This window comes from Collinsella sp. Sow4_D11, from assembly GCF_052116465.1.
Lineage (GTDB): Bacteria > Actinomycetota > Coriobacteriia > Coriobacteriales > Coriobacteriaceae > Collinsella.
Genome location: NZ_JBQKLA010000012.1, coordinates 1 through 57,671, shown reverse-complemented (window position 1 = coordinate 57,671; position 57,671 = coordinate 1). Strand labels below are relative to the sequence as shown.

At 60.0% G+C, this 57,671-nt stretch carries 42 protein-coding genes and 2 tRNA genes (1 of these 44 running past the window's edge); 7 read left to right on the top strand and 37 right to left on the bottom strand.

What is annotated here, in order from left to right:
- The 5 genes from gatA to moaA all read right to left on the bottom strand — a co-directional run.
- A protein-coding gene (gene gatA, locus ACTQ40_RS06495) for an Asp-tRNA(Asn)/Glu-tRNA(Gln) amidotransferase subunit GatA (RefSeq protein WP_441563643.1) crosses the window boundary here: on the bottom strand, positions 1-981 show its 5' portion. Its footprint begins 534 nt before the window's first position; the window shows 981 of its 1,515 coding nt (coding positions 1-981); it begins with the start codon at positions 979-981; its stop codon lies off the left edge, out of view.
- Positions 981-1,292 carry an Asp-tRNA(Asn)/Glu-tRNA(Gln) amidotransferase subunit GatC gene (gene gatC, locus ACTQ40_RS06490; protein ID WP_035136890.1) on the bottom strand — a complete coding sequence of 104 codons (312 nt, stop codon included), beginning with the start codon at positions 1,290-1,292 and terminating at the stop codon, positions 981-983. Before gatC ends, gatA begins: the two co-directional genes overlap by 1 nt.
- A gap of 293 nt (positions 1,293-1,585) precedes the next feature.
- Positions 1,586-2,872, bottom strand: coding sequence for an MFS transporter (locus ACTQ40_RS06485; RefSeq protein WP_441563642.1), 1,287 nt, complete (start codon positions 2,870-2,872; stop codon positions 1,586-1,588).
- A gap of 277 nt (positions 2,873-3,149) precedes the next feature.
- Positions 3,150-4,451, bottom strand: coding sequence for a molybdopterin-guanine dinucleotide biosynthesis protein B (gene mobB / locus ACTQ40_RS06480; RefSeq protein WP_441049155.1), 1,302 nt, complete (start codon positions 4,449-4,451; stop codon positions 3,150-3,152).
- A gap of 4 nt (positions 4,452-4,455) precedes the next feature.
- On the bottom strand, positions 4,456-5,511 hold the full coding sequence (moaA, locus tag ACTQ40_RS06475) for a GTP 3',8-cyclase MoaA (RefSeq protein WP_441563641.1): 1,056 nt from the start codon (positions 5,509-5,511) through the stop codon (positions 4,456-4,458).
- A 208-nt stretch (positions 5,512-5,719) separates the two neighbouring features.
- Here moaA and ACTQ40_RS06470 point away from each other — a divergent pair, with 208 nt between their 5' ends.
- A complete protein-coding gene (locus tag ACTQ40_RS06470) occupies positions 5,720-7,066 on the top strand; it encodes an MATE family efflux transporter (RefSeq protein ID WP_441563640.1) in 1,347 nt (448 codons plus the stop codon).
- A gap of 155 nt (positions 7,067-7,221) precedes the next feature.
- Here the strand turns inward: ACTQ40_RS06470 and ligA are convergent, their stop codons facing one another.
- The 14 genes from ligA to aspS all read right to left on the bottom strand — a co-directional run bounded on the left by ligA (position 7,222) and on the right by aspS (position 24,841).
- Entirely contained in the window at positions 7,222-9,450 is a 2,229-nt protein-coding gene (ligA, locus tag ACTQ40_RS06465) for an NAD-dependent DNA ligase LigA (protein ID WP_441559709.1), read from the bottom strand.
- Between the two features lie 448 nt (positions 9,451-9,898).
- Positions 9,899-11,359, bottom strand: coding sequence for a S1C family serine protease (locus ACTQ40_RS06460; protein WP_441563639.1), 1,461 nt, complete (start codon positions 11,357-11,359; stop codon positions 9,899-9,901).
- A gap of 209 nt (positions 11,360-11,568) precedes the next feature.
- Positions 11,569-12,231: a response regulator transcription factor gene (locus tag ACTQ40_RS06455; protein ID WP_427728642.1), complete on the bottom strand. Its 663-nt coding sequence runs from the start codon at positions 12,229-12,231 to the stop codon at positions 11,569-11,571.
- A 50-nt stretch (positions 12,232-12,281) separates the two neighbouring features.
- Positions 12,282-13,619, bottom strand: coding sequence for a glutamine synthetase family protein (locus ACTQ40_RS06450; protein ID WP_441563638.1), 1,338 nt, complete (start codon positions 13,617-13,619; stop codon positions 12,282-12,284).
- A gap of 134 nt (positions 13,620-13,753) precedes the next feature.
- The gene (locus ACTQ40_RS06445; RefSeq protein WP_441563637.1) at positions 13,754-14,776 is read right to left on the bottom strand and encodes a LacI family DNA-binding transcriptional regulator; all 1,023 of its coding nucleotides are present in this window, start codon (positions 14,774-14,776) and stop codon (positions 13,754-13,756) included.
- Positions 14,777-14,900: 124 nt separating this feature from the next.
- Positions 14,901-15,593 (bottom strand): GntR family transcriptional regulator, encoded by a 693-nt coding sequence (locus ACTQ40_RS06440; protein ID WP_427719797.1) that lies wholly within the window; start codon positions 15,591-15,593, stop codon positions 14,901-14,903.
- A gap of 330 nt (positions 15,594-15,923) precedes the next feature.
- Positions 15,924-16,484, bottom strand: a complete 561-nt coding sequence (locus tag ACTQ40_RS06435) for a hypothetical protein (protein ID WP_441563636.1) — start codon at positions 16,482-16,484, stop codon at positions 15,924-15,926.
- Between the two features lie 344 nt (positions 16,485-16,828).
- Complete coding sequence (locus tag ACTQ40_RS06430; protein WP_441563635.1) at positions 16,829-18,778, bottom strand: NAD(P)/FAD-dependent oxidoreductase; 1,950 nt, start codon at positions 18,776-18,778, stop codon at positions 16,829-16,831.
- 102 nt (positions 18,779-18,880) lie between these two features.
- Positions 18,881-19,081 (bottom strand): hypothetical protein, encoded by a 201-nt coding sequence (locus ACTQ40_RS06425; protein ID WP_117634210.1) that lies wholly within the window; start codon positions 19,079-19,081, stop codon positions 18,881-18,883.
- 178 nt (positions 19,082-19,259) lie between these two features.
- Positions 19,260-21,587 (bottom strand): ferrous iron transporter B, encoded by a 2,328-nt coding sequence (feoB, locus tag ACTQ40_RS06420; RefSeq protein ID WP_441548497.1) that lies wholly within the window; start codon positions 21,585-21,587, stop codon positions 19,260-19,262.
- 123 nt (positions 21,588-21,710) lie between these two features.
- A complete protein-coding gene (locus ACTQ40_RS06415) occupies positions 21,711-21,932 on the bottom strand; it encodes a FeoA family protein (RefSeq protein ID WP_006234774.1) in 222 nt (73 codons plus the stop codon).
- A gap of 39 nt (positions 21,933-21,971) precedes the next feature.
- On the bottom strand, positions 21,972-22,214 hold the full coding sequence (locus ACTQ40_RS06410) for a FeoA family protein (RefSeq protein ID WP_229770688.1): 243 nt from the start codon (positions 22,212-22,214) through the stop codon (positions 21,972-21,974).
- A 233-nt stretch (positions 22,215-22,447) separates the two neighbouring features.
- On the bottom strand, positions 22,448-22,696 hold the full coding sequence (locus ACTQ40_RS06405; protein ID WP_441032208.1) for an HPr family phosphocarrier protein: 249 nt from the start codon (positions 22,694-22,696) through the stop codon (positions 22,448-22,450).
- A gap of 357 nt (positions 22,697-23,053) precedes the next feature.
- Positions 23,054-24,841 (bottom strand): aspartate--tRNA ligase, encoded by a 1,788-nt coding sequence (gene aspS, locus ACTQ40_RS06400; RefSeq protein WP_427719815.1) that lies wholly within the window; start codon positions 24,839-24,841, stop codon positions 23,054-23,056.
- Positions 24,842-25,098: 257 nt separating this feature from the next.
- Here aspS and serB point away from each other — a divergent pair, with 257 nt between their 5' ends.
- From serB to ACTQ40_RS06380, 4 genes are all read left to right on the top strand, one after another.
- Entirely contained in the window at positions 25,099-25,734 is a 636-nt protein-coding gene (serB, locus tag ACTQ40_RS06395) for a phosphoserine phosphatase SerB (protein ID WP_441548496.1), read from the top strand.
- Between the two features lie 117 nt (positions 25,735-25,851).
- On the top strand, positions 25,852-26,634 hold the full coding sequence (gene larB / locus ACTQ40_RS06390) for a nickel pincer cofactor biosynthesis protein LarB (RefSeq protein ID WP_441548495.1): 783 nt from the start codon (positions 25,852-25,854) through the stop codon (positions 26,632-26,634).
- Between the two features lie 10 nt (positions 26,635-26,644).
- Positions 26,645-27,574 carry a LarC family nickel insertion protein gene (locus ACTQ40_RS06385; RefSeq protein WP_441548494.1) on the top strand — a complete coding sequence of 310 codons (930 nt, stop codon included), beginning with the start codon at positions 26,645-26,647 and terminating at the stop codon, positions 27,572-27,574.
- Between the two features lie 2 nt (positions 27,575-27,576).
- Entirely contained in the window at positions 27,577-28,116 is a 540-nt protein-coding gene (locus ACTQ40_RS06380; protein ID WP_441049131.1) for a TetR/AcrR family transcriptional regulator, read from the top strand.
- Between the two features lie 302 nt (positions 28,117-28,418).
- On the opposite strand, the gene larD is transcribed toward ACTQ40_RS06380, so the two are convergent.
- The 15 genes from larD to pstB form a co-directional block, all read right to left on the bottom strand.
- Positions 28,419-29,150, bottom strand: a complete 732-nt coding sequence (gene larD / locus ACTQ40_RS06375; RefSeq protein WP_441017382.1) for a D/L-lactic acid transporter LarD — start codon at positions 29,148-29,150, stop codon at positions 28,419-28,421.
- 49 nt (positions 29,151-29,199) lie between these two features.
- Positions 29,200-30,477, bottom strand: a complete 1,278-nt coding sequence (larA, locus tag ACTQ40_RS06370) for a nickel-dependent lactate racemase (protein WP_427748316.1) — start codon at positions 30,475-30,477, stop codon at positions 29,200-29,202.
- A gap of 989 nt (positions 30,478-31,466) precedes the next feature.
- Positions 31,467-34,280, bottom strand: a complete 2,814-nt coding sequence (locus tag ACTQ40_RS06365; protein ID WP_370450652.1) for a phosphoenolpyruvate carboxylase — start codon at positions 34,278-34,280, stop codon at positions 31,467-31,469.
- Positions 34,281-34,537: 257 nt separating this feature from the next.
- Positions 34,538-35,851 carry a histidine--tRNA ligase gene (gene hisS / locus ACTQ40_RS06360; RefSeq protein ID WP_441563634.1) on the bottom strand — a complete coding sequence of 438 codons (1,314 nt, stop codon included), beginning with the start codon at positions 35,849-35,851 and terminating at the stop codon, positions 34,538-34,540.
- Positions 35,852-36,158: 307 nt separating this feature from the next.
- Entirely contained in the window at positions 36,159-37,463 is a 1,305-nt protein-coding gene (locus tag ACTQ40_RS06355; protein ID WP_441032221.1) for an MFS transporter, read from the bottom strand.
- A gap of 3 nt (positions 37,464-37,466) precedes the next feature.
- A complete protein-coding gene (locus tag ACTQ40_RS06350; protein WP_441563633.1) occupies positions 37,467-38,765 on the bottom strand; it encodes a M20 family metallopeptidase in 1,299 nt (432 codons plus the stop codon).
- Between the two features lie 116 nt (positions 38,766-38,881).
- Positions 38,882-39,832, bottom strand: a complete 951-nt coding sequence (locus ACTQ40_RS06345; RefSeq protein ID WP_441547629.1) for a DMT family transporter — start codon at positions 39,830-39,832, stop codon at positions 38,882-38,884.
- Positions 39,833-40,072: 240 nt separating this feature from the next.
- Positions 40,073-42,262: a YhgE/Pip family protein gene (locus ACTQ40_RS06340; protein ID WP_441563632.1), complete on the bottom strand. Its 2,190-nt coding sequence runs from the start codon at positions 42,260-42,262 to the stop codon at positions 40,073-40,075.
- Positions 42,263-45,028, bottom strand: a complete 2,766-nt coding sequence (locus tag ACTQ40_RS06335; protein ID WP_441563631.1) for a YhgE/Pip family protein — start codon at positions 45,026-45,028, stop codon at positions 42,263-42,265. It lies immediately after the preceding gene.
- A gap of 492 nt (positions 45,029-45,520) precedes the next feature.
- A complete protein-coding gene (gene htpG, locus ACTQ40_RS06330; protein ID WP_441563630.1) occupies positions 45,521-47,545 on the bottom strand; it encodes a molecular chaperone HtpG in 2,025 nt (674 codons plus the stop codon).
- A gap of 202 nt (positions 47,546-47,747) precedes the next feature.
- On the bottom strand, positions 47,748-48,284 hold the full coding sequence (locus ACTQ40_RS06325) for a GNAT family N-acetyltransferase (protein ID WP_427794314.1): 537 nt from the start codon (positions 48,282-48,284) through the stop codon (positions 47,748-47,750).
- Between the two features lie 2 nt (positions 48,285-48,286).
- Complete coding sequence (locus ACTQ40_RS06320) at positions 48,287-48,940, bottom strand: YveK family protein (protein WP_441042482.1); 654 nt, start codon at positions 48,938-48,940, stop codon at positions 48,287-48,289.
- A gap of 177 nt (positions 48,941-49,117) precedes the next feature.
- Positions 49,118-50,542: a sensor histidine kinase gene (locus tag ACTQ40_RS06315; protein ID WP_441563629.1), complete on the bottom strand. Its 1,425-nt coding sequence runs from the start codon at positions 50,540-50,542 to the stop codon at positions 49,118-49,120.
- Positions 50,543-50,545: 3 nt separating this feature from the next.
- Positions 50,546-51,274, bottom strand: a complete 729-nt coding sequence (locus ACTQ40_RS06310) for a response regulator transcription factor (protein ID WP_441563628.1) — start codon at positions 51,272-51,274, stop codon at positions 50,546-50,548.
- Between the two features lie 64 nt (positions 51,275-51,338).
- Entirely contained in the window at positions 51,339-52,214 is an 876-nt protein-coding gene (pstB, locus tag ACTQ40_RS06305) for a phosphate ABC transporter ATP-binding protein PstB (protein WP_154517678.1), read from the bottom strand.
- 251 nt (positions 52,215-52,465) lie between these two features.
- Here pstB and ACTQ40_RS06300 point away from each other — a divergent pair, with 251 nt between their 5' ends.
- A complete protein-coding gene (locus ACTQ40_RS06300; protein WP_441563627.1) occupies positions 52,466-53,806 on the top strand; it encodes a D-alanyl-D-alanine carboxypeptidase family protein in 1,341 nt (446 codons plus the stop codon).
- Between the two features lie 323 nt (positions 53,807-54,129).
- On the opposite strand, the gene ACTQ40_RS06295 is transcribed toward ACTQ40_RS06300, so the two are convergent.
- The 3 genes from ACTQ40_RS06295 to ACTQ40_RS06285 form a co-directional block, all read right to left on the bottom strand.
- A tRNA-Ser gene (locus ACTQ40_RS06295) sits at positions 54,130-54,220 on the bottom strand.
- 91 nt (positions 54,221-54,311) lie between these two features.
- Complete coding sequence (locus ACTQ40_RS06290) at positions 54,312-56,498, bottom strand: tetratricopeptide repeat protein (RefSeq protein ID WP_441563626.1); 2,187 nt, start codon at positions 56,496-56,498, stop codon at positions 54,312-54,314.
- 825 nt (positions 56,499-57,323) lie between these two features.
- Positions 57,324-57,400, bottom strand: a tRNA-Arg gene (locus tag ACTQ40_RS06285).
- A gap of 49 nt (positions 57,401-57,449) precedes the next feature.
- Here ACTQ40_RS06285 and ACTQ40_RS06280 point away from each other — a divergent pair.
- Positions 57,450-57,671 (top strand): hypothetical protein (locus ACTQ40_RS06280; protein WP_441563625.1); only part of this gene is annotated, 222 nt, incomplete at its 3' end.

The following is a 57,671-nucleotide window of genomic DNA, read 5'->3' as shown; positions in this document are numbered from 1 at the left end:
GCGGGCCAGGTTGGAGAACGCCTCGGCCGGGCCGATGACGTAGTAGGCGGCGATGGCGGCATCCAGGTGCGGCAGGTCGACCTCGACCAGCTCGGCGCCCTGGTTCTGCAGCTCCTGGGCGGCGCGCTGAACAGCGGCCTTGACCTCGGACGTCAGGCCCTCGGCCTCCATAAACGCGGGGATGATACCCACGCGCTTACCCTCGATGCTATCGTTGAGATGCTCGGTAAAGTCGACGGCGCAATCCTGGCTGGTGCAGTCGTACGGATCGTGGCCCGCGCCGGTAAGCGCGTTCATGGCCAGCGCGACATCCTCGACCGTGCGGCCGAAGGGGCCCACCTGGTCGAGCGACGAGCCAAAGGCGACCACGCCGTAACGGCTCACGGCGCCATATGTGGGCTTAAAGCCCACCACGCCGCACAGCGACGCCGGCTGGCGAATGGAGCCGCCGGTGTCCGAGCCCAGCGAGAGCGCGACCTCGCCCGCGGCGACGGCGGCAGCGGAGCCGCCCGAGGAGCCGCCGGGCACGCGCTCGGTATCCCAGGGGTTGTTGGTGCGGTGGAACGCCGAGCTCTCGGTGGAGCTGCCAAAGGCAAACTCGTCCATGTTGGCCTTGCCCATGGGCAGGCAGCCGGCATCGAGCATGCGCTGGACGCAGGTGGCGGTGTAGACGCTCTGGTAGTTCTCGAGCATGCGGGAAGCGCAGGTGGTGCGCGTGCCCACAAGGTTCATGTTGTCCTTGATGGCCAGCGGCACGCCCGCGAGCGGGGGCAGCGGCTTGCCTGCGGCACGATCGGCATCCACGCGCGCGGCGGCCTCGAGCGCAAGCTCGGGCGCCACCTGCAGGAATGCCTGGACCCCGCCCTCGCGCGCCTCGATGGCGGCAAGGGAGGCCTGGGCCACATCGGTAGCGGTAAAGTCGCCAGCGGCAACTCCCGCGGCAATCTGGACAGCGGTAAGGGAATCGAAGCTCTGCGCCATTACTCGCTCTCCCCCTCTCCCAAAATGGACGGCACGCGGAAGTAGCGGTCGCGCGCGCTGCCGGCGTTTTCGAGCGCGACGTCGAGCGGCAGGTCGCGCTCGGGCTCGCGCAGGTCATCGCCCATCACGTTGGACAGGCTTCCGATGGGATGGAACGTGGGCTCCACGTCGGGCAAGTCATATTGCAAGACGGGCTCGAGCATCTGGACGGCATCGTTCATGTAGGACGTCATCTGGGCGAGCTCGTCATCGGTCAGTGCGATCTTTGCGTACTCGGCGATACCGCGCACGTCTTTCTCGCTGAGTGCCATAGGCGCTCCCTTCCGCATAACAGTTAAACCGCTCTAGTATACAAGGCAACGCCGGCTTGGAGCAGGCGCTTTACCCAAATGCAGCGAAAACGTAACGAGGGCGGCGGTTGGCAGGCGGCGGGCCGGCGGTTCTGCAGCGAAACCGCACCGTCCATAGCGAAAACCGCCACAAAGGTGCCTGCCCCCTTTGTGGTGGCCGGATCCGCAGGATGGCATGACCCGGGGCGCAAACCATCACAACATTCGACGTTATTCGACAAAATCGCGATTTTCATCGAATGTTGTGATGGTTTTTACTGCTTTGCGGCACGATCCAAATGCCGGCGTCCAAACAGCAGCAGTGCCGCGGGAACCGCCGTCACGACCATACCCGCCCCGATGAGCGTCTGCTGCACGCCAAACGTCGCCGCCAGCCACGGGGCAATCGCCAGCGGCGCCACGCCGGCGAACATGCTGCCAAAGCCCATGACCGAGTTGACGCGACCGAGCTGTTCGAGCGGGGCCGTCGTTTGCACGATCGTGTTGTGGAGCGGGTTGACGACGCCCCAGGCCACGCCCAGGGCAATCTGGCCGACGAGGGCTACGCCCACGTACGGCGTTCCCACGTAGAGCAGGCTTCCCAGGCCCACGGACAGAAGCGCCACGAGCAGCGTCTTAAGGTTGACCAGGTGCGGCGGCAAGCGGAGCGCGACCACGGCGCCCAGCACCGCGCCCACGCCGCAGGCAGACGAGAGCCAGCCCATCCACTCGACACCGACATGCAGAACATCACGGTAGAAGAATGACTCCAGTGGATCGAAGGCGCCATAGCCAAAGTTCGAAAGGAAAATAATGCAGAACAGCAGGGCGAGGACGCTGTTGGTAAAGACTGTCTTGATGCTGGTCACGAAGGTGACGCGGGTGGATTTATTGGAGTCGGAGCTTTGATTGGCAGTACTTGCCGTTGTGCTGCTATCCGCGGGAGCACTTTCGCGCGCGGCGACGCGACCTGCTTGCGGCCTAAAGCCCCAACCGGCGACGAGCGCCAGTACGGTAAAGATCATCATGAGCAAAAACACCGCGTGTGACGATGCAGCCGCCGCGACAAAGCCGCCCAGTGTGGGGCCGACGATAATGCTCACGTTGGAGAGCATGGCGATGGCGGAGTTGATGTCTTTGAGCTCGACGGGGTCGTCGGTGAGATACGCCGGATAGGACGTGGCGACGGGCTGGGCGAATCCTATCACAAAGCCCAGGAGCACCGCGCCGGCAAGGACTGTTCCGGTCGCGCTGCCACAGGCGAGGATTGCCGCGCCGGTTGCCAACGTGCCGAAGATACTCGCCCGGAAATGCCGCCACGGACCCCAAGCGTCAAGCGCCGCTCCACCCGCAAAGGATCCCAGGATCACGAAGACGTTCATAAACAGGACGGCCAGCGATGTCGCAACGACCGAAGCGCCGTCCGCATAGGTGAGTGTTCCGATAACACCGATAAAGTAGCTGGTCTGAAAGCCGGTATATATGAGGAAGCGCATTGCCACCAGGTGCTTAGCCTGCGCGGACAACGAAGGGCGAGGTTTTGAGAGAAGAGATACGAGCACGGAGACTCCTCGTTTCATACGAATACGGGCGGTGGACATTCGTCGCCGTCTGTCAAATCAATCTATCCGCATGAAACATTAAGGACGCATCAGGACCCTTCTCTCCGTTTTTCGCCCGTCATGAACTACTTGGTAGATTGTAAGGCATGTCACAAAAATCTACCAAAGCAAAAACCACCACAAAGATGCCTGGCCCCTCTGTGGTGGAAATGACGTTTGCCCAGATAAAACCTGCCAAAATAAACCTGTCCCTTTTTGGCAGGTTCAGCGCCAAGCCTTAAAGGTGGTCTTGGATAAGGTCGCAGATGGCGCGGGCGTCGTTGATGTTGATGGCTCGGGTCGCAAAGCCTGCGTCGAAGGCCTGACGTGCCAGGGCTTCGTTGCAGGCAAGGGCCAGCGTGCGGCCGTCGACCAGGTCGAGCGAGCTCTTGCCACGCAGACGGTCGACACCGGAGCGCGCGACCACGATGTTGTCGAAACCCTCGGTCTTGTAGCCCTCGATGATCACCACGTCGACATCGTTGTAACGCGACAGCAGCTCGCGCGCGGGCATCTCGTCCCCCTCGCGCGTGTCGGCGTACTCCGCCCAGCGCGTGGCGCAGATGAGGCCCACGTGCTTGGATCCGGCCTGGTGATGGCGCCAGGTATCCTTAGCGGGCACGTCGATATCAAAGCCGTGGTGCCCGTGATGCTTGAGCGAACCCACGCGCAGGCCGCGACGGGTGAGCTCGGCGATAACCTTCTCGACGAGCGTGGTCTTGCCCGAGTTTTGGTAGCCGATAAACGCGATCGCGGGGACGGCCGGTGTCGGAGCTGCGGGCGCGACGGCGACGGGTGAGCTCGCGGGTGCGGCACCGTCAGTGGCCACGGCCTCAACAGCAGCGGCCTGACGCTCTGCGCGGTCCCACACGCCCGAGCGGCCGCCCTCCTTGTGCAACAGGCGCACGTCGACGATCTCCATACCGCGATCAACCGCCTTGCACATGTCATAGATCGTTAGACACGCAGCACTCGCGCCGGTCAGGGCCTCCATCTCGATACCCGTCTTGCCCGTCACGCCGGCCGTAACCAGTACGTGAAAGCCAACCTGCCCGTCCGCGCGCGCCGGTGCCCAGCCCTCGGGCATATCCTCGGCCGGCGTCCCCGCCGGAGCGATGGGCGCAATGTCGCACTTGCTCTTGGTAATGAGCAACGGATGGCACATGGGAATGATGTCGCTCGTGCGTTTGATGGCCATGATGCCCGCCACGCGCGCGCAGGCAAGCACGTCGCCCTTTTTGGCGCGGTCCTGCAGTACCATGGCCTGTGTCTCGGGATGCATGAGGATGGTGCCCTCGGCGATGGCGATGCGATGGGTCTCGGCCTTGTCGGACACATCGACCATGCGCACCTCGCCCTTGGCGTCCACGTGCGTCAGCTCGTTGCGACGTGCGTCACGGGCGGGTTCGGTGGCCGCGCTGGAAGTCGGCTGCGCGGACGCGTCGGCGTTGCCAGCATTCGCCGCGGCCGTGGCTTTGTGGGCAGACATCGCGGCCCTGCGAGCGGCCTTGGTGGCGTCGGCGTACCTGCTCTTGGCCATATGATCATCCTCCGATTTGGGACATAAATCGTTGCGTGCCCTCAATTATCGCGTGTTCCTGCGGTTTGTGGGCCACGGCATCGTGCCAAATCGAAAGTACCTGTATATCATCACCACGGCGCAGGGCGTCGCGCACCGAATACTCGGCATCGCTAAACAGGCATGGACGCACGTTGCCATCGGCCGTCAGGCGCAGACGGTTGCAATTCGCACAAAAATGGTTGGACATGGCGCTAATAAAGCCAACCGTTCCCGCCGCGCCCGGAAAGCGCCAATAGCGCGCAGGGCCCGCGCCGGCAGGAGCGTCGTTGATGTCGAGCGGCTCGAGCTCGCCCAGCCCCGTCGCGGTGGCCCCGGCATTGATGCGCGCCCGCAGCTCGTCACTCGGCACGGTATCGCTCGCGTCCCACAGCTCGGGATTGAGCGCGGGCGCATGCGGGTCCACAGCGCAATGCGAGCTCGTGTGCTCGTCGCCGATGGGCATATATTCGATAAAGCGCAGGTGGATGGGACGGTCGAGCGTGAGCCGCGCGAGGGCCGCCACATCCTGGTTGAGCCGGCGCACAACAACGCAGTTGACCTTAACGGGCTCAAAGCCCCAAGCCAGCGCCGCGTCGATGCCGGCCATGGTCTGCTCGAGCCGACCCAGGCGCGTGATCTTTCCAAAGAGCGTAGGGTCGAGCGTGTCGAGCGAGATGTTGACGCGGTTAAGCCCGGCATCTTTGAGCTGCGGCGCCAGCTTGGGCAGCAGGGCGCCGTTGGTGGTGAGCGAGATGTCCTCGATCTGAGGGATCGCGCGGATGTCGCGAATAAGCGGAATAATACGGCGGCTGACCAGCGGCTCGCCGCCCGTCAGGCGCACGCGGCGAATGCCCTCCCCCGCCACCAAGCGCACAAAGCGGGCGATTTCCTCGGCGCTGAGTAACTCGTCGTGTGCACGGGGCGCCACGCCATCGGCCGGCATGCAGTAAATGCAGCGGAAATTGCACTTGTCGGTAACGGCAATGCGCAGGTAGTTGATATCGCGGCCAAAACCGTCATGCTGCACGTGCCCGTCCACGCTGCCCTCCCCTCACGCGGCGTTTTATTCTTCGAAAAACATAATACCCCACGAGAGAATCATGCCGACACCCGTACGACAGGACAGGTCGCTTCGAACAAGACCGGCTTTCCAAGCCCATCCTCAACACACAAACCTTGACTCTACAATCGTTGTAGGGTTTTCACTACACTGGTACGGAAACAGACCCAGCCAGAAAGCCCCACCTATGGAACACGACCTCACACGCGGCAATGTCCTTAAGACCATCGCGGTCTTTGCCCTGCCCTATATGCTCTCGTACTTTTTGCAGATGCTCTACGGCATGGCCGACCTGTACATGATGGGGCAGTTTAGCGGTGCCGCCGGCATCACCGCCGTGGGCAATGGCGCACAGACGCTCTATATCATTACCGTGACGCTCGTGGGTCTGGCCATGGGAACGACGGTTATCGTCGGCCACGCCGTGGGCTCGCGCCGCTTCGATCGCGCCGAAACCGTCATCGGCAACACTATCACGCTGTTTATGGGTGTCTCGGTCGTGCTGGCAGCCATCCTGCTCGCACTGTGCCCACAGATCGTGGCACTTATTGGGACGCCAGCCGAGGCAGTCGAAGGAACCGCCGCCTACCTGCGCATCTGCTTTGTCGGCATTCCGTTTATCGCCGCATACAACATCCTCTCGGCCATTTTTCGCGGGCTGGGCGATTCGCGCTCGCCCATGTACGTGATCGGCGTGGCGTGCATCATCAACATCGCGCTCGATTTTCTGTTTATCGGCTACATGGGGCTCGGCCCCGTGGGTGCGGCACTCGGCACGGTAACCGCCCAGACGGCAAGCGTTGCCCTCGCGCTCGTGTGGCTTAAGAGCCGCCGCACGAACATCCACGTTAAGCGTAGCGACCTGCGCCCCCAGCCCGAGGTGCTCGGCAGCATCCTTAAAATCGGCGTGCCCGTGGCCGTGCAGGACGGCTGCATCCAGGTGGCGTTTATGTTTATCACCGTCATCGCCAACCATCGCGGCCTGGTCGACGCCGCCGCCGTGGGCCTGGTCGAAAAGATGATCAGCTTTTTGTTCATTGTACCGAGTTCCATGGGCGCCACCGTCAGCGCACTCACGGCGCAAAACGCCGGCGCGGGCAAGGGCGACCGTGCGCGTCAGGTGCTCAAAGACGCCATGACCATCTCGGTGGTGTACGGCTGCCTGATCACGGTGCTGATGTGGCTGGTGGCGCCGGCGTTTATTGGCTTTTTTGCCAAGGACGCTGCAGTAGTCGCTGCCGGCACCGGCTATATGCGCAGCTATATTTTCGACGCGATTTTTGCCGGCATCCACATTTGCTTTAGCGGCTTTTTCGCTGCATATGGCAAGAGCTACATCGGCTTTGCGCACAACGTGCTGGCCGTGGCGCTCATTCGCGTGCCGGGCGCGTGGCTGCTGTCGAACGCCTATTCCGATACGTTGTTTCCCATGGGCATCGCCTCGCCGTGCGGGTCAATTCTGTCGGCAGTCATCTGTGTTGTCGCGTTTACCGTGCTCAACCGGCGCGGGGCTTTTGACAAGTTAGCAGCGTAGCGGGGCCACGCGAAATCGCCCTCATTGACGACATCATCAGCGACGACCCCGCGACCTATGTGACGCAGATCACGATGCCGGTTTCCCCAACAAAGTAAGAACCGCCCGGAAGGCATCGCGCTTTCGGGCGGTTCTTCAATTTGACTATTGATGCCTTAAGCCTGGGGCACCTCACCGGTAGCCAAGATCTGCTCGAGTGCGTCCTCGTCCAGCACGGGTACGCCCAGCTGCTCGGCCTTGGTAAGCTTGGAACCCGCTTTGGGACCGGCAACCAGATAGCTCGTCTTCTTTGATACGCTGCCCGAAACCTTGGCGCCGAGCACCTTGAGCGCCGCGCCCGCCTCGTCGCGCGTGCGGTTGACGAGCGTGCCGGTGAGCACGAAGGTCAGACCCGCGAGCGGCTGTGCGTCGGCGAGCTCGCCTGCCACGCCAGCGTCGGCTGCGGCTTGCGCGTGCGCGGCGCCCAAATCGACCTCGAGCGACAGGCCCGCCTGGCGCAGACGTTCCAGGACGGCAAGGTTCTCGGGCACGGCCAGGAACTGCTTGACGCTCGCCGCAATCTTGGGGCCGATGCCCTCGCACTCGGCAATATCCTCTTCGCTCGCCAAGATAAGCTTGTCAATCGACAGGAATCGCTCGGCGATGACCTCGCCCACGCTCTTGCCCACGTGACGGATGCCCAGGGCAAACAGCACGCGACCGAGCGGCTGACTCTTGGACTTGTTGAGCTCGGCGATGATTTTCTCGGCCGTCTTGAGGCCTACCGGAATGGGATCGCCCTTCTTAACGCCCTTTCTGCTGTTGGAGCTGGCATAGGTGCGCCCCGTGTCCAGGCCGGCGATGTCGTCGACCGTGAGCTGGTAGAAGTCTGCGACGTCGTGAATCAGCCCGGCGGCGATCATCTTGTCGACGATCTCGTCGCCTAGGCCATCGACGTCCATGCAACCGCGGCTCACCCAGTGGAGCAGGCGCTCCTTGAGCTGTGCGGGGCAGTCGATGGACACGCAGCGGTAAGCCACCTCGCCATCCTCGTGGACCACGGGGCTACCGCACACGGGGCAGACCTCGGGCATGTGCCAGTCAACCGAATCGGCCGGGCGCTTGTCGAGCACCGGACCCACGACCTCGGGGATAACGTCGCCCGCCTTGTGCACGATGATGGTATCGCCCTCGCGCACGTTTTTGCGACGGATCTCGTCGATATTGTGCAGCGTGGCGCGCGCGATGGTGGAGCCGGCAACCGTCACCGGGTCGAACTCGGCGACCGGCGTGAGCACACCGGTGCGGCCCACTTGGATGCGAATTTCGCGCAGGACGGTCTGCTTTTCCTCGGGCGGAAACTTAAAGGCAATGGCCCAGCGCGGCGCGCGGGCGGTAAAGCCTAGGTCGAGCTGTTGCTGGAAGCTGTCAACCTTTACGACCACGCCGTCGATGTCGTAATCCAGGTCGCCGCGGTGCTCGAGCGCCTGGGCACAGAACTCGTGGACCTCGGCCGGCGTGGCGCAACGAGCCACGTTAGGGTTGACGCTAAAGCCGGCGCTACGCAACCAGTCCAGAAACTCGCGCTGGCTGTGGACGTGCAGCGGATCGGTATCGGCAATGGCATAGATAAAGGTGGCCAGGTCGCGGCGCGCCGTGACCTTGGGATCCTTCTGACGCAAGGATCCGGCAGCGGCGTTGCGCGGGTTGGCGAAAGGGTCGCGGCCCTCGGCATCGGCCTCTTCATTCAGGCGAACAAAGCTGCCCTTGGGCATGTACACCTCGCCGCGTACCTCGATGGTGCGCTCGCGGTCGGCGCCCATGTGAGCGAGCGCCGGCTCGGACAGGTGCATGGGCACATCCTTGATGGTACGGACATTGAGCGACACGTCCTCGCCCGTGGTGCCGTCGCCGCGCGTGGCGGCGCGCACAAAGGTGCCGTTTTGGTAGGTAAGCGCGACGCCCAGACCGTCGATCTTAAGCTCACAGGTATAGGTGACGCTACCGGCACCGAGCGCATCCTCGGTGCGCTGGAGCCAAGCGTCGAGCTCGTCCAGATCCATGGCATCGTCCATGGAATACATGCGCGCCATGTGCTTGACCGGCGTAAACTGCTCGCTCACGTAGCCGCCCACGCGCTGGGTATAGCTGTCGGGCGTCACCAGGTCAGGGTAGGTAGCCTCGATTTCCTGCAGCTCAACGAGCATTTTGTCAAAGGCAGCGTCCGTGATCTCGGGCGCATCGAGCATGTAGTAGCGGTAAGCATGGTAGTCGAGCTCGTGGCGCAACTCAGCCGCGCGCGCTGCCGCCTGGGCACGGGTATCGGCCGGCGCAGCGGTATCCGTGCTCGCTGGCGTTTCGGTATCGATGTCCACGCCGTCACCAAACAGGCTCGATTGCTCCATAGCGGCACTCCTTCGCTCGATTTCAAACGGATACAAGAGTACCACCGGTCGCGATGGGGCCGAATAGCAGTCTCAAACCGCACCGAATCGGCAGCCGCCAGACCGGGGTTGGACAGTTAGTTCAGATTTGTATAATTACGCGCGCCGAATCGAGCTGAAATATCGGCTTTTCGCCCCAATCAATCGTTCTGAACGGCAAATTAGGTTTGCTTCCGTCTTCGAGACACCCATCTCGGCCCATCTTTCATTTCAAAACCGCTCAAAACACGCCTCAGACCGCACCCGTTTTATACAAATCTGAACTAACTGTCCAAGCCGTTCCGAACCATGCCCTTGCCATTTCTAAATGATCCGTTTTCCTCCGTCCCCAACGGATCAATAAGAGAAGAGGGGCTGTCCCGCGTTGGCGGAACAGCCCCTCTGGCTTCGATATGTGCGATACAGCTCGTTAGAAACCCTGACCGTAGCCTTGCCCCTGACCCTGTTGGCCCAGCAGTTCTTCCAGGTACTGGCGCAGTTGCTCGTCGGTAATGCCGCCGTTGCCGGTGTCGGTCGCGCTGTCGTTCTGCTGCTGGTTCTGCAGCTCCTCATCAGAACCCAGCTCGACCGTGACCTTTTTCTCTTCCTTGCCGCGCACGAGCGTGATCTCGACCTTCTCGCCCACCTCGTGGCTGCGCAGCGCGATAATCAGGCCATCGGCGCTCGTAATCTCATCGTCACCCAGCTTGGTGATGACATCGCCCTCTTGGATGCCAGCCTTGGCGGCAGGACCGTCCTCGACGACACTTGCCACATACGCGCCGCTATCGGTGCCGAGATTGTTAGTGCGGGCGTTGAGCGCGTTGACGCTCGAAAGCGTGGCGCCCAGGTATGGATGAACCGGCGTCTTGCCGTCGATAATCTGGTCGGCGATGTTCTTGGCATAGTTGACCGGAATGGCAAAGCCCACGCCCGAGCTGGAGCCCGAGTAGCTCTCGATAAGAGAGTTAATACCCACGAGTTCGCCATTGTCGTTAACGAGCGCGCCGCCGGAGTTGCCCGGGTTGATGGCGGCATCGGTCTGGATCATGTTGGCGTAGATGGTGTTGCCGCTGGTAGAACTCATGGCCGTGGAGCGATACAGCGCCGACACAATGCCCGTGGAGACAGATTGCTCGTTGCCGAACGGCGAGCCGATCGCCATGACCCACTCGCCCACGTTGAGCTTGGAGGAGTCACCGATCTCGATCGGGGTGAGCTTGGAGGATTCGGCATCCTTGAGCTTGATGACGGCCAGGTCGCTCGAGGCGTCGTTGCCCACGAACTCGGCCTCGTAGGTGGTACCGTCGTCCATGGTAACCACGTACTGGTCATAGCCATCGACCACATGGTTGTTGGTGAGGATGTGGCCCTCGGTATCGAGCACCACGCCCGAACCGACGCTGCCCGAACCATCCGACTCGTCGGCAGACTGCGAAAGCGAGCCATTCTGGCTACCGCTCGAAGTGGCGGTGATGGAAACGACGGAGGGCAGGGCCTTGGCAGAAACGGCCTCGGCAAGCGTGGTGTCCTCGGAGTCGATCGTAATCTTTTGCGTCGATGAACCCGAAGCACCCGCCGTCACGACATTCTTTCCGCCGCCAATGTTGAGCGTGCCACTCATAATGAGCGCGATGACCAGCAGGGCGCCGCAGGCACAGCCGGCGAGCGCCGTAATAAAGATCGGCAGCTTTTTGGTCCTGGTCTTGACCACCGTGTGCTTGTTTACAACCTGCTGACCGCCCAGCGGCTGGCCGGTCTGTGTGTCGTAGGCCTGCACGTAGGGAATGTTGCCGTCGGCAGGCGTCGACTCCACCTGCACGCGCGGCTGCTGCTGGGTCTCGCCAGCGTTGCCCGCATCCTGGGGACGCTGGGAATCGTTCTCGCTCATAGCTGCGATCCTTTCGTCTAATAACCAAAGGCCCGCCAAACATGTGGCGGGCCATCATTGTTCACGTTGAGTTGTACCCCAATATGCGGGCGAACGTGTATGAGAACGTAATCTTTAAGGAATGCTTAAGTTCTGCTGCAAACTCGAAAGGGATCCACGCATGCGGCAAAACCACCACGAAGGCGCCTGCCCCCCTTTGCGGTGAAAAGCTAGTCCTTAAACAGATAACCCACGCCGCGGACGGTGGTAATGTGCGCCGCGATCTGCGGGCCCACCTTGGAGCGGATACGTCGGATGTGCACGTCGACGGTGCGCGTGCCGCCGCAGTACTCAAAACCCCACACGCGGTGCAGCAGCACCTCGCGGCTGTAGGCGCGGTTGGGGTGCGTCGCCAAAAAGCTCAGCAGCGAGTACTCCATCAGCGTCAGGTCGATGGGCTCGTCGTCGAGTGTCACCTGGTAGGTAGCCAGGTTAATCTCGAGGTTATCGATGTTGAGCACATCGTCGGCGGTGATGGTCTCCTCCTCGCCCATCAGGCGCTGCGCACGAGCCTTAAGCTCGTTGGGTGTCGCCGTGGGGCATACAAAGTCGGCATGCGCGTGATTGGGCAGGCGCAGGGTGCCGAGCGCCTCGTCGTCGACGATCACCAGCATGGGAACGCCGCCGCGGTCGTCAAGCCACTTGGCAATCTGATCGATGCGGTCGCTGCGGATGCCATCGGAATCGAGGATCAGCAGGTCAAAGTCATGCGCCGCAGTCGGCGAATCGGGGGTTGCCAGGCTCACCTCGACACCCAGGGTGGTCGTCAAGCTGCGGGCAAACTCGTGGAAGCGCGTCGTGCGCGCCATGAACAGGGCACTCTTTTCGGACATATCGACCTCCAAGGAAATGAGCTCAATCGTACTGGAACAAGCCGGCGCGATTAGGAGTTCGCCAGGTAGTGCTTGATCTCCCACTCGGTGATCGTGGACTCAAACTTATGCCACTCGTCGCGCTTCTTTTTGAGGAAGAAGCTGTGGATGTGCTCGCCGAGGGCATCCTTCATAAACTGCGATTCCTCAAACACGTCGAGCGCCTCTTTGAGCGAGCGCGGCAGCGGCGTATAGCCGGCCTCGACCATCTGACGGTCGGTAAGCTTGAGCGTCTCGGCCGTTGCCTCGGGCGGGAGTTCCAGCTTGCGCTCGATGCCGTCCAGACCAGCCGCCAGCGTGACGGCGTTGACCAGGTACGGATTGGCCATGGGATCGGGGCTGCGAAGCTCGATGCGCGTGGACAGCTGCTTGCCGGGCTTGTAGACCGGGATGCGGACCATGCTCGCGCGGTTGCGCAGGCCCCACGTAGCGTACTGTGGCACGGAGTCGCCGCCCGTGGTGATGCGCTTGTACGAGTTGACCGTGGGGTTGGTGATGGCGCTGATCTCGCGCGCGTGTGCCAGAATGCCGGCCATATAGTGCTTGGCGATATCGGAGAGGTGGTACTTCTCGTCGTCCTCGCCCCAAAAGACGTTGTTGCCGTCGTGGTCGAACAGCGACTGATGCAAAAACATGGCGCTGCCGTCCTCGCCCGCCAGCGGCTTGGGCATAAAGGAGGCGTGGCAACCGCTCTCGTAGGCCTGCTGCTTAATGATGAGTTTGGCCGTGGTGATGGCGTCGGACATGCTCAGGGCCTCGGCGTGACGCAAGCTAATGCCGTGCTGCGAGCGGCCGGCGGCGTGGAAGGTGTACTCCACGGGCACGGACATCTTCTCGAGCGTGAGCACCGTATTGCGGCGCAGGTCGCGAGCGGCATCGCTCACCGAAAGGTCGAAGTAGCCCACGTTGTCGAGCGGCTCGGGGGTGTGCTCGTCGGGGAAGTAGTAATACTCCAGCGCGGCACCCACGTTGAGCAGGTAGCCGGTCTTCTCGGCCTTATAGAACATGCGGCGCAGGGCGTCGCGCGGGTCGCCGGCAAACGGCTTGCGATCGGGAGTGCACACATCGCAGAACACGCGGGCGACGCCGTTATGGCTCGGGCGCCACGGCAGGATCTGGAAGGTCGAGGCGTCAGGGAACGCGAGCATGTCGGCTTCCTCGGGCGTGGCAAAGCCCTCGATGGCGGAGCCGTCAAAGCCAATACCCTCCTCAAAAGCGACCTCGAGGTCTTCGGGGCTAATGGCAAAGTTCTTGAGGCGGCCGAGAATGTCGACAAACCACAGACGCACAAAGCGGATGTCACGCTGCTCTACGGAACGGAGTACGTAATCGATGTTCTGCTGGTTCATGTCGCTCCCCTTTCTTTCGGGCGGGTTTCGACTGGTCTATATCGCAGATACTATCGCAGAAAAATGTTTCCGCAGGGTTAAAGCGTATCAAGCGCCCAAAAAACGAGCGCGAACAGGCAGTTACGAACGAGCGGCTAGCGCGAGGTCGAAGCGCGGTGTTCGATGTGGCCGGGAACCTCGATGCGCTTAGGGGCGAGCTTTGCGGCATCGCCCACGGTGGTGGTAACAACGTCGATACGCTCGGAGAGGCGATCGACCACGCGCTCGGCGATGGTGAGGGTGTCCTGCGCGGCCGTGGTGACTCCACCAAAGAGCACATGGTTCCAGGGATAGTCGTCAAACGTCGCGATCTTGAGCCCCGCCGGCAGCGAGGGGCCAAGCTGCGCCAGCGCCTCGGTCAGGCGCAGGAAAACCAGGCCGTTGACGGCAATGAGGCCGAGATCTTTTCCTGCATAGCCACGGATGGTCTTGTCCAGGCGGCCGACGCCCGTGGCGCCGCCATCGGCCAGGGTGACGACCTCGCCGGAAAGGCCGCGGCGCGAAAGCTCGTCGGTAAAGGCCTCGGCGCGCTCGCGACGGACGGGGCTGTCGTCGCTTGCTTCGGTGAGCAGGCACAGGTGCTCGCTGCCCGCAGCAGCCAAGGCGTCTACCAGGCCGGCGACCAGCTCACGGTTGTTAGATGTCACCAGATCGACACCGCCGTCGGCAACGTCGCGGTCGAGCAGCACAACGGGCAGGCGTCCCGCTGCCGCGACGATCGCCTCGTCGTTACCACCGCAGGTATTGACGACCAGGCCGTCCACGCCAGCGTCGATAAGCCTGGTGAGCGACTCGGCCTCCTTGGCGGGATCGTTGCCGCTAATGGCTGTCATGAGCGAGCAGCCGCGCGCGGCGGCGCTGGCGGAAAGGCCCTCGAGCATGGCGCTGGAGAACGGGTTGGCGATGTCGGCCAAGATCACGCCGATGAGGTTGGTACGCGAGCTGCGCAGATTGCGCGCGGCGGCACGTGGGCGATAGCCGGTACGCTCGATAACCTCCGCAATGCGAGCACGGGTTTCCTCGGTCATTTGCCCGGGGCGGTTATTGAGATAGCGCGAGACCGTGGCCGGGCTCACACCCGCCTCGACGGCAATGTCCTTGATTCTCATCTGCGCCATAGCGCACCCCGTTTCCCCATTGTCGGCAGTCTGAGCCATTTTAGGCATTTTTTAAAATTCTCGGTTGCAAAACGCTGTAGGTGAGCAGCATCGTTTTTGCGTCTCGAGCAGATGCGATAATGGGCTAGATAGCCGAGTCTTTGGACAGCTCAAAATAATCGGGATGTAAGGCGATAACCGGACCTTGCTCTTCGGGCATCAGGTGCAGGTGTGTCTCGGCCAGATAGCTCGCCGCGTCGGTATCGCCCCTCTTAATGGCCTCGAGAATCCGGCGATGCTGCCGACGAATCGGCTCCCAATCTAGATCCTGCGACACCATACGCAACCAGTTGTATCGCTCAAAATGCGTATTGACGCTCTTCATCCAATCCCACAACATGTGACGGCCGGCAATCTCAAAACACGTCTCATGGAACAGGTTGTCCAGGTCAAAGAAACGACGCGTTTCGCCATGGTCGAGCGACTCGGACTCGGCAAGAATCTGATCGAGCCGATGCTTTTGCTCGGGCGTGGCGACCGAGCAGCATTTAATGAGTACGCTTCGCTCGAGTTTCTCGCGCAAGAAACAGGCGTTCTCGGCGCGCTCCATGCTGATCTTAGAGACGTAGGTGCCGCTTTTGGGACGCGTTTCCACCAGCTCCTGCTCACGCAGGCGCACAAAGGACTCGCGAATGGGCGTACGCCCGATTCCCGTCTCCTTTTCCAGACCAATCGCCGAAAGGCGCGTGCCGGGCTTGAGCTCGGCATAGATGATCTTGGAGCGCAGTGCATTGTATGCCTGATCTTGCAAGCTTTGATTATGCTGGTGCTGTTCCATAAAGCCCTCGGATAAGCCCTCGGTTAGTCGAATACCACCATGCAATACTATCGCATCGACACGCCCCAGCTCCCAATCAGTCTTTTTGGGACGGGGCTCTTTTAGCTACCCTAGCCCGCAGATCGGCCCCTTGCCACAAAAGTGGCCCATCTACTACGTTAACACGGATAGCCTCGGCCATACCAAAAACCGTGAAAACAAAACCGCAGGTAGGCAGCTTGTCGATTTTCGAAAAAGCCGACTATGGTTGACCCCTGAGGCTTAAACGTAGTAGATAGGCCCTTTTCGTGGCGCAGCACTACTGCACCCCAAATTGGCACCCCGAGCCTGTTATAAGTTGCTGCGAAATACGGACGGTTGATGATCAAGGCGCGCTATGCGGGTTGCTATAGCTCGAACGTCCCACGTCCGATGCACCAAAGCGTTTGCGACAGCTTCGCGAAACGCCTCGAGAGGAATTCGATCGGTTTGGACGCGCTCCATCCCTTCGATACGCTCATAACGGTAGTAGCGTGCAAACATAGCCACCGCCCTGTCCACCTGCTCAATTGCGGATACATTTGTCGCCGCCTCGCGATCCAAGATCACATCCTCGGTATCACCAAAACGGACGCAGTCGATGCCCGGAAAATCATTCTTATCCGCCAAAATCGCCGCAGCGTTGGTATAGCCATCTTTGCCGAGCAAGCGAAGCGTGCGCATAATATCCGGCGTTAGCTCAGAAATGCCGAGATGTTCAACACACTTATGCTCGAGCGTGTGAAAACTCAAGTCCTGGCGAGCCGACGTGAGCGCGTCGAACGTTACGTTGCTGCCTTCGAGCGTCAGCCTGCAATACTCAAACCGGTCGACCTCCACCGTTGCCGAATCGTTTCGCCTGTAGGCCTTCAAGATATAAGACGAAAACCGTTTGCGTACTGATTTATCCGAGACGCAAACGGTTTTCGTCTTGATTTGCGTACGGAATTAAGACGCATAATTTCGCTTTCGTATGGCTCAATCGATCACGATGCGATGTATCTGCACCTGGCCTACAACCGCAACATGATTGTGGAAGGCACACAGACAAAAGGCATTTAAGGCTCGGCAATGATCTTTCTTTGATAAAACGCAAGCGGCGGCCGCCCAAACATGGGACGGCCGCCGCTTGCGTTGTATCAAATGGTGCAATGGGGTCAGGTTCACATGCACCAAGTTGGTGCAAAGCAACCTGTCCCCATGCAACAAGGGGTTGACTAGAGCTCGCAGGCGACCTTGTAGCCATCGCCGATGGCGTCGCGAATGTTGCCGCACTTGTTGGCATCGCCCAGCACGTGAGTGGTAACGCCGGCTGCCGCCAGGTCGTCGGCCAGCTTGGTATTGGGACGATAGCCCATAGCAAGCACCAGCGTATCGGCACCGGCGATGGTGTGGACCTCGCCGTCCTTCTCGTAGCTGATAGTGTCCTCGGTAATCTCGGTCACCTTGGCCTCGGTCAGCACGTGAACGCCCTTTGAGAGCATGCGCGTGATGAGCACCGCGCGACCGGCACCACCCTCGTTGGCGGCGAGCGTCTTGGTCATCTCGATGACGGTGACGTCGCGGTTGGCCGGCGACAGGTCGTTGACCAATGGGGCCAGGTAATCGGCCGTCTCGCAGCCAACGGTGCCGCCACCCACGATGACGATCTTCTTGCCCGGGAAAGCCTTGCCGCCCAACAGGTCGTCAGCCGTCATAACCTGCTTAAAGCCCTGCATGAAGGCCGGGGTGATAGGCTCGGCGCCATAGGCCAGGACGACCTCGTAGCCGGCGTAGTCACGCTGAATGTCCTCGGCAGTAAGCTCGGTGCCAAAGACGCACTTTACGCCGGCCTCGGCCAGGCGACGGTACTGATACTTGATCACGCGGGTGAGTTCCTGCTTTGCCGGCGGAACGGCTGCGATGCGCATCTCGCCGCCCGGCTCGTCCTGCTTATCCACGAGCACCACGTTATGACCGCGTTTGGCGGCAATGTAGGCTGCCTCCATACCCGCGGGACCGGCGCCCACAACCAGTACGTTCTTGGCCTCGGCGGCAGGCTCGTAGCCAGCCTCGTCGCGCTCCACGTCCGGGTTGACGGTGCAGGAGATGCGCTTGCCAAACATAATGCCGTTCAGGCAACGCAGGCAACCGATGCAGGGACGGATCTCGTCGGCGTTGCCAGCGGCTGCCTTGTTGCAGAACTCGGCATCGCACAGATTGGCGCGGCCCATCATACAGATGTCGGCCGCGCCGTCCTCGATCAGCTCCTCGGCGATCCAGGCCTCGTTAATGCGTCCGACGGTGGCGACGGGAATGTTGACGTGCTTTTTGATCTCGCGCGAGCAGGCGGCGTGCGAGGCCTGCTGCGTGCCGGCGGCGGGAATCGCGGAGCCACGCTTGATGGTGGTGCCGCCCGACACGTGAATCATGTCGACGCCGGCCTTTTCCAGGCGACGCGAGACGTAGATCATGTCGTTGAGGGTCAGGCCGCCATCGGTGTACTCATCGCCCGAGATGCGGACGTCGATGATAAAGTCCTTGCCGCAGCGCTCGCGAATCTCGGCGATGACCTCGAGCAAGAAGCGCATACGGGCGTCGAGCGAGCCGCCGTACTCGTCGGTACGCTTGTTGTAGAGCGGAGTCAAAAAGCCGCCGAGCATGCCGTGGGCGTGTGCCGCATGGACCTCGACGCCATCGACACCGGCCTTCTGCATACGTACGGCAGCGTCGCCAAACTGGTGCGTAAGCTCGTGAATCTCATCGACCGTGATAGGACGCGGTGCCTCGCGGGCATAGGACGGGCCCACAAAGGACGGAGCGATCAGGCGCGGCGTGCCCGGAATGTTAAAGGCCATGTAGGCGGGGTGGAAGAGCTGCGGCATGATCTTGCAGCCATACTCGTGGACGGCCGCGGCGAGCTTTTCCCAGCCGGGGATAAACGTGTCGTCGTAGCAGCACATGTCACCCGGCAGATAGGTATAGGTAGGCTCAACCGTCACGACCTCGGTAATGATGAGGCCCACGCCGCCCTTGGCGCGGGCACGGTAATGATCGACCAAGTCGTCGGTCACATAGCCGTGATCGGCTAGGTTGGTAGATACCGGCGGCATAAAGACGCGGTTCTTGACCTCGGTCGTACCGACCTTGATCGGGCTAAAGAGCATCGGGTAGGCACAGGACTCCATACAGGGTTCCTTTCGTTTAAGCCGCTCGGCGGCAGTTGCTAACACACCTATCGTATCAGCAGCTGCCGTATCTGCAGTCATACATGCCCAAGCGCCGTTCGACTAATGAATACCGCGGCCCAAGTCTTCGGCGATTTTGTCCACGCCCTTAAGTGCGGCACACGTCTTTTTGTTGGAGCAATGCCCTGTGCAAACGCCACCCTGAGCACAGTCGGCGCAGGTGCCCTTGCGGTAGATGCGCACGCATACCGCGACAAACGCAATACCGATAACAGCCAGAACAACAATATCGATAGGTGCCATAGCAAGCCTCCTCTAGTTAACCATAACTTACTTTACCCCATTTTCCACCTGCCAAAAAGGGACAGGTTTATTTTGGTCGGTTTTATCTGCGGAAACGCCACATCTCCCCCACCGCCAAAAAGCCCGAGTGTCGCTGGGACACCCGGGCTCGTGGAAAGGGGCTAATCCTTATTCGGGCTTAAGCGGAAAATGCGGCGGAAGCAGTGCTGGTCTCGTCCTCGTCGGTCCATGCATGCGCAGGGATAGGACGAAAGATCTGGAAGAGCATCGCAACCAGCAGCACGATGGCCACAATCGTCCAGATACCAAACTGCCCCAGAACAAGCAGGTTGTAGAACTGGTTGATGAACAGGCCGATCACCCAAGCGAAGGCGCACTCGTAACCGATGGCAATCGCGGTCCACTTGCCGGAGTCCATCTGGTTACGGATAGTACCCATGGCGGCAAAACACGGAGCGCACAGCAGGTTGAACGCGCCAAAGGCAACGCAAGCGCCCATGGTGGGGAACATACCGGCAAACGCAGTCCACAGGCTCGGGTCGGTCTCGGCGGCATCAGCCACGGACAGCAGCGAGCCGGCGGTGGCGACGACGTTCTCCTTAGCCACAAGGCCCGAGACGGTCAGCGCAGTTGCCTGCCAGGTGCTAAAGCCGAGCGGAGCGAAGATCCAAGCGACCAGGTTACCGAGCATGGCAAGCACGGAGTAGTCCATGAACTCCTCGGGGATGCCGTCCATTGCAGGCAGGAAGCCAAAGGAACCGTTGTAGCTTCCAAAGTTGGAGAGGAACCAAACCACGACGGTGGATGCGAAGATGACCGTGCCGGCCTTCTTGATAAAGGCCCAGCAGCGCTCCCACACGTGCAGTGCCCAAGAGCGGATCGCCGGGAAGTGGTAGGCAGGAAGCTCCATAACGAACGGCGTCGGGCGACCGGCGAAGAGCTTGGTCTTCTTGAGCATAAGGCCCGAGGCGATGACGGCGAAGACGCCCAGGAAGTAGAAGAGCGGGCTGATCCACGCGGCGGTGGTGGAAGAATCGCCGATGATGGAACCCATGAGCAGGGCGATGATCGGCAGCTTGGCGCCACAGGGAATAAACGTGGTGGTCATGACCGTCATGCGGCGGTCCTTCTCGTTCTCGATGGTCTTGGTGGCCATGACGCCGGGGACGCCACAGCCCGAGGACACGAGCATGGGGATAAAGGACTTACCGGACAGGCCAAAGCGGCGGAACACGCGGTCCATGATAAAGGCAACGCGGGCCATATAGCCGCAATCCTCCAGGAAGGACAGCATGACGAACAGCAGGAACATCTGCGGCACAAAGCCAAAGATGGCGCCCAAACCGCCGACGATGCCGTCGCAGACCAGCGAATCGACCAGGCCGCCGTCCTCGGTGCCACCCGCCACAAGGGCATCGTGCACCACGGTGGTGATACCCGGGACATAGGGGCCGTACTGCGCCGGGTCAACCGAGTCGGCATCGTCGCCCGCAGCCTCGACGGCTGCATCGTAGGCGTCGCGGCCCTGACCGAGCACATACCAACCGTCGGTGCCAAAGAGCTGGTCGTTGGTGAAGTCGGTCACCGTGCCACCTAAGGTGGAAACGGCGATGTAGTACACGCAGAACATGATGACCACAAAGATCGGCAGGCCCAGGATACGGTTGGTAACCACACGGTCGATCTTCTCGGAGGTGCTCATCTTGGCCGGAGCCTTGGTGAGACACTCGTCGATGATGTGCGCGATGACGCCATAGCGCTCACCGGTGATGATGGACTCGGCGTCGTCATCACAGTCCTGCTCGCACTGGGCGACCAGCTCTTCCACGCGAGCGGCCTTCTCCTTGGTGAGGTTGATGAGCTTGCAGGCGTCCGCATCACGCTCGAACAGCTTAACCGCGTAGTAGCGACGCTTGTTGGCGGGAACGCTCGCCGGCAGGTTGTTTTCGATGTGGTCCAGAACGTCCTCGATGGAGGAATCGAACTTGTGCTCCGGCACCTGGCCCTTGGAAGCAGCGGACTTCTTAACCTGCTCGAACAGTTCCTTAATACCCTTGTTCTTAAGGGCCGAAATCATCATGACCGGGCAGCCGAGCTTCTTGGAGAGCTTGTCCGTGTCGATCTTGTCGCCGTTCTTCTCGACCAAGTCGGCCATGTTAAGGGCAACGACCACGGGTAGGCCGGTCTCGATAACCTGAAGCGCCAGGTACAGGTTGCGCTCGAGGTTGGTGGCGTCGACCACCTGGACGACCACATCGGGCTCGCCGCTCATGAGGTAATCGCGCGAGCATTGCTCCTCGGGGCTGTAGGGGGAAAGCGAGTAGATGCCGGGGAGGTCCGTGATGGTAACGTTCTTGTCGCTCAGGAGCTTGGCCTCCTTTTTCTCAACCGTGACGCCGGGCCAGTTGCCAACGTAGCCGTTGGCGCCGGTGATCAGGTTGAAAAGCGTGGTCTTGCCGCAGTTGGGGTTACCCGCCAGCGCGACATGGATCTGAGAATCCGCCATTCAATCCTTCTTCCTTGTTTGCCCGCGCTGCTTTCTCCGCGCAGGATGGATAATGTGCTTCAAAGTTACTGCATTAAGTTAGAAATATCTAACTTAATCTGCAGAAATATACGTCGTGGGCCCTTACTGGACCTCGACGACGGCCGCCTCCTCCTTGCGGATGGAAAGCTCGTAGCCGCGCACGTTGATCTCGACCGGATCACCGAGCGGTGCAACCTTCACGACCTTAAACGAAGTGCCCTTGATGAGCCCCAGGTCCATAAGGTGGCGGCGAAGCGCGCCCTCACCGTGAAGCTTGACGATGGTAGAGCTCTCGCCCACCTTAACGTCACCCAACGTCTTCATCCTCTTGTCCCCCTTTCGGTTTTTATGAAATGCTGCGGATTAACCGACGGTCATGATGTGCATGGCAACCTTGGAATCGATGCCAAAGCGTGCGCCCAGCACCGTGACGATGATATTGGCGCCACTCGAGCTCACCACGTGGATCTCGCTGCCCTCGATAAAGCCGAGGTCCTTGAGACGGTGCTTTATGTCCTCATCGCCCTTTACACGAGAAACGTGCACGGTTTCGCCCGCTTTTACCATCGAAAGCGGCATGGCCGGCATCTGCGGTCCGCAAGACATGAGTGAGCTCCTAACATCGGTTCGTCCTCAACATCGACGCGATAAAAGTTAACCGCGTCTATGTTTGCTATAGTAAACTAACACGTGGTTAACTTTTTGGAAAGGGTCTCTATTCAGTTTTCGAAAAAGTTTCCCATATTAAACAAAGGCATCGCAAAGACGGTCTCTTTGCGGTGCCTTGTCATACCAATGTATGAAACAGAGGGAACTCTCCCTTTTTCACATTGTTACGCTTAGAGCGAGAGGTTTCTGATCGACGTGACGCACGAGGCCTCATCCGCGCCCGAAACATGAAAGACGACGCTCTCACCGCACTCACCATAGAGGGCCATGAGTCCCATGATATCGCGGCCATCCGTGTGGCGATCGCCGATGCTGACCGACACGTCACTACGATGTTTGGCGATAATGTCATAGAGAAGCGCAACCGGGCGGGCATGTAGTCCCAACGGATCTTTAATCGTCTTTGTAAACTCGACCATGTCCCCTCCCGCAGCATCGCACATTTGGCCGGCCAAACCCAGCCACGTGGTAGTTATTGTAGCGTTAGATGCTTGTCGAGAGCGGGACGGAAACCACATCCCACTTCGAGTGTCAACGATGGGGCACAGTTTCCGCCAGAAGGCTCAACCGGAAACTGTGCCCCATTATTTTGTCGAATTCTGGGCCGCGCTTTCCCAGAGGACCCCCTTTGGGAAAGCGCGGCCCATTCTGGACGCAGATTCCGGGACGCACTTTCCGCGACGTCCGGTCACCCTATGCCCTCGCAACGCCCGCGCATAAAAAACGAGGGAAGGCACGCGTCCTTCCCTCGTTAGAGACAATATGTAGCCGCTCGCCTACATCAAGCGCAGGCTGACGTCCTTGAGCTGGGCGCCGGAAACGGCACTCGGGGCGCCCGACATAAGGTCGGAGCCGCTGGCCGTCTTGGGGAACGCCATGACGTCGCGGATAGAATCGGAGCCGGTAAGCAGCATGCACACGCGGTCCAGACCCAGGGCAAAACCGCCCATCGGGGGCGCACCAAACTTGAGCGCCTCCATGAGGAAGCCAAACTGCGACTCGGCGCGCTCCTCAGTAAAGCCCAGGAGCTTGAGCATGGACATCTGCATCTCGGCGTTATGGATGCGCATGCCACCGCCGCCGGCCTCAAAACCGTCCATGACAAAGTCGTAGGTGCAGGAACCGGCAGCCAACGGGTCGGCCTCGATCTTGGCGATGTCGGTCTCAGTCGGCAGAGTGAACGGCTGGTGCTCGGCTGCATAGGCCTTGCGGTCCTCATCCCAGTGGAACAGCGGGAAGTTGACGACCCACAGGAAGTCGTGCCCCTCGCGTTTGATCTCGAGTGCGTTGGCCATGTGAGAGCGCATGCCGCCCAGGATCTCGTCAGAGAGCAGGCGCGGGCCGGCGGCGAACATCACGAGGTCGCCAGGCTCGACGTTCATGCGCTCGCGCAGAGCCGCCATCTCCTCGTCCGAGAAGAACTTGACGATGGGGCTGTTGATGGAGCCGTCCTCGCGGAAAGCGATCCAGGCCAGACCCTTGGCGCCAAACGTGGAGGCCACGCCGGCGAGCTTATCGATCTTGGCACGTGCCCAGGCACCGGCGCCCTTGGCGTTGATGGCCTTGACGACAGAGCCCTCCTCGTTTGCGGCAGTCGCAAAGACCTTGAACTTGGAGTTGGCAAAGATGTCGGTCAGATCGACCAGATGCATGCCATAGCGGGTATCGGGCTTGTCGGAGCCATAGGTGTCCATGGCCTCCCAGTAGTCCATGCGACGCAGCGGCGTGGGCATCTCGACACCCATGCGACCGAAGGCGTCGGCCAAGACCTCTTCGAGTGCGCTCATGACGTCGTTCTGGTCCACGAAGGACATCTCGATATCGACCTGGGTGAACTCGGGCTGACGGTCGGCACGCAAGTCCTCGTCGCGGAAGCACTTGGCAACCTGGTAGTAGCGCTCGACGCCACCGACCATGAGCAGCTGCTTTAGGAGCTGCGGGGACTGCGGCAGGGCGTAGAAGTTACCCGGCTGAATACGGCTGGGAACGATGAAGTCGCGGGCGCCCTCGGGCGTAGACTTGAACAGGGAGGGCGTCTCGACCTCCATGAACTCACGGTTGTGAAGCGCCTCGCGAATGGCAAAGGTGAAGTCGGAGCGCAGCTTGAGGTTGGCCATCATCTCGGGACGACGGAGGTCCAGATAGCGATAGCGCAGACGGGTGTCCTCGCTGGTCTCGATGCCGTCCTCGATCTGGAACGGCGGGGTGACGGAGGTGTTGAGCACCTCGGCGTGGTCGGTCAGGACCTCGATCTCGCCGGTCGCGAGCTTGGCGTTGGTGGTCTCCTCGCCACGGGCGCGCACGACGCCGTGAATCTTGATGGGCCACTCGGGACGCATGGTCTCGGCGATCTTAAAGGCATCGCCATCGGAGTGCTCGGGGTCGAAGGTGAGCTGCGTGATGCCCTCGCGGTCGCGAAGGTCGCAGAAGATAAGGCCGCCGTGGTCGCGGCGACGGCTCACCCAACCGGTGAGGGTGACCTCTTCGCCCACGTTCTCGCGGCGAAGCTCGCCGCAGGTATGGGTGTGCATGGAATGCTCGTCGATGGGACGGGTCTGGCTCATACCAGTGATCCTCCTTTATGGATCTGTGCCGCCCCGTGTCGTTCCGGGCGGCGTCGTACAGATTTGCCCAGCCTGCGTAAACCGCGCAGCCGGACATGGCGTTCTATCTTATCGCACCCGCGCCGATGTACCGCGAAAAAGTGGCTCCCGCTCAAAGACTTGACGGAGACGAAACAATTGGCGCACCGAACTGCCCGCCCGCGCTTGTCACGTGCGACAATGTGCCTACAATACAACCGCACTCGGAAAGGCCCGCCATGACTGCACGCCTCATCGTTATGGATATCGATTCCACGCTCATCAACCAGGAGGTCATCGACCTGTTGGGCGAGGAAGCAGGCGTGGGCGGGCAAGTTGCGCGGATCACCGAACGCGCCATGCGCGGCGAGCTCGACTTTAAGCAGGCGCTCGAGGAGCGCGTGGGGCTGCTTGCCGGCCTGGACGAGAGCGTTTTCGAGCGCACTTTTGAGCGCGTGACGTTTACCCCCGGCGCACTGGAGCTTGTGCGCTCGGCGCACAGCAAAGGCTGGAAGGTCGGCGTGGTAAGCGGCGGCTTCCACGAGGTCGCCGACAAGATCGTGGCCGCCGCGGGCATCGATTTTTGCCTGGCCAACCGGCTGGAGGTCGTAGACGGCAAGCTCACGGGCAAGCTGGCGGCAGACATTGTGACCAAGGAATCCAAGCTCATCCAGCTGCTGGATTGGGCGGGTGAGTGCGGTGTCGATATGGCCCATACCGTGGCGATCGGCGACGGCGCCAACGACATCCCCATGATTCAGGCCGCGGGCACGGGCATCGCATTTTGCGCCAAGCCCAAGACGCGCGAGGCCGCTCCGTTTGCCATCGACGAGCGCAACCTGATGCTCGCCATGGACATCATCCTGCGTGACTAGCCGATCCATCTAACAACAGAATCAAATCCCCTATATCTAGTTTCCGAACAATTTTGTCTTAGTGTTCGGAAACATACCCTTTGAGTGCTAGAATTTGCGCCGTCGAAGGGAAGATATATGGATAAGCGAGATCTTGAGCAGTTACTGAGCGATGTTGCCGACGGAGCAGTCACCCCGGCAGTCGCCCTTACGCGCATCCAAACGGCGCCAACCGCCGATCTGGGTTTTGCGCAGCTCGATCTTTCGCGCGGGGTGCGCCAGGGGGCCGGTGAGGTTGTCTACGGCGCCGGTAAAACCGCCGAGCAGATTGCAGCCATTATCAAAGCGCTGCGCGATGCCGGCCAGGAGCGCACCCTGGTTACGCGCCTGGATGCCGAAAAAGCAGCCCGCACCTCGGAGCTTCTCGACAACGGTATCGACCTGGGATATGTCCCGAACGCCCAGCTCGCCCTCGTGGGCGGCAAGCCCTCCCCTACCGGTAACGGACGCATCGTTGTCGCCTGCGCCGGCACGAGCGACTTGCCCGTCGCCGAAGAAGCCGCGTTGACGGCCGAGTTCTACGGCAACGAGGTCGACCGCCTCTACGACGTAGGTGTCGCCGGCCTGCACCGTCTGCTCGCGCATACCGAGGAACTTGCCCAGGCACAGGTGGTCATCGCCATCGCCGGCATGGAGGGCGCGCTGGCGAGCGTTATCGGCGGTCTGGTAAGCTGTCCGGTCATTGCCGTTCCCACCAGCGTGGGCTACGGCGCGAGCTTTGGTGGCGTAGCCGCGCTGCTCGCCATGCTCAACTCCTGCGCCAGCGGCGTTTCGGTCGTCAATATCGACAATGGCTTTGGTGCCGCCTACCAGGCAAGTCTTATCAATCATCTGAGCGCCGGAACACCCTGCGCCCGTTAAGGAGCATTCCATGTCCAACCATCAGCATACGCTTATCATCGACGGCACCTCGGGCATCAGCGGCGATATGACCGTCGCGGCCCTGCTCGACCTGGGTGCCAGCGAGGAGCACCTGCGCGAACAGCTCGCCACGCTGCCGGTCGACGGCTTTACGATCGCCGTCACGCGTGCAAACAAGCATGGCATCGACGCCTGCGACTTTGACGTTCAGCTGGCAGAGGAGCTCGAGAACCATGATCACGATATGGCCTGGCTCTTTGGCAACGAAGCAGCTGCCGAGCACACGCACGAGCATGAGCACCACCATCATGACCATGGCGGACATGAACACGAACACTGCCACGAGCATACGCACGAGCATGACCATGAGGCTCACGGCCATGGCCACGAGGACCATCACCACGCCCACCACCATCACCACCGTTCTTTGGCGGACGTCACCGCCATCATCGACGGCTCACAGCTAAGCGATGGCGCCAAGCGTCGTGCCCTCGCCATCTTTACCGCGCTCGCCGCCGCCGAGGCCAAAGCTCACGGCAAAACGCCCGACACCGTCCTGTTTCACGAGGTGGGCGCTGTCGACTCCATCGTCGACGTCTGCTCTGTCGCCATCTGCCTCGACGACCTGGGCATTGAGGATGTTGTGGTCGAGTCGCTCTCCGAGGGCCACGGAACCATCCGCTGCGCCCACGGCCTCATGCCCATTCCCGTCCCCGCTGTCGTCAACCTGTGCCAGGCAGGCAATATCGCCCTCACGCCTGCACCGGTCGCCGGCGAGCTCGTGACGCCAACGGGCGCCGCCATCGTCACCGCGCTGCGCACGTCCGACCAACTGCCCTCACGCTACCACATCGAAGCCGTCGGCTACGGCGCCGGCAAACGCCCCTACGAGGGTTGCTCCGGCACGCTCCGCTGTCTGCTCGTTCACGCGGACGCATAGCCATGGATGCCCGCAAGGCAAAAAGCCGCGCTGCCATCGTTGCGGCGTTCTCCGAGCTCCTGCGCGAAGAGGACTACGGCAAGATTACCGTCGGCGACATCATCGCTCGCGCCCATGTAGGTCGGGCAACGTTCTACGGCCTCTTTAAGAGCAAAGATGACCTGCTCGCTGAGTTCGTGTGCGATATCTGCACCCATGCCCTCGACGATGACGGTACACCCCTCAATGACCCGCTCGTACAGGTCGAGCATATCCTCAACAACCTCTGGGATCGTCGTCAGGGCGTACGCGCCCTCGTAGCCGGCGCCGGCTCGCGCGTCTTCGCCGACTGTCTCCGCAAGACCATCATGTCGCGCGCAGCCGAAACCGTCCCTGTCGACCCCACAGGCCCCGCCAGCACCATGAATCGCAACTTCCTCCTCCACCACATAGCCTCAAGCTTCGTAGCCACCGTCCAATGGTGGGCCTGGCACAACTTCCAAGCCGACAAGGCCGACGTAGCCAAAGACTACCTATCAGCCATAAAACCCCTCTTCACCTAAGTAAGAGGCTCATCCCAGAGCATTGCCCCAACCCAAGGCGCCCGCGCATCCCAACGTGTCACTCGCACTTCAACGCCCCCCAACAGCGACAAGCCCCTCCCATCCAAATTCAGAAATATGTTGGGTTGCTTGTACAAACGCAACAAAGACCCCTCAGCTGTCCGCATGGGGTGACTTCCCAGCGCATTCCGCAGGACGAAAGAACCCCCGCCGCACGAAGTGCGCAGCGGGGGTTCTTTCATGTCCGAGGACGCGCTGGGAAGTCACCCCATGCGGCCAGCGGACTACTATGCGGCCTTGGACTAGAACATGCCCAAGAAACCGTGCACAAACAGCGCGGCCAGAGCGGCACCGATAAACGGCGCGATGCCAGGAACGAGCAGGCCGTACTTCCAGTTGTTGTCAGCCTTGTTCTTGATCGGCAGCACCTGATAGGCCATGCGAGGACCAAGGTCGCGTGCCTGGTTCATGGCGAAGCCGGTAATGCCACCCATGCCCATGCCAACGGCCCAAACGATCAGGCCGACGCAGATAGCGAGCATCAGAACGTTCTCGCCGGCGCGGCTAGCGGCAGCAAGGATGGCGCTGATGAACACAAAGGTGCAGATAGCCTCACAGAAGAAGTTGCGGGCATAGTTCGTGCCCTCGGTGGTGGGGTTAGTCGAGAAGATGTTGCGCTGGGCAATGGGGTCGACGACGCCCTCGGAAGCCTTGAACTCATCGGTATACATAAACCAAGCGATTACGGCGCCCACAAAGCCGCCGAGCATATCGGCAATCATGAAGGGGATGCAGCTGCTCCACGGCACCAGACCGACGATGCACTGGGCAAGCACCATAGCCGGGTTCATGCACACGGCGCCGCCAAAGACAAACAGGCAGACCGAGATGCCAAAAGACCAGGTGGTGATGGCAAACATGTGGCCGGAGCCCTGATACTTGGTGCCCTTAAGCACGGTATCGCAGTGTACGCCCACGCCAAAGATGATCATGAGGGCCGTTGCACCGAATTCGCAGAGGAGTTTGGTAAGCATAAAACCTTATCTTTCTTGTCGGTTACAAACGATTCGTTTAGGCCGCGCGCTAGTGCTGAGCGACGACAACGCCCAGGCCATCGGGAATGACGGCTACCTTGGCATCGGCACCCTTCATTTCAAAGGCGAGCTTGAGCGCCTCCTCGAGGGTGTTGACCGGTGTCATATGCATATCCTTGAGCATCTGGTGATCGCACAGGTCGGTGACCATGATCACAGGGTGATGCGCCAGGATGCGGGCAAAGATCTGGCTCGTCCACTGGTCGGGCAGGGTCTCGTCCTTAGGACGGTCGATGCAGGCGCGCTCAAACTCTGCCGGATCGTTGTCAGCGATGTTGTGATAGAAGCCCTCGCCACCGTGACCATCGGCGCAACCGGCGACATCGATGATCACGCCGCCCTCGGGAAGTGTGGCCTCGGCAGCGCACATGCCCTTCACGGCCTGATAGACGTTCTGATCGAGCGGATAGCCACCGTTGGTGGTGATGGCAATCTCGCACTCGACGGGCTCAACGCCGGCAAGGCTCTTCACGAACTCGCAGCCGGCCTCGTGCGCCTTGTGAATGTCGCCGGCAAAGGAGCCGATGACCTCGTGCTTGCCGTTGAGCACCACGTTGAGCACAAAGGCAAGGTGAGCCATCTCGGCAGCGGCAAACATGTCCTCGCTCACGTGGTTGTGGCACAGGTTGCCGGCGCGCGAATGGGAATCGTTCACAAACTGGCCGTTGTGGTTGTACATGATGGTCTTGTAGCTGGCGATGCCGGGCAGCACGGACTTGCGGCTGCCAGAAAAACCGGCAAAGAAGTGCGGCTCAATAAAGCCCTCGGCAAGCAGCAGATCGCAATCGGCGGCAATCTTGTTGATGATGCACTCGCCACCAGAAGGCAGGGTGCCAATCTTTTCCATCATGCTGTCGTCGGTCGCGACGTGCATGACAATTTCCTCGTTGGCAACGATCTCCTCGCCATACTTGTTGACGAGTTCCTCGTGCGTCGATGGACGATGCATACCCGTAGCAACCAGAATGCGAACGCGCGCCTCAGGCGCAGCGGAGTGGATGTGATGCAGCAGAATAGGCATCGTCACACGCGAGGGAACGGGGCGCGTATGGTCAGAGCTAATGATGACAATATCCTTCTTGCCAGCGCAAAGCTCCTCGAGCGAAGGCGATCCATAAGGGTTGGCAAGCGACTCCTCTACCAGCTCTTCCTGCGATTTTGCAGTCTTAAACTCGTTTTGGTGACCTTCCATCACACCCGCGAAGTTCTTATCCTCGAGCTCCAGATGCAATGTCTTGTGGTCAAACGGCAGTTCACATTCAAACAATGACGAGCGCCCTCTTCCTTTCAACTGACACACTAGATAAACCGTTGGAAGGATACGCCGCTCACCGAAAAACGCCACCGTCCACCGAGTCGTTAACACAACGTTCATATTTAACCCACAACAAAACGGCCGCGACCCCAAGAGGGACCGCGGCCTCCTGTCAAAGAAGCTATAGGCAGGGTGGCTTACGCAGCGCCGAGGCAAACATCAATCCTGTGGCATGCGCGTGTAAGCTATTTTGCATAAATAGGTCAATATACTGCATAGAATGACGCATTGGGTTTCGAACCGCAACATGGTAGCCCCCTCCGGAGCGTGCATTTTTGCGAGTATTCAGCATCGCAAGATAAGATTTTGGTGTCAAAAGTCTTTCAAAAGGTAGATCGTCCTCATGACTCGTCCCATCTGGATAACATGCGGCGAGAAACCAGCCATATATGAGCATCGCCAAGGCCCAATTGTCTTGCAAAATCATCAACAAAGGCAGCGAGGGCCGGCTATGGCCTTATGCATCGATCTTTGGCTGCTGAAAACTCCGTTTTTTGCACGTCGCCCCAGGCACCACCCTCACCCAGCGGCCTTCCGCCGAAGCTGGACATCGCAAGGCCCGCCATCAGTTTACTTTTAGGCACACTCCGCAGGACGCAAGAAGTCCTCGCCGCACTCCACGCTATGCGCGAAGCGCGCCATTCTTCTCCTCAGCTTTAATTCCAGAAGACCGAGGACGAAGGGGGCCGACGGGTTTCCCTCTGAATGCATTCCGCAGCACGAAGCCCTTTCCAAACGCGCGAAGCGCGCCATTATTCCCCCAGCAGTAATCCGCCGAAGACCGGACATCGCAGGGCCCGCCATCAGTTTACTTTTAGGCACACTCCGCAGGACGCAAGAAGCCCTCGCCGCACGAAGTGCGCAGCGAGGGCTTCTTGCATGTCCGAGGACGTGCCTAAAAGTAAACTGATGGAGGGCCCGGACGACTGCAGGGCTATCGATTACCCCGTGTTCTGCAGACCTGCCGAGACGCCGGTCACAGTCGAAAGAATCAGGCTCATGTACTCTGCCTTCTTCTCCTCGGCCATCTCGTCCTGGTTCATACGCACCTCGCGAAGGGCGCGGACCTGGGCGATGGACAGGGCGTCGACGTAGGGGTTACGCACGCGAACGGCACAGCCGAGCACGCGACGACGCTGCAGCGGCCACTCGTCACCGACGATGGCAAGGACCCACTTACGGGTGAGTTGCATCTCGGTAAAGACCTTCTTGGACAGATCATCGCGGTCGCCCAGATGCAGATACATCTTGGCAATGCGCTGATCGGTCTTAGCAATCGACATCTCGATGTTATCGATAAAGGTGCGGAAGAACGGCCACTCCTGGTAGGCAGCCTTGAGCTGGTCAAGATCGCCCAGCTGCTCGCAGGCGGTGCCCAGGCCGTACCAAGCGGCCAGGTTAATGCGTGCCTGGCTCCAGCTGAAAATCCACGGAATGGTACGCAGGTCGTCGAGCGACTTGGCACCCAAGCCGCGCTTGGCGGGACGCGAGCCAATCGGCAGCAGACCAACCTCGGTCAGCGGCGTCACAGTCGAGAACCACGGTGCAAAGTCCTCGGTGTTCAGCAGGTCCAGATAGCGCTCGTGGCTTGCGGCGTTGAGTTTCTCGGCCATATCCCAGAACTTCTGCGTGGTCTCGGTGTTGGTCTTCTCGACGCTCGGGGCCGACTGCAAAAGCGTTGCGGCGGCAACGGACTCAACATGGCGCTGAGCCAGCGTGCGGTTGCCGTAACGGGCAAAGATGACCTCGCCCTGCTCGGTGAGCTTAAAGAAGCAGTTGACCGAACCCTTGGGCTGCGCCAGTACGGCTTTGTTGGCCGGGCCGCCACCACGGCCCACGGCGCCGCCGCGACCGTGCATGAGCACCAGGTCGATATCGTTCTTCTCGGCCCACTTGGCGATGCGCTCCTGCGCGGAGTGCAGCGCAAGCATGGCCGTGGTAGGACCGGCATCCTTGGAGGAGTCGGAGTAGCCCAGCATAACCTCCATGCGGCGGTTGGTCTGGGCAAGACGCTTCTGCACCACGGGCAGCGTAAGCATCTGGTCGAGCACGTCAACACAGCCCTCGAGGTCCTCGAGCTGCTCGAACAGCGGGATCACGTCGAGCTCGGGAACGTCCTCCTCGTGTGCGAAGGACAGGTGGGCCAGCTCAAAGACGTCGGCCACATGCTGGGCACTCTTGGTAAACGAGATGATGTAGCGGTGTGCCATCTTCTTACCGTAGCGCTTTTGGATGGAGCCGATAGCGCGGAAGGTGTCGATGACCTCGCGCGTCATGGGCTGCAGGTCGCCATGGATACCGTTTTCGTGGATATCCTTAAGGGCGCGGGCATGCACCACGGAGTGCTGACGGAACTCCATCTCGACCATATGGAAGCCGAAGGACTCGACCTGCCAGATGATGGTCTGCACCGGGCCGTAGGCGGCACGGACGGCACCGCAGGCAGCCAGCGAACGCTGGACGACGCGCAGGTCATCCAGGAACTCGTCGGCGCTGTGATACATGGTGTCGGTGATACGGCGTACGGTGGCGTTCAGACGGTCGGCCATGACGAGCATGACGGCGCGATGCGGCTCGTGCTCGGAGATAAGCTCGGCGCGGGCCGTGTAATGGGCACTCATCTCGACCTGATGGTTCCACAGGTTGATGAGCTCGGCAGACGGCTTGCTGTAGGTGGCCTCGAGCGTGAGGTTGCGGCCGATGCGGCGGCACTTGTCCTCGAGCTTGAGCACCATGTGGGTGAAGTACTTGGCGGCGACCTCACGGCTCACCTTGGCGGTGACGTTGGGGTTACCGTCGCGGTCGGAACCGATCCAGCTGCCGGGATGGAAGAACGCCGGGCACAGCGGCGGCACGGTACCGGCCTTGTCACCCAGCACCCAGTCGTCAAAGCGACGATAGATGACGGGGATGACGTCGAACAGCGTGTTATCGAAGATGTCGATGATGGTATCGGCTTCCTCGACCGGCGTGGGCTTCTTGAGCGCGATGGGGCTCGTACGCACCAGGGCGTCGATCTCCTGCAGCATATGGCGCTCGTTCTCCACCAGGTCGGAGCCGCCCAGACGCGGACGCTCCTCCAGCAGGTTAGAGATACGGCGAATCTTGCCCTCGACGGCCTTGCGACGGGCCTCGGTGGGATGCGCGGTAAAGACGGGATGGAACTCAAGCTTGCCGAGCAGCTCGTTGGCGCCCTCGACACCCATCTCATCCACCAGCTGGTGATAGGCGACGGTGAGTTCGTTGGCGGGATCGACCTCGGTATCGGTCGATGCGCCGGCCTCACGCTCGCGCAGCTGCTTCACACGGTAGTTCTCCTCCGACAGGTTTGCCAGATGGAAGAAGCTCGTAAAGGCACGGACGATAACCTGCTGCTTATCGAGCGGCAGGCTGTCGATCAAATCGACGACCTCGCGAAACGCCACAGCAGTGGGCTCGTCGGCGGTGGGCACGCCCTGCTCGTCGACGGCCTCGTCGGCGGCACGGCTACCGGGGTTGCCGGCATTGGCCACGATCTCGGCCGACAGAATCTTGTCGAACAGGTCCGCGATCTCGGGATCATACTCGCTAAGCACACGGCGCTCCAGGCGCAGGAACAGCGCAAGGTTGTCGCGCAGCTCCTCGGGAATCTCAATCTCGGCGAGACGCTCCCTGGACTCGGCATTCGAGCCGATTCGGTTAACGAGGCGGTTGACCACGGCAGCGACGCGCGCCGCGGCTTCGGGTACAGACTGGTTGCTTAGGTTCTCAGCCACGTTTCCTCCCATTCCTCCTTCTATGCACGTAACATGCGGTATTCATTATAGGCACTTGAGAAACACTTTCGATACTGATTGCGCTTTACCACACAAAAGTATTTTCTGCATTGCAAGGCTTTTTGCCCCAAATGGTCGTATTTCTCGGTGGGCGGCATATGCAAACGGGGACATTCCGCATAAAAGCGAAACACCCCCGTAACAATCGTTCGCCGCGAGCGGGACGCGTTAGCGGACCCGCAGCTCAAAATGATGCCCTACAGGCGCTCGCGAACCGACTCGACAACGTTGGCCAGATCGACCAGCACCTCGTCATGGCTCTGCATGTCGCGCACCTTGACCTTGCCGGCGGCAAGCTCGTCGCCGCCCAAGACCAAAATGAGCTTGGCGCCCACCTTGTCGGCCTGCTTAAACTGAGCCTTGAGCGAACGACCCTGATAGTCTGCCTCGGTCACGATGCCTGCGGCGCGAAGCTTCTGCGTAATGGCAAAAACGTTCTGACGCAGTTCCTTGCCGGCGTTGGCAACGTAGACACACGGAGCCTCATCGGCACCCAGGTCGCTGCCAAAGGCCTGCAGGGCCAGCAGGGCGCGCTCAAAACCGACGGCGAAGCCGACACCGGCCGTGGGCTTGCCGCCCTCGAGCTCGACCAGGCCGTCGTAGCGGCCGCCGCCACCGATGGAGCCGACGCCGGCGCCGGGGGCCTCGACCTCAAAGACGGTACGGGTGTAGTAGTCCAGGCCGCGCACCAGGGTGGGATCCTCGACATACTCGATGCCGGCGGCATCCAGATAGCGCTTGACCTGCTCGTAGTGCTCGCGGCACTCGTCGCACAGGTTGTCACCCATCAGCGGGGCCTCGGCCATGATCTCGCGGCAATGGTCGTTCTTGCAGTCGAAGGCGCGCAGCGGGTTGAGCTCGGCGCGCTCGCGGCACTCATCGCACATCTCGTCGGCGTGATCGAGAATGAACTGCTTGACCTGCTCGCGATAGGCCGGACGGCACTGGGCATCACCCATCGAGTTAATGAGCAGACGGAGCTTGGAAAGATCGAAGCCCAGACGCTTGTAGAACTCCATGAGCATAATGATGCACTCGGCGTCCGCAGCCGGATCGGGAGCACCGAGCCACTCGATGCCCACCTGATGGAACTGACGCAGGCGGCCCTTCTGGGGGCGCTCGCCGCGGAACATGGCCTCGGCATAGTAGGCCTTAAACGGCGTGGAGCCCTGGGGCACCAGGTTGTTCTCCACGACGGCGCGCACCACGCCGGCAGTGCCCTCGGGACGAAGCGCCAAGCGCTGTTTGGGCTTGAGCTTGGCATCGGTGCCCTCGGTAAAGACACGTTCCAGGTTGGCGCCGCTAAACACGCGGAACATCTCCTTGCGCACGACATCGGTCGACTGGCCGATGCCGTGGACAAACACGTCCACCTGCTCGATCGCGGGCGTCTCGATGGGCTTAAAGCCAAACGGCTCGAACACGCCGGCAGCAATCCGCTGCATCTTTTGCCAGGCGCGCATCTCGGCGCCGATAAGGTCGCGGGTTCCCTCCGCCTTCTGTGCCTGCATGGGCAAACACCTTTCTTTTAGTATCGCGTCATAGGTAGTGGTCATTATACGGCACAAAAACAAAACGCGGCGACGCGTCTGACCGAACGAGGGTATGGGGGCTCGTTCGGCCAGACGTGCCGCCGCTGCAGCCGATCCGCTTTCCTCCGCCCCCTTCGAATCACACAATCTGTTGGGGACAGAGGAAAACGGATCATTTTGTATGCCCGTGGCCGCCTTGGAAACCGAATGATGGTACGAGCATCCATTCGGCTTCCAAGGCGGCCACGGACAGAACACGGGGCGAACAGAAAAGAGCGACGGACGTCTACTCCCCCGCCACGCTCGCACGCAGCTTAGCGGCGATGGGCTCGGATGCCAGCAGGAATACGAGCATGACCACAGAACACACCAGGCACACGATCCAGGTGCTCGCAAAGGAGCCCGTGGCATCGAACAGCACGCCCGAGACAATGGCACCCACGGTGCCGCCGACCATCTCGAGCGAGGTAATGGTGCCCGTGACCTTGCCCAGATCGGCCATGCCAAACTGCTTGGACGCGGCGATAGTGGGCGTGATGGTGCCCATGCACGTTCCGACACCAAAGCTCACGGCAGCCACGATGGGACCAAGATCGGTCGCGGGGAAGCACAGGGCTACGCAGGCGATAATGCACGCAACGGATCCCAACACGTTGCCAAAACGTAGGCCAAAGCGATCGTAAATGACGCCGAGCGAAATCTTGGCGATAACGACGGTGACCATATAGGCCGAAAGCACAGTGCCCGCCCACACGGGGTCGTGACCGCCCGTGACAATCTTGGCGCCGTTGACGGTAACGCTCGTCATGTTGGTGATCTGGTTGGGCAAGATGGCACCGTTAACGAGGCCCATAAAGAGAAAGGCGACGACAAGCAGCCAAAACGCCGGGCTCTTCTTGATGCGAGACCAACCGACGTTAACCTCGGGAGCCGTGTGCTCGTCCTTGTCGCCAGCTGTCGAGACGGACGGATCGCCCGGGTTCTCGCCGAGCGGCTTAAGGCCTATCTCAGAAGGCTTGGTGCGGAAGGAATAGGCCGTGATGGGCAGCGCCGCCACCATGCAGATAGCCGCGAGCACCAGGAAGGCGGAACGCCAGCCAACGCTCACGATAAGCGAGCTCACGGTGGGAGACAGAACAGCGCCTCCAAAGCCCGAGCCCGAAAGTGCTATGGAGATCGCAAGACCTCGCTTGGCCGTAAACCAGTTGGCGGTCACAAGGCTAATGAGCAGGCGGGTCGAGGCGACGGCAAAGCAGCCCGAGACGGCAAAGAGCACGTAGACCTGCCACAGCTCACCGACAAAGCTCATCCCGGCAAGAACGGCAGAGGTGGCGATAACGGTAAGGGAACCCAAGATGCGACCGCTCACTTTGTCGGCAACATGGCCAATGACAAGCGAGCCGACAACGCTCACCACGGTTGAGATGGCGTTGGAGATGTTGTACTGAGCAAGGGAAATGCCCAAGTCGCTCACGATAAGCGGCTGAAACAGGCTCATGCAGTTAACGAAAATCGTGTAACACGTGGCCATGATGACAAAGCCGGAGGCCACGACGAGCCAACCGGGGAAGAATTTATGCTGCTGGGACATGGATTACTCCTTGTGGTCGGCGATATAGCCCAGGGCGACCGCCGCATAAGCCGCGGCGCCGAGCGGCAACTCGGCATCGCTAAAGCGTGCCTTGGGATGGTGCTGGGCAAAGTGCTCGTCCGTATCGGTCACAGCCGCACCGAACGTAAAGTACGCGCTCGGTATCTCGCTCGAGATAAGCGCAAAGTCCTCGCTCGCCATGGCATGGAACAGCGGCAGGAAGGCGGCCTTGGGCAACGTCGCACCCACGTAGCCAAGCGAAGCCTGGGTCATATCGTCATCGAGCACGAGCGGGGGAACATCCGAGAGCGTCTCGATAGTCGCCGGCGTACGATAGGTCGTGGCAACGCCTTTGACGACCTCCGCGATGCGGGTCTTGAGGTGCTCCATGAGCTCAACGTCAAAGCCGCGCAATGTTCCCTCGAGCACGCAGGTGTCGGGAATCACATTGGCCGCTTGGCCACCGGCAAACTTACCCACGGTGAGCGCGACCTCCTTGGCCGCCGGCACCTCACGAGCGATAAGCTCCTGGAGCGCCAGGTGCACATGCACGCCTGCCGTGATGGGGTCGATGCAGATCTCGGGGCTCGAACCGTGGCCGCCCTTGCCCTGCAGCGTGATGCGGAAACCGTACACGCCCGAAAGCGCCGGGCTGCCGTAGAGCACCAGGCCAAGCGGCGACTGGCTGTTGACATGCATGGCAAAAGCCGCCTGAGGACGCGGGTTCTCGAGCAAGCCGTCGGCGATGGCAGCACGTGCCCCCTCAAAGGTCTCCTCGCCCGGCTGGAACAACAGCTTGACGGTGGCATTGGCGTCGACAAGCGCGGCCTCGCGAGCCTTGAGCAGGCGCGCCGCACCAAGCAGCGCCGTCGCGTGCATATCATGACCGCAAGCATGCATGCAGCCATTGGTAGATGCAAAGAGCTCGCCGGATTCCTCGACAACGGGCAGGGCATCCATGTCGCCGCGCAGCATAACGACCGTACCGGCCTGTTCGTCCGTGCAGACGCCATTGCCCTGGGCCGCGGCGGCACCGGCACCGACAAGGCCCACAACGCAGGAACCATCGACGAGCGTGGAAAATGGGATGTCCATCTCGTTCAGGCGCGCTTGGATATACGCAGAGGTCTGTGGGAGATCGTTACCGAGTTCGGGCATCCGATGCAGATCGTGACGCCATGCGGCAAGCTCATCGGCAAAAGCCTGAGCCTCTTTGACCAGACCGTCGCCAATGGCGGCTTGCGCCGCCGCTGAGGTCTGAAGCGCTGGTTGTGGTTGGAAATCGGACAGAGCTGGTGCCATAGATGCCCTCCAGTAAAGTTTTAGCAGCAAGCACTTTCATACTCTAAAGTGCAAGGCATAACTTTAAAGACAACGCATAAAAAACGCCGCCCCAGAGGGACGGCGCAACAGATTGTTTACAAACGCGCTCGCGGCTTTTTACGCAAAAAGCCAAAGTGCGTCTCGCTCAAGATAATCGACAGGAAGATGAGCGCAAATCCGGCAAGCAAACGCGAGGTGAGCACCTCCCCCATCAGCAGCACCGAAAACAGCACGCCCGATGGCGACTCCATCGAAAGCAGTAGTGAGCCCGTCGAGGCCGGGACATGCGCCAAGCCCACGTTTTGGATGAGCAAACCCACGCATGTGCAGCCCACCGAGAGAAATGCCATCACGCCAATAAAGCTCGGCGTCCACACGGATAAAGGCGCCTGGGTCTCGAACGGCAGCGAAGAGATCAGGCACAGCACACCGTTGCCCGCAAACATCCAAAACGTGATGACGTTGATGTCCATCTTGCGACCGTACTTAGCGGCCACCGCCATCTGGATGGCAAAGAAGACCGCGCCGCCCAGCGTAATAACATCGCCGACATTGAACTCGACGCTATCAAGCGCCACCAAGCCAATGCCCGCCAGACACAGCAACGCGGCGCCCAAGTTGTAACGGGTAAGTTTTTCGCCGCTTAGGACATAGCTCGCAAACGGAACCAAGATGCAGTACGTGCCCGTCAAAAACGCGCTTTTGCCTGCCGTGGTCTGCGCCAGGCCAATCGTCTGCAAACCGTAGGCACCCCACATGAGCGCGCCCATACCAAGTCCAACAATCAGATTTCGAGCGTTGAAATGGGCAACAATGCGCTTGTGGAAGACGGCAAGCATGACCAGCGACGCCGGAAGAAAGCGAATGTAGAGCAGCTCGAACACCGGAATGGTATCGAGCGCGTCCTTCATGGTGGTAAAGGAATAGCCCCAGATGACCGCTATCGAAAGCAGCAAGACCTTCCAGAACAGCGGCGAGCGCGCACCGGCACCGCGAGAGGCACCGCCGGCACCCAGGTCTTCGCGGGCTACAGGGCTATCGGGCATATTTTCGATTTCAATAGCGGCATGATGGGCCATAGGGCATCCTCGCGCTCGGTCTGGGCGTGGTGTCCGCACGCGCGCGACCGCATGCCGCCTCATGGTCAAATAAAAACGGGACGCGCCGGACCCCCGGCACGCCCCGCAACTGTAGCAACAATCAAGCAGCCCACGCAATTCAGCCCACTAAAGTATCGAACACAAAAGCCTCGATGCTCCGGCAACATCAGCGTTCACATTGTTGCGCTAGATTAATTTAGTACTCTCCAGCTTTTCGATAATCCAGTCGTTGGCTTTGATGACCGGACGGCGGAAGACCACACCCAGGGCCAGCGACGGAATCAGATAGCTCGCCAGAATACCCAGCTCAACCCAGTACTCCATATGGTAGGCGCCAGCCATGGCAGCATGCATGGCATTGATGCCATGGGTAAACGGCAGGAACGGATAGATCGCCTGGAACACGGGGCCGGTCATCTCGATGGGGAATGTACCGCCCGAACCACCGACCTGCATGACCAACAGCACGACAGCGAGCGCCTTGCCGATATCGCCAAACGAAACCGTAAGCGTGTAGACGATATTGGAGAACACGAGACTCGCGATCCAGCCCGCCAGCACAAACTGCAGCGGGTTGTCGCACTGGATTCCAAAGAACAAGATATCGCCGGCGCACACGAGCGTCGCCTGCAGCAAGGCCAAGCCGCCAAAGAACAAGTAGCGGCCCAAATAGATCTCGTGCAGGCGTACGGGGATGAGCTCGTTGATAAGCTCATCGTCGACCGAGACCTTCATCATGGCTGCCAGCACAATCGAACCCACCCACAGCGACAGAATCGTATAGAACGGCGCCATGGCCGAACCGTAGTTGCGGATCGGATAGACCGGCTTGCGGTCGAGCGCGACGGGGCCGGAAAGCGACACGGCCAAACCCTCGGGATCGTTGCCGATCATCGTCTTAATCGTCGCAAGATCATCCGACATCAAGGCACCGTCGAGCTCGTCCTTAAACGCGCCGATCTTGTCCGACGCCTCGCCCAGCTGATCGGAAACCCTGTTGACCAGCTTTGCAGCCTTGGAGAGGCCCTTTGCCAGCGAACCGGATGCATCGGTCAGGCCGTCTACGGCGCTATCCAAATCGCCCGAGATACCATCGAGCGAGTCTAGAATGCCCGAGACGGTCTTCTTGAGCTCCTTGGCCTTAACCGAGAACGTGGAATCGTAATCGGATTTGGCTCCCGCAATGCCGGCCTTGGCATCGGCGATGGCCTGATCGACCTCGGCACGCGTGCTGTTGACCTCTGCCATGCTGTCAGAAAGGGACTTAGCAGTTGCCGTCAGGTCCTTGGCGTTGTTGCGATACTCCACCGCGATCCTGCCCAGCGATGTTGCTACAGACTTAAGGCTCTCCTGGAGCTTTTCGTCACTGACCTGCTCGGCAAAGCCGCGGAGCTGGTCGGCCGTGGCGTCGATATCGTCGGCACGTGTATTGAGCGCCGCCGCGGCATCGTTGAGCTGGGACACCGTAAGGTCCACATGCTGGTTTGCGGTGTCGAACGCCTTCGCGAGCTCGGCAGACACATTGTCGAACGAGCCCGCGCTTCCGTCAATCGCCGCGTCAACGGCATCGTTGGCGGCCTTGAGCGCTTCCTTGGAATCATTGATGCCGCTCTTGGCGTGTTCCATCAACTGCTTGGTCGACTCATCGACGGTACCCGTCTGCTGGAGCATACCGCTCGCCGACGTCAGCGAATCGGACGTGGAGCTCAAAATGCCCGCAAGCGACGTTGCGCTGGCCTGAACGCCCTGCAGGTCCTGGACCGAATCGCCGAGCGTCGAGGACAGGTTGGCGATAAAGTTGCTGACCTGGTCGGTGCTCATGTAATCGAGCAGGCTGGACACCGTCTTAAGACCGATGCTCGTAATGGTCTCGGTAAAAGTTTCGTTAACCTGGCTTTGAACGGCGTTCGAACCCTTCTCGGTCACGATCTGCGCGATGGCGTTGGCCTTCTGGTTCTCGTAAAACTCGATATCGGCGTGCTTCACCTCAGTCGAGAAAAGCGTCATCATGTCGGCGCTAAACGTTTTAGGGATAACGACGGCAGCGTAGTACGCGCCCGACTTAACGCCCTCGATCGCCTTATCGCGGTCGTTGAGGACAACCCAGTCGAAGTTCTCGTTGCCGCGCAGGGTGGCGGTTACGTTTTCGCCCACGTTGACCTCGACGGGAATCAGATCGCTCTCGTAGCCCTCGTCGGTGTTGACCACGGCAATCTTAAGATTGCCGGTGTTGCCGTACGGATCCCAGCTGCCGGCGATGTTAAACCACGCGTACAGACACGGCACGATAATGAGGCCCATCACGACAATCAGGCCGATCACGGAGCGAGACACGTTTTGGACATCGCGCTTAAACAGATGCAGGATGTTCTTCATTTATGCCTCACCTCCTTTGGAGTGCTTGCCAAGCGCGGTGGTATCTCCATCATTTGTGGCTGTGCTGTCGCTGCCCTGAGATTTATGGTGCGATCCTATATGCGGCAAGCGGCCCGCGGACTGATCGCCGCCCTTGGCACCACGCTCGCTGGCGTTGAGGCCAAACATGTGGCGGGCGGCAGGAATGGCGGCCGTGTGTTCGCGCATCTCGCGACGCAAGTCCTCATCCGAAAGCGCCGAGATGCGCATCTGGGTATTGAGGCTCGCGCGGATATATTCGATATTGATAAGCCAGCCGCAGATAGCAATAACCGAGATGATCCAAATGACAAGCAGGATGATCTTGCCGTTATTGTCGATATCGAGAACCGTCGACAGGACAAAGAGCAGGACCTGAACGCCCACCACGGCGGCAAAACCGCCCTTGATGTAGTAGGGGTAACGGTGCTCAAAGGTCACCGCATGGTCGAGCAGTTCGCGACGGTACGAATCAGAATCGAGCATGACACGCATGGCCGTGCGCAGCGAGTAGCGCTGGCGCGGCAGGTCGTTGGACTCGCAAATCATCATACCGGTCGTGGAAAGCTGTTTATCAAAGAGCAGGTTAAGGTTGAGCAGCAGCGGACGCAGCTGCAGGCCGATAAAGAGCGCCACGATCAAGAACACGCCCAGAATGCACAGGTTAAACAGGTAGTTGAACGAATACATGCCGCCGACCGTCTCGCGCAGCAGATTGATGCCGTAGGTAAAGGGCAGCAGCGGATGCAGCCACTGGAAGAAGCCGGGCATCATCTCGATGGGGTACATGCCCGAAGAGCCCGGAATCTGCACAATGACCAGGATGACGCCGATCGCCTTGCCGATATGCTTAAACGTGGTGGACAGCGCATAGATAATATTGACGTAGGTGAACGAAATGGCGATGCCGCCCAGCACGAACAGCAGCGGGCTGACGCACTGCACGCCAATCACCAGATCGCCTACCGTAACGATAATGGCCTGGAACGCGCCCAGGATCACCAGTAGCAGCCAGCGGCCAAAGTAGCCCTGACGCGCGGTAAAGCTGCCGATGCCTTCGCGGTCGACCTCGAGCTTGTAGATAGCGATAAGCACGTAGCCGCCCACCCAAAGCGCCAGATTGGTATAGAAGGGAGCGATGCCCGAGCCAAAGCTCTTGACCGGGAAAATTGACTTGGAAGTCAGCTCTACGGGAGATGCCATAAAGTCTGCCACGTCATTGACGTCGACACCCATCAGTTCAGCCAGCTCGCCCATGGACTCGGAGGTCTGCAGCGCCGCAATGTCGTTGGCGGCGGTTGCGAGCTTGTCCTGGACCTTGGCAAGCGAGGCATCGGTCTGGGACAACGTGGTCTTGGCCTGACCGAGCGTAGCGTTGAGTTGCGAAAGTGTACCGCGCGCACTTGCAATAGCAGGCGTGAGGCCAGACACGATTCCCGTCAGATCACCCGAGACGGCGGCAAATGAATCAAGCGCGCTCGAGGCCTTCGGCAGCGCGTTTTGACCCAGGTCCGTCTGGGCCTGGCCAAGGTTAGTCGCACCAGTCTGGATTGCGTTATTGATAGCGTCGCTGGCACCCGAGACAGCCGCGGCGTCATTCGCCATGGCGCTCGACTGCGCAGACAGACTATCCTTGATGCTCTGAAGCTTTTCATTCTGCTCGCGGAGCAAATCGATGGTCGATACAATGCGCGCGTCAATTTCCTCGGAACCTGTCGACGTGTCATTAACGAGAATTTCCAAGTGCCCGATAACGGCCTTATTGTGGTCGATCGTCGCCTGGAGAGACTCAAGCGAGTTGTCGATACGGGTGGTCGTAGATGCGACCGTGCCCGTCAGCTTGCCAATCGCAGCGTTCGCGGAGGCTGACGTCTTGGTGAGCGCAAGGCTGCCTTCCGAGAGCGCTTTGGAGAGCGAGGTGATGGAATTACCCGCCGTGGCGCGAGCCTCGCCCAGCAGGTCGTTGCCCTGGGAGATCGCCTGCGTCAGCGACGGCGCCTGACCCTGTAGACCGGCAAGTGCTGCATCTGCCGAGGCAATGGAACCACTCGTCTTATCGATGGCGGCATTCATGTCGCCAATCGAACCACGCACCTCGCCCAAGGTATCGGATGCTTCGGACACCGAACTTGCCAGCGAATCCTGGGTCTGGGTTGCCTTGTCCTTTAAATCGACTCCGGCATCCTTGGCGATACCGGCAACAGTCTCGCCCGCCGTGGAGACAAATTCCGAGTTGATCTGCTCCTCGATGGTGCTTGCACCGGTGTCGGTAACCTTGGGCGCAATAGCGCTCTTCTTCTCATTGACGTAGTACGTAAGCTTGGGCTGATGGTAGTTGCCGTCGAGCATCGAAACCAGGTTATCCGAGAAGTTCTTGGGGATTACGATGGCCGCATAGTACTCGCCGCTCTCGACGCCCTCTTTAGCATCGGCCGCCGAATCGACGAAGGTCCAGCCCAGCCGATCGTTCTCCTTGAGCTGATCGACGACCTTATCGCCCGCGTTGAGCTCGCCCACCAAGTCGTTTTGGGTGCCCTGATCGTTGTTGGCGATGGCAATCTTGATACCCTGGGTGTTTCCGTACGGATCCCAGTTTGCCACGATGTTGTACCAGGCATACAGCGAGGGAATAACGCACACGCCGAGGGTAACCACCAGGGCGACGGGATTCACAAGCAGTCGCTTAATGTCGCGCTTAAATATCGCAAAGGAGACCTTTGCATCGGATAGTTTGCTGCCGAGACTCACGCTTGGACCATCCATCCTGTCGTTGAATCGAATCGTACTATCGATAACCATTGTACGAAGGCGTTTTAACGTCTCGATGCACAATGGTATTGAGTTTTGCGGGTAGCAATATACTACGAAGATGAGTTAACGTACAGTTGTACAGTATCTTAAATTCCCGCAGCTCCCAAAACCACAACCCGCACAAATTAGCAATCCAACTAGTCATTGGGGACGCTCTTAAACGACCAGTCAAACAAGAACGTCCCAAACGACTAGTTTGGACCACGGTAACGTCGATGTTTTGGCAATGCCAGCGAGCGGGCACCAGAGCGAACAAATTGGCATGAAAAGAGGACGGCATAGACCTTCTGGTCATGCCGTCCTCTTTGAATGACAAGTTGTAGCTCTTGTGGCCCCGCACCGTCGACCGGTCCGCCGTTCGTTAGAACGGCGGAACTGAGGGCAGCGTCGAGCCGTTACGCGGTTTGGTAAAACCGCGTAACTACCTAATTACATAAGCTCGCAGACAGCCGCCGCGAAGGCAACGGGGTCCTCGGGCAAAATACCCTCGACGAGCAGGGCCTGGTCGTAGAGCAGGCCGGAGTACTGCTTAATCTTGTCGGCATCGCCCGCCTTCTGGGCAGCGACGAGCTTGGCGAAGACCGGGTGCTTAGCGTTGAGCTCGAGCACGCGCTGGCTCTTGGGCATACCGTCGGCCGCGCCCTCGGGACCCTTCTGAAGCACCTTCTCCATCTCGAGCGAAAGCGGGCCTTCGGTGGTGATGCAGGCGGGAGCATCGGTCAGGCGCGCAGAGACAGCGACCTTCTCGACCTTGTCACCGAGTGCCTCCTTCATGGCGCTAAAGAGGTCCTCGTTCTCCTTAGTTGCGTCCTCGGCCTCCTTCTTCTCGTCCTCGGTCGCCAGGTCAAGATCGCCGGTAGCGACATTCTTGAGCTCCAGGTGACGATCCTCGACCTCGGGCTCGGCACCGTCGGCAACAGCCTTCTCGGCAGCCTCGCGGGCAGCGTCGTCCTCGTAGATCTTGGGCATATCGACGGCAACGTACTCACGCATAGCCTGGAACGTGAACTCATCTACATCCTGCGTCAGCAGCAGCACGTCATAGCCGCGGTCGAGCACACCCTTTACCACGGGCATCTTGGCCAAGCGCTCACGCGAGTCGCCAGCGGCGTAGTAGATGGCCTTCTGATCTTCGGGCATGCCCTTGGCATACTCGGCCAGGGTAATCATCTTCTGCTCCTTGGCAGACCAGAACAGCAGCAGGTCGGCGAGCTCATCGGCCTTCATGCCATAGCTCGAATAGATGCCGTACTTAAGGCCACGGCCAAAGTTCTCAAAGAACTTCTCGTAGGCCTCGCGGTCGTTGTCACGCATATCCTCAAGGTCGGCGGTAATCTTCTTTTCCACACGCTTGGCGATAGCCTTGAGCTGACGGTTCTGCTGCAGCGTCTCGCGCGAGATGTTGAGCGACACGTCGGCGGAATCCACGACGCCGCGGACAAAGTTATAGTAGTCGGGAAGCAGGTCGTCGCACTTCTCCATGATCAGGACGTTGGAGCTGTAGAGCGCCAGGCCCTTCTCGTAGTCCTTGCTGTACAAATCGAACGGCGCGCGGCCCGGCACAAACAGCAGGGCGTCGTACTCGAGCGTACCCTCGGCGTGGAAGCTGATGGTGCGCGCAGGATCGTCAAAGTCGTGGAACGTAGACTTGTAGAACTCGTCATAGTCCTTCTGCTCAACATCGGAGCTGCGCTTCTTCCAGATCGGCGTCATGGAGTTAACGGTCTCGAGCTCCTGGTAGTCCTCGTACTCGGGCTTGTAATCCTCCGGCGCGTCCTCGGGCTTGGGTTTCTGGCGGCTCTTGGAGACCATCATTTGGATCGGGTAGCGCACATAGTTGCTGTACTGCTGAATCAGGCTCTTGAGGCCCCACTCGGTCAGGAAGCGATCGTAGGTCTCGGCCTCGCCATCGGCGTCGAGCTTCTCGTTCTCGCGCAGCGTCAGGATGACATCGGTGCCGTGCTCGGCGCGCTCGCCGTCCTCGATGGTATAGCCCTCAAGACCGTCGGATTCCCACACATGGGCGACATCCTCGCCATAAGCGCGGCTGACCACCTTCACGTGGCTGGCGACCATAAAGGCCGAGTAGAAGCCCACGCCAAACTGACCGATGATGTCGACATCCGAACCCTGCTGCTCGGCGTTCTCGGTCTTAAACTCCTCGGAGCCGGAATGGGCGATGGTGCCCAGGTTGCGCTCGAGCTCCTCGGCGGTCATGCCAATGCCGTTATCCGAGATGGTAATGGTGCGGGCGTCTTTATCAAAGGAGACGCGAATAGCCAGGTCGCCCTGGTCGAGCTTGACGCTCGGATCCTGCAGGCTCTTAAAGTTGAGCTTGTCGACGGCGTCGCTCGCGTTAGAAATAAGCTCGCGCAGGAAGATTTCCTTGTTGGTGTAGATGGAGTTGATCATGAGGTCGAGCAACTTTTTGCTCTCGGTCTTAAATTGACGCATGTGCAGTCCTTTCGCGCTACCCCCGTCCGCAAAAACAGCCCGGTTACCCGAGCCGTATCGCAGACCTGCTATGTTCAGACTTAGATTTTATAACCCATTAGCGCGCATATATACATGCGGAATCGAAAAACTGTATGTCCGAGCACTCCGATGCGCCAATTGCCGAGGAGTGTCCCCAACTGTCGACAGAAAAGGAACGTCCCTATCTGCCATCTACGCGCTTGGCCATCCAGGCATGGGGCTGGCCCTCGTCTTCGTAGTCAACCGGGGCAATTTGTGTGTAGCCAGCCTTTTCATAGAGCGGCAACACGTATTCCTGCGCGTGCAGCTTAATTAGTCTAGCGCCAGCATCGCGTGCGCATGTATCGCTGGCCTCGACGATCGCGCTTGCCAATCCGCGACGACGCATAGCCGGCAGCACGGCGACGCGCCCCATAATGTAGGTCTCCCCCGCGGCGACGCCTTCGTCCAAGTCGCACGCCGGTGGCACCGGAGCCTCCGCATCTGCCGCGCGCTCCAGCTCCTCGGGAAACACGCGCGAGCAGCCGGTGAGTTGGCCATCCACATACAGCGTCACATGGATGCAGCCCGGGTCCTCGTCAATCTGGTCAAACTCGTTTTCATAGCCTTGTTCGTCCATAAAAACGGCGCGGCGCACCAGCGCCGCGTCCTCAAAGCAACCTGTCTTAAGTTGGATATCCAAGGCGGCCCCTTTATCGGTGTTCTTCGCCTTAGCCATGCCTATTTACCACCTTTCATAGCCGGAATTCGGCCAACAACGGGAATACCCAGGAGCTCTTCTGCCTCTTCGGCACCGCGGATACGCATGTTGAGTATATCTGCCAAAACAACGTAGGCAATTGCGATAAAGACGCCGGCAAGGAACGCAACGGCAACATACAGCAAGCGCTTGGGGCCGCTCGGAGACTCAGGGGTCTTGGCTTCATCGACCACGTTAATGCTCTGGGCGGCGCCAACATTCTGGGCGACCGTGCTTACCGAGTTGGCCATTGCCCTTGCAACCTTGGCCGTCTCCTTGGCATCGGTACCCGTCACCGAAAGCGTAATGACGCGCGTCGTAGTCTCGGACGAAACGGCAATCTTGTAATCATCCAAATCGGAAAGGCCCAGATCCTTGGCGGCACCGCTCTTAACGCTATCGCTGTCGAGCAGCGTGGCGATATCGTTGGAAAGCATCTGGCTCGCCGAAAGGTCGTTATAGCTCATCTGACCGCCGTCGGTCTTAGCGAGAATGTACATGCTCGTCGTGGCGGTGTAGGTATTGTCCATCATGGCAAAGGACGCGATACCCATGACGATCGCACAGACCACCGGAAGGGTAATGACCAGCTTGAGATGCTTTTTAAGCAGCTGGAACAATTCGAGAAGGGCCATGCAGCGTGCCTTTCAGTTCCCGAGTTCGTATTGACAAAACTGTCCATTTGTTATCGCATCTTTTTCCCATGTCCAAACTCTATACATAAGCTACAGCGCTTATAACAATCTTGCGCAACAATAACGCCGCACCGGCAACCCCGATGCGGCGTTTACATCAAGGCCAGCGGCCAAGCGCTATGCAAACGGCTCTTTCTGCTGTGCGGGAAACGTCACCGTGATGGTTGTCCCCACTCCCGGCTCACTCGACAGGTCGATATTGGCATGATGGTACAGAGCGGCGTGTTTGACGATCGCCAAACCCAGGCCGGTTCCGCCACGCGCCTTAGAACGACTCTTGTCCACGCGATAAAAACGCTCGAACACTTTACCCTGCTCCTCGGGCGCAATACCGATACCCGTATCGGCAACAGACAGGTACGGATGACCCTCGTCATTGGTCCCGCAGCGCAGCGTGACCGTACCGCCAGGTCGGTTGTAGCGAATGGCGTTGCTTGCAAGGTTGTAGATCAGCTCGTCAATCAGGCGCGGCACGCCTTCGATCACCATGGGCTTCGTCTCGTGCCCAATGGTCACATTCGACTGCCGGGCAACTTGCTCAAGACGCTGTTCCACCGTCAAAATGGCGCGAGAGAGCTCGATGGGTTCTGTGGACCCAATGGGCACCGCCTCGCCCTCGGATGCTCGCTCCGCCTCGTCCAAGTTGGAAAGCGTAAGAATGTCGTTGACGAGCGCTGCCAGGCGGCCCGCCTCGCGATAGATGCGGCCACCAAAGTTGCGCAAGTCGTCCTCGCCCTCAACCATGCCGTTTGCAATAAGCTCGGCATAGCCCGAAATCGCGGTAAGCGGGGTCTTGAGCTCATGGGTGATATTGGCCGTGAACTCGCGGCGCATTCGGTCGTTGTCCGCTAGCACCGCCATTTGGCGCTTGAGTTCCTGGCGCTGCGACTCGATACGCTCAAGCATGGGGACCATCTCGGCATAGGCGTGCTCATAGCTACGGCGTGGGTGGTCCAAATCCACCTCTTGCAACGGCGCGATGATTGCACGGGACTCGCGGCGCGCCATAAAAAACGAGAGTATTGCACCCGCTGCTGCGATAAGCAGCATCGGCGCCACCATCGACAGCAAAATCGCCGCAACGCCAGGCTGGGCTTGCGCCAAGCGGACAACCTGGCCGTTATCAAGGGCGACGGCGCGATACAGCATAATCTCGTCGAGCGTAGAGCTTGCACGCTCCGCGGAACCCAAACCACTCTCAAAGGCCTCGATGACCTCGGGGCGATCGCCATGGTTGGGCAGTGAGGAAGGCGACGCCTCGTTGTCGTAGGCAACCGATCCATCCTTGTTAATCAGCGTAATGCGCAAGTCCTCGCGATCGAGGCTACGCAAGAACGGGATGGGCTCCTGCTGTTCGTCGAGGGCGGCAGCAATGAGCTCGGTTTCCTGCGCCAGATTGGCACTCGTGGCATCCGCCAAGGTGTTTTGCACAAAGAACGCACCCAGCACCGTAAACGCCACGATAACCGCCATGGCGCAAACAAAGATCGTCACAAAAACGCGGTGCGACAGCGTATGTTTTCCCTGGGGGGCGAAGACCACGGGTTACTCCTCCGATGCGGTGGCCGCGGTGTCGTCACCTTCGGCACCGTCACCGGCAGAAGGCTCGGCCAAGCGGTAGCCCACGCCGCGCACGGTCTCGATGGCGCTGGCATGCTCGCCCAGTTTTTGGCGAAGCGTCTGCACGTGCACGTCAACGGTGCGCGAACCGCCGTCGAAATCCCAACCCCACACGCTCTGCAGCAACGACTCGCGGGTAAAGACCACGCCGGGCTTGCGCATGAGGTACTCGAGCAGGTCGAACTCGCGCAGGGTGAGCTTAAGCGGCTCGCCGGCAACGGTCACCTCGCGATGGCTGGGCGAAAGCACGATATCGCCCACGCTGAGCACATCGCTCGCCTGCTTGACCATGCCGCCGCGACGCAGCAGTGCGCGGCAGCGGCTCGCAAGCTCCATGAGCGAAAACGGCTTAGTCAGATAATCGTCGGCACCGCCATCGAGCGCCATCACCTTGTCGAGCTCGGTATCCTTGGCGGTAAGCATCATGATGGGCACCGTCTCCGTCAGGCGATCGGCACGCAGGCGACGCATAATCGCCAAGCCATCGGTATCGGGCAGCATGATATCGAGCAGCACGGCATCGGGCACCCGTCGCGCCACGGCAGCCTTAAACTCACCGTCGCACGAAAAGCCTTCGGCCTCGATCCCCTGCTTGCACAGCGCATAGACCGTCAAATCCCTGATGTTGTCATCGTCCTCGACGTAATAGATCATGTTGAACCCCTTTGCGGCCGGCATGACCGCATCTTAATCCTAAAGGTACCTTTACTAGATGGTATCAGCCAAAACGTCCCGTCAAATAATCTGCCGTACGCGGGTCGGTAGGATTTTTGAAAAGCTGAGCGGTGGGCGCGTGCTCCACCAACTCACCTAGCAAGAAAAACGCGACGGAATCGGATATGCGCGCCGCCTGCTGCATATTGTGTGTAACGACCACGAGCGTGCAGGTCTCTTTGAGCTCGCAGGCCAGCTGCTCCACCACGAGCGTCGACACGGGATCGAGCGCCGAGGTCGGCTCGTCCATCAACAGAATATCGGGCCGCACGGCAAGCGCACGGGCGATGCACAAACGTTGCTGCTGTCCGCCCGAAAGCCCCAGACCAGACTCCTTGAGTTTGTCCTTGACTTCGTCCCACAGGGCAGCGCGGCGCAGGGAATCCTCGACCAGCTCATCCAGCACAGCGCGATCGCGCACACCCATGCCGCGGGGGCCATAGGCGACGTTGTCGTAGATGCTCATGGGAAACGGGTTGGGGCGCTGGAACACCATGCCCACGCGCTGACGAAGGCGGCAGATGTCGTAATCGCCCAGGATATCTTGACCATCGAGCGCAATCTTGCCCTCGATGCGGCAGTCCTTGATGCCGTCGTTCATGCGGTTAAAGCAACGCAGCAACGTCGACTTGCCGCAGCCCGAAGGACCGATAAACGAGGTAATCTGCTTGTCGCGGATCTTGATGGACACATCCTTAAGCGCGTGGTGATCGCCATAGAACAGGTCGAGGCCCTCGACATCGATGCGCGTCGGCGAGGCGGCAAGGTCCTCTGCCGTGGGGCGAGTCGCATCCCCAACTTCGCGCTCATGCGCGGCCTCGGCCTGCGCTTCCATTAGCTCCTCGAGCTCCGTGGGCCCCACAGCCGCAGCAGCCGTCATACCGCATACCTCCACATCGATATCAAATCAGCAGTATCGATAGTAAAAATCGCAGCTCATATATGCGTGAGGGTATTGTCAAGTATTTGTAAGGACCTCCTCGATACGCGACGGGCAATCATATCGACCGTGCACACCCAAGCGTCCGCTCAGACACGAAGATAAACCTTACGCGCCAAACCCCAAGCGGCACAGCCGGTAAACGATATACTCTAGAGCCAAAGGAGACCATCCCGTCGAAAGCGAAATCAGTGAAGCATCTTACCCCTCTTGTAAAGCGTTCCGCGCAGCTGACCGTTGGCCTTGCCTGCGCCGTCGCCCTTGTCGCCGGTATTCCGTCCGTCGCCGGCGCCCAAGTGCTCACGACCGATAACATCTGCGGCAAAGCCGCCGATGCACGCGGCATTGCAGCCGAAGACCTGCCCGATATCGATGCCTCCAATGCGTTTGTCATGGGTAAAAACGGCACCGTCTACTATGCCCGTAGCGCTGACGAGCAAGTCAAAATCGCCTCGATCACCAAGGTCATGACTGCAATCCTCGCGGTCGAGAACTGCAAAATGGACGAGAAAATCACCGTGAGCAACGCGGCGGCAGCCGTAGGCAACTCGACCGCGGGACTCCTCGAAGGCGACGAGCTCACCGTCGAGCAAGCGCTGCGCGGCCTGATGATCCCCTCAGGCAACGACGCCGCCATCGCGCTTGCCGAACACGTGGGCAAAAAACTTGACCCCAAGACCAAAGATGCCGTCGCTACGTTTGTAAAAGCCATGAACGAGCGGGCCAAGAAGCTCGGCTGCACGGGAACGCTCTTCGAGAACCCGCACGGGCTGGATTTTGACGAATGGGCCGGCGATATGCATTCAACCGCACACGATGTGGCATTGATGATGCAAGAGGCCATGAAGGACGACACGATTCGCGAAGTCATGGCGAGCAAAGAGCCCTGGATCGAAGTGACGGGCGCCGACGGCTCCGATCATTCGCATTCCATGGAAACGCACAATGTTTTATTGGACCAAGACGGCAATATCGGCGGTAAGACCGGCACCACCGACGATGCCGGATACTGCTTTGCAAGCGCCTACAATCGCGATGGCGACGAGATCTATACCGTTGTCTTGAACTCCAGCACCACCGACCAGCGTTTTGCCGATACGGCCACACTTGCTAGTTGGTATTACGACCACAAGGTAACGGTCGAAATCGCCAATACGCAAAAGAAGACCGCCAACGGAAACCCGCTGATGGCACGTGTCAGTCAAACCGACTGGACAGACAAAACGATCGACGCCACGCTTGCCGACCCCACCGCGCAGGCAACGGTGTTCTCACTCGCCGGCGAAGTGACCGAAAAGGTTAGCTACGATGACCTTTCGGGCACGGTGCATGTTGGCGATAAGGTGGGCAGCGTTACGCTTAAGCAGGACGGCACCAAGATTGCCGTCATGGACCTGGTTGCCGACGAGGAAGGAACGGGGCCCAATCCCATCGAGTGGCTGCTCGTGAAGCTCGACCGCCTGGGCCGCCGCATCGACAACCGCCCGCTCACAGCCGAGAGCGAGACCGTAGCCAAGGCTCCTGAGGTGTAGGGCCAAAGCGATATCACATCGAACCAAATGAGGCGTCCAACGGGGCGCCTCATTTTTTGAGGGTTCGAATCCCCAGCTAACGTTCTCCATACCAAAAAGGGCCCCTTACGGAGCCCTTTTTCAAATTCGTACTGGCGGAGAGCTGGGGATGTCCGGGCATGCTACGCATGCCCTCCGGCTTCAAAGCCTAGCGGCTTTTCGCCCACGGGCTACAAACGCTTTCGCGTTTGCTTAACGCCCGTGCCCTCTCGGGTTCGAATCCCCAGTTAACATTCTTCTAATCAAAAAAGGGCCCCAAATGGGACCCTTCTTTCAAGTCATACTGGCGGAGAGCTGGGGATTCGAACCCCAGATGCCCTTTTGGGGCATACTCGCTTAGCAGGCGAGCACCTTCGGCCTCTCGGTCAGCTCTCCGTAACAGCCGTTCCATAGTAACCAAACAGTCGAGGATGGGCAAGGGGGATTTTCAAATTGCCCAGCAGCCTTTCCTCCTTGCAAGCTTCGCCTATCCCAACGACCGGCTGAGGGAGCCGAGCTCATCGTTTCCCATCGTGCGCCACATTTGGAAGATGCAGACGCGTGCCAGGAAAAAGAACCCGTTATCGACCAGCTGCACAGCAGCGTCTGCCAGCTGGTTAGACACGGCGGGCACCGGCGGCAGTTCGAGCCCCGCCTTACTGATGGTCTCAACCGCTTCCTCGAACGTCGGTGGCTCATTGACACCCATCTCGTTCATAAGGCCCTGCATTTCCTCCAGTGCGTTGCTACCCGACTCCTCGCCGCGCGGTACCAAGCGGTAGCACGCCAACGCCAGCTCGAGCTGATCGCAGTTCCAGTAGGCAAACGCTAGGCGATAGAACAGGTAGCCGATTGCGGAACGGTCACTGGCAATGCGCAGGCCGTGGCGCGCCACCTCAATGACCTCGTCATAGCGCTCCAGACGCGCCAACACGTTGATGAGTGCAAAGTGTGATTGCATGGATGAGCGCGCCAGATCGTAAAGATGACGCACCTCGGGCAATGCCCGCTCAAAATCCTCCTGATCGGCGTAAAAGCTGCAAATCTCATGCTGGGCAAAGTACAGCGCATCGGGAGCGCGCAAAATACGAACGGAGCGGTCTTCCTCCATTACCGGCAGCACCATACGCACCAGTTGGTTGTCGCAAAACAGCGTCTGGACTGGTCCTGTCGCCAAAAGCTCGGCAACGGCGCACTTGGCCTCCAGCTCCTCAACAAGACGGGAAAAGCCCTCAAACGCACCCGCGCGGTCGACTTTTGCCCGCTCGCGCAACTCAGCGACGCGCGCCACATACGGGTCATCGCCCTCCTCCATAACCTCAAGCTCATCAGCCGTATCGGCAAGCAGCAGGTCGCGCAACGCCGGCGGCAGCGAACGGTGGTCGTCACGCGGGCGAGCATGAACCTCAGCGGGCTCAATCGCATCCGGCGCGTCCGACTCATATGCCTCAAGCATGCGCTTGCACGGCATATCATCCATATCCATGCTTTCAAAATTCTTAGCGGCGGGAACGCAATTGGCCAGATAGGCCGCACGCCCAAAGGAATATGTTGCAACAATGCGCTCACCCTGCTCGCCATCGGGAGCCGCAATCTGAACGTAGCAGCGCGTAATGCTGGCACCGGCAGCAAAACAAGCCGCTGCTAGCGTGAGCGCCACGCGCGCATCGTGCTCGGTGGCCCATGCTGCGCGCTTAGGCTCATCCAACTCACGCCAGACGTCATCCTGGGCGTCGTATTCACGTTGGGGCATGGCGTCCACGACCGAGCGCCCAAACCGAACGAGCATAATCCCCTCGGCAACGTTTGCCCGATAGGTATAGTCAAGCCGCGTGACAACGTTGAGGGCTTCGACCGCGCGCGCAAAACGGGTGCGCACGTCCCACTCACCGCCTGGCTGGCAAGCTACCGTACCCGGTTTGCCCCACGGGTTGTCACTCGAGGCCGTATCGAGCAGTCGGGGAACATCGCTGGTCGTCTTGGCGATATGCCACGCGTCAAAGAGCGCGCAGCCCTCAAGGCTCGGCGAGGATGCCGCAGGGGCCAATCCGGCCCCGATGCGCTCAAGGATGCCGGAGAGGCGGTTAAGACGACACTCGATAGCAAGCAGCATGTCAATCTCGTCTTGGTCCAGCAGGCTACGATCAAAATTGAGATAGAACAGCTTTGAGCGGTCGATACGCGCTAGACCCATCTCGGACTTGGCAGCGATGGTGCGCAGTCGGGGCAAATCGACCTCGCTCATAAGGGCGGCGGCATAACGCTCGATACCACTCGGATTATCGGCATGGTCAACGCGGTAGAGCAGTGTCTCGATAGCATCGGGGAGCGGTGCCGTGTTAAAGCCCAAAAACACCTCGACCGGCTCGGGCAACTTTACGAGTTTGATCTTGTTGGCGGTGTTTTTTATACCCTCATCGAGCTCGTCGGCAGGTACCGTGTTCGCAAGGGCGTTTTTGGGGTCGGCAAATATCACGTAGCGCAAGAACATCGAGGCCATAAACTCGCCATAAGGGAGAGCACGGCTCGAATTCCATGTCTCGTGGTCGGACTGCTCACGCATGGCCCCTTCGGGAGAGCCGACCGTTCGCGCGCAAGCGCGCATTGCACCGTTGGCTCCCCGCACCAAAATCTCGCCAACACTGGAATCGGACTCGTCAAGGATCAATTTCATGTCGGGGTTCTTGGGCAATGGCACTTTCTGAACAGGGCCGTCAACCTTATAGACCTCACCTGACACGCTCACGTAGCCCAAAAGCGATATGTGGCTTTTGCCTACGAATTCGACGACGTAGCAAGACTCTTTAGGATCCTCGCCAAAAACTTTCCAGACAACACCATACGAGCGCCCCGCGGGTTGCTCTGGCATCGATGGAAAACGCTTTTTGGGGTCGAGAAACCTGAGCTTGTATGTCGGACGCTCTGCCACGAAATATCACCCTGATCGGTCGTCTAGCGAAGGAGTGGTCGCGGACGGACCGCGACATCTACTCGGAATCTTACACGAGTCGATAAGAAATAGTCTCCCGCGGGCGGAGGCGCACGATTCCAGTCGAATGTCTGGGGTCGAATGGCGGCGTAAAAGAAAAGCCCCCGTCGCCGGAGGCTTTAAGCTCAATTGGTGCGGCGTGCAGGATTCCGCGCATCCGCTTCGCGGATCCGCACCGGCTTCGCCCGCCTGCCGGCGCGCTCGCCCGCTCGCTAAAAACGCTCCGCGTTTTCTTTACGCTCGAGCCTCGACCGAGGTTCGAATCCATGCATGGCTTCCAAAAAAGAAAAGCCCCCGTTGCCGGGAGCTTTAAAGTCAATTGGTGCGGCGTATAGGATTCCGCGCATCCGCTTCGCGGATCCGCACCGGCTTCGCCCGCCTGCCGGCGCGCTCGCCCGCTCGCTAAAAACGCTCCGCGTTTTCTTTACGCTCGCGCCTCGACCGAGGTTCGAATCCATGCATGGCTTCCAAAAAAGAAAAGCCCCCGTTGCCGGGAGCTTTAAAGTCAATTGGTGCGGCGTATAGGATTCGAACCTATGACGTTCTGATTCGTAGTCAGACCCTCTATCCAGCTGAGGTAACGCCGCAACGCACGGATTATTATGCACGCGAGGCCCCGACGGGTCAAGCGACAATTTGAAAAAATTTTACGATGTGGCGATTATGCTGCTCGCGCCTCGACCGAGGTTCGAATCCATGCATGGCTTCAAAAAAGAAAAGCCCCCGTTGCCGGAGGCTTCAAGTTCGATTGGTGCGGCGTATAGGATTCCGCGCATCCGCTTCGCGGATCCGCACCGGCTTCGCCCGCCTGCCGGCGCGCTCGCCCGCTCGCTAAAAACGCTCCGCGTTTTCTTTACG

Coding starts and splice junctions, on each gene's coding strand:
- larD (WP_441017382.1), bottom strand. CDS start 29,150: ATGCTTACCAAACTCCTCTGCGAATTCGGTGCAACGGCCCTCATGATC.
- ACTQ40_RS06340 (WP_441563632.1), bottom strand. CDS start 42,262: ATGAAGAACATCCTGCATCTGTTTAAGCGCGATGTCCAAAACGTGTCT.
- ACTQ40_RS06350 (WP_441563633.1), bottom strand. CDS start 38,765: ATGGCACCAGCTCTGTCCGATTTCCAACCACAACCAGCGCTTCAGACC.
- ACTQ40_RS06410 (WP_229770688.1), bottom strand. CDS start 22,214: ATGTCTTGCGGACCGCAGATGCCGGCCATGCCGCTTTCGATGGTAAAA.
- ACTQ40_RS06455 (WP_427728642.1), bottom strand. CDS start 12,231: ATGTCCGAAAAGAGTGCCCTGTTCATGGCGCGCACGACGCGCTTCCAC.
- hisS (WP_441563634.1), bottom strand. CDS start 35,851: ATGCAGGCACAGAAGGCGGAGGGAACCCGCGACCTTATCGGCGCCGAG.
- ACTQ40_RS06310 (WP_441563628.1), bottom strand. CDS start 51,274: ATGATCTATTACGTCGAGGACGATGACAACATCAGGGATTTGACGGTC.
- ACTQ40_RS06430 (WP_441563635.1), bottom strand. CDS start 18,778: ATGGAGTCCTGTGCCTACCCGATGCTCTTTAGCCCGATCAAGGTCGGT.
- ACTQ40_RS06320 (WP_441042482.1), bottom strand. CDS start 48,940: ATGGCCCTTCTCGAATTGTTCCAGCTGCTTAAAAAGCATCTCAAGCTG.
- gatC (WP_035136890.1), bottom strand. CDS start 1,292: ATGGCACTCAGCGAGAAAGACGTGCGCGGTATCGCCGAGTACGCAAAG.
- ACTQ40_RS06425 (WP_117634210.1), bottom strand. CDS start 19,081: ATGGCACCTATCGATATTGTTGTTCTGGCTGTTATCGGTATTGCGTTT.
- ACTQ40_RS06460 (WP_441563639.1), bottom strand. CDS start 11,359: ATGAGCGAGAACGATTCCCAGCGTCCCCAGGATGCGGGCAACGCTGGC.
- aspS (WP_427719815.1), bottom strand. CDS start 24,841: ATGAGCCAGACCCGTCCCATCGACGAGCATTCCATGCACACCCATACC.
- larB (WP_441548495.1), top strand. CDS start 25,852: ATGGATAAGCGAGATCTTGAGCAGTTACTGAGCGATGTTGCCGACGGA.
- ACTQ40_RS06290 (WP_441563626.1), bottom strand. CDS start 56,498: ATGAAATTGATCCTTGACGAGTCCGATTCCAGTGTTGGCGAGATTTTG.
- pstB (WP_154517678.1), bottom strand. CDS start 52,214: ATGACGGCTGCTGCGGCTGTGGGGCCCACGGAGCTCGAGGAGCTAATG.
- ACTQ40_RS06450 (WP_441563638.1), bottom strand. CDS start 13,619: ATGAACCAGCAGAACATCGATTACGTACTCCGTTCCGTAGAGCAGCGT.
- ACTQ40_RS06345 (WP_441547629.1), bottom strand. CDS start 39,832: ATGCCCGATAGCCCTGTAGCCCGCGAAGACCTGGGTGCCGGCGGTGCC.
- ACTQ40_RS06415 (WP_006234774.1), bottom strand. CDS start 21,932: ATGAAGACGTTGGGTGACGTTAAGGTGGGCGAGAGCTCTACCATCGTC.
- ACTQ40_RS06325 (WP_427794314.1), bottom strand. CDS start 48,284: ATGGCTAAGGCGAAGAACACCGATAAAGGGGCCGCCTTGGATATCCAA.
- htpG (WP_441563630.1), bottom strand. CDS start 47,545: ATGCGTCAATTTAAGACCGAGAGCAAAAAGTTGCTCGACCTCATGATC.
- ACTQ40_RS06470 (WP_441563640.1), top strand. CDS start 5,720: ATGGAACACGACCTCACACGCGGCAATGTCCTTAAGACCATCGCGGTC.
- ligA (WP_441559709.1), bottom strand. CDS start 9,450: ATGGAGCAATCGAGCCTGTTTGGTGACGGCGTGGACATCGATACCGAA.
- ACTQ40_RS06355 (WP_441032221.1), bottom strand. CDS start 37,463: ATGTCCCAGCAGCATAAATTCTTCCCCGGTTGGCTCGTCGTGGCCTCC.
- ACTQ40_RS06445 (WP_441563637.1), bottom strand. CDS start 14,776: ATGGCGCAGATGAGAATCAAGGACATTGCCGTCGAGGCGGGTGTGAGC.
- serB (WP_441548496.1), top strand. CDS start 25,099: ATGACTGCACGCCTCATCGTTATGGATATCGATTCCACGCTCATCAAC.
- ACTQ40_RS06440 (WP_427719797.1), bottom strand. CDS start 15,593: ATGGAACAGCACCAGCATAATCAAAGCTTGCAAGATCAGGCATACAAT.
- ACTQ40_RS06405 (WP_441032208.1), bottom strand. CDS start 22,696: ATGGTCGAGTTTACAAAGACGATTAAAGATCCGTTGGGACTACATGCC.
- mobB (WP_441049155.1), bottom strand. CDS start 4,451: ATGGCCAAGAGCAGGTACGCCGACGCCACCAAGGCCGCTCGCAGGGCC.
- ACTQ40_RS06380 (WP_441049131.1), top strand. CDS start 27,577: ATGGATGCCCGCAAGGCAAAAAGCCGCGCTGCCATCGTTGCGGCGTTC.
- ACTQ40_RS06385 (WP_441548494.1), top strand. CDS start 26,645: ATGTCCAACCATCAGCATACGCTTATCATCGACGGCACCTCGGGCATC.
- feoB (WP_441548497.1), bottom strand. CDS start 21,587: ATGGCGGATTCTCAGATCCATGTCGCGCTGGCGGGTAACCCCAACTGC.